Origin of the sequence: Haloferula sargassicola, from assembly GCF_040362925.1 — a bacterium.
Taxonomy (GTDB): domain Bacteria; phylum Verrucomicrobiota; class Verrucomicrobiia; order Verrucomicrobiales; family Akkermansiaceae; genus Haloferula; species Haloferula sargassicola.
On sequence record NZ_BAABRI010000018.1, the window covers coordinates 1 to 57,312 of the forward strand.

Annotated in this window: 50 protein-coding genes and 1 pseudogene; 11 read left to right on the forward strand and 40 right to left on the reverse strand. The window is 62.4% G+C overall.

Annotated features, from left to right (window positions below; genetic code table 11):
- Window positions 1-161 precede the first annotated feature (161 nt).
- The 4 genes and pseudogenes from ABXH26_RS15110 to ABXH26_RS15125 all read right to left on the reverse strand — a co-directional run.
- Window positions 162-758 (reverse strand): annotated as a pseudogene (locus tag ABXH26_RS15110) (bifunctional 5,10-methylenetetrahydrofolate dehydrogenase/5,10-methenyltetrahydrofolate cyclohydrolase); the annotation flags it as partial.
- A gap of 134 nt (window positions 759-892) precedes the next feature.
- On the reverse strand, window positions 893-1,570 hold the full coding sequence (locus ABXH26_RS15115; RefSeq protein ID WP_353567927.1) for a glycosyltransferase family 32 protein: 678 nt from the start codon (window positions 1,568-1,570) through the stop codon (window positions 893-895).
- A gap of 16 nt (window positions 1,571-1,586) precedes the next feature.
- On the reverse strand, window positions 1,587-4,883 hold the full coding sequence (locus tag ABXH26_RS15120) for a glycosyltransferase (protein ID WP_353567928.1): 3,297 nt from the start codon (window positions 4,881-4,883) through the stop codon (window positions 1,587-1,589).
- 231 nt (window positions 4,884-5,114) lie between these two features.
- Entirely contained in the window at window positions 5,115-6,551 is a 1,437-nt protein-coding gene (locus tag ABXH26_RS15125) for a hypothetical protein (RefSeq protein ID WP_353567929.1), read from the reverse strand.
- 425 nt (window positions 6,552-6,976) lie between these two features.
- On the opposite strand from ABXH26_RS15125, the gene ABXH26_RS15130 reads away from it, so the two are divergent.
- The 3 genes from ABXH26_RS15130 (at window position 6,977) to ABXH26_RS15140 (ending at window position 10,942) form a co-directional block, all read left to right on the forward strand.
- Complete coding sequence (locus ABXH26_RS15130) at window positions 6,977-8,107, forward strand: GTP-binding protein (protein WP_353567930.1); 1,131 nt, start codon at window positions 6,977-6,979, stop codon at window positions 8,105-8,107.
- Between the two features lie 108 nt (window positions 8,108-8,215).
- Entirely contained in the window at window positions 8,216-10,072 is a 1,857-nt protein-coding gene (locus ABXH26_RS15135; RefSeq protein WP_353567931.1) for a beta-1,6-N-acetylglucosaminyltransferase, read from the forward strand.
- A 39-nt stretch (window positions 10,073-10,111) separates the two neighbouring features.
- On the forward strand, window positions 10,112-10,942 hold the full coding sequence (locus ABXH26_RS15140; protein WP_353567932.1) for an MIP/aquaporin family protein: 831 nt from the start codon (window positions 10,112-10,114) through the stop codon (window positions 10,940-10,942).
- 156 nt (window positions 10,943-11,098) lie between these two features.
- Here the strand turns inward: ABXH26_RS15140 and folD are convergent, their stop codons facing one another.
- From folD to ABXH26_RS15155, 3 genes are read right to left on the reverse strand one after another with little or no spacing between them, the layout of a single operon-like run.
- Window positions 11,099-11,971: a bifunctional methylenetetrahydrofolate dehydrogenase/methenyltetrahydrofolate cyclohydrolase FolD gene (gene folD / locus ABXH26_RS15145; protein WP_353567933.1), complete on the reverse strand. Its 873-nt coding sequence runs from the start codon at window positions 11,969-11,971 to the stop codon at window positions 11,099-11,101.
- Window positions 11,968-12,639: a lysophospholipid acyltransferase family protein gene (locus ABXH26_RS15150; RefSeq protein ID WP_353567934.1), complete on the reverse strand. Its 672-nt coding sequence runs from the start codon at window positions 12,637-12,639 to the stop codon at window positions 11,968-11,970. The genes folD and ABXH26_RS15150 overlap by 4 nt, the downstream gene beginning before the upstream one ends.
- A gap of 2 nt (window positions 12,640-12,641) precedes the next feature.
- Window positions 12,642-14,135 (reverse strand): xylulokinase, encoded by a 1,494-nt coding sequence (locus ABXH26_RS15155; RefSeq protein ID WP_353567935.1) that lies wholly within the window; start codon window positions 14,133-14,135, stop codon window positions 12,642-12,644.
- Window positions 14,136-14,225: 90 nt separating this feature from the next.
- On the opposite strand from ABXH26_RS15155, the gene ABXH26_RS15160 reads away from it, so the two are divergent.
- Window positions 14,226-14,690 (forward strand): iron-sulfur cluster assembly scaffold protein, encoded by a 465-nt coding sequence (locus ABXH26_RS15160; protein WP_353567936.1) that lies wholly within the window; start codon window positions 14,226-14,228, stop codon window positions 14,688-14,690.
- Between the two features lie 62 nt (window positions 14,691-14,752).
- Here ABXH26_RS15160 and ABXH26_RS15165 read toward each other — a convergent pair whose 3' ends face one another.
- The 4 genes from ABXH26_RS15165 to ABXH26_RS15180 form a co-directional block, all read right to left on the reverse strand.
- Window positions 14,753-15,355 (reverse strand): thioredoxin family protein, encoded by a 603-nt coding sequence (locus ABXH26_RS15165; RefSeq protein ID WP_353567937.1) that lies wholly within the window; start codon window positions 15,353-15,355, stop codon window positions 14,753-14,755.
- A gap of 68 nt (window positions 15,356-15,423) precedes the next feature.
- The gene (locus ABXH26_RS15170) at window positions 15,424-16,224 is read right to left on the reverse strand and encodes a protein-disulfide reductase DsbD domain-containing protein (protein WP_353567938.1); all 801 of its coding nucleotides are present in this window, start codon (window positions 16,222-16,224) and stop codon (window positions 15,424-15,426) included.
- A gap of 8 nt (window positions 16,225-16,232) precedes the next feature.
- Complete coding sequence (locus ABXH26_RS15175; RefSeq protein WP_353567939.1) at window positions 16,233-17,054, reverse strand: HAD family hydrolase; 822 nt, start codon at window positions 17,052-17,054, stop codon at window positions 16,233-16,235.
- A gap of 47 nt (window positions 17,055-17,101) precedes the next feature.
- Window positions 17,102-18,370 (reverse strand): OmpA family protein, encoded by a 1,269-nt coding sequence (locus ABXH26_RS15180; protein ID WP_353567940.1) that lies wholly within the window; start codon window positions 18,368-18,370, stop codon window positions 17,102-17,104.
- A 95-nt stretch (window positions 18,371-18,465) separates the two neighbouring features.
- Between ABXH26_RS15180 and ABXH26_RS15185 the strand changes: the two genes are divergently transcribed.
- From ABXH26_RS15185 to ABXH26_RS15195, 3 genes are read left to right on the forward strand one after another with little or no spacing between them, the layout of a single operon-like run.
- Complete coding sequence (locus ABXH26_RS15185) at window positions 18,466-18,768, forward strand: DUF2934 domain-containing protein (protein WP_353567941.1); 303 nt, start codon at window positions 18,466-18,468, stop codon at window positions 18,766-18,768.
- A 48-nt stretch (window positions 18,769-18,816) separates the two neighbouring features.
- Entirely contained in the window at window positions 18,817-20,130 is a 1,314-nt protein-coding gene (locus ABXH26_RS15190; RefSeq protein WP_353567942.1) for a homoserine dehydrogenase, read from the forward strand.
- Between the two features lie 48 nt (window positions 20,131-20,178).
- A complete protein-coding gene (locus ABXH26_RS15195) occupies window positions 20,179-20,946 on the forward strand; it encodes a dienelactone hydrolase family protein (RefSeq protein ID WP_353567943.1) in 768 nt (255 codons plus the stop codon).
- 5 nt (window positions 20,947-20,951) lie between these two features.
- On the opposite strand, the gene ABXH26_RS15200 is transcribed toward ABXH26_RS15195, so the two are convergent.
- From ABXH26_RS15200 to ABXH26_RS15210, 3 genes are all read right to left on the reverse strand, one after another.
- Window positions 20,952-21,512 (reverse strand): thioredoxin family protein, encoded by a 561-nt coding sequence (locus ABXH26_RS15200; RefSeq protein WP_353567944.1) that lies wholly within the window; start codon window positions 21,510-21,512, stop codon window positions 20,952-20,954.
- Between the two features lie 4 nt (window positions 21,513-21,516).
- A complete protein-coding gene (locus ABXH26_RS15205; RefSeq protein WP_353567945.1) occupies window positions 21,517-21,774 on the reverse strand; it encodes a hypothetical protein in 258 nt (85 codons plus the stop codon).
- 139 nt (window positions 21,775-21,913) lie between these two features.
- On the reverse strand, window positions 21,914-22,123 hold the full coding sequence (locus ABXH26_RS15210) for an RNA-binding protein (RefSeq protein ID WP_353567946.1): 210 nt from the start codon (window positions 22,121-22,123) through the stop codon (window positions 21,914-21,916).
- A gap of 46 nt (window positions 22,124-22,169) precedes the next feature.
- Here ABXH26_RS15210 and ABXH26_RS15215 point away from each other — a divergent pair, with 46 nt between their 5' ends.
- Together ABXH26_RS15215 and ABXH26_RS15220 are read left to right on the forward strand one after the other, a co-directional pair.
- Window positions 22,170-22,823 (forward strand): flavin reductase family protein, encoded by a 654-nt coding sequence (locus ABXH26_RS15215; protein ID WP_353567947.1) that lies wholly within the window; start codon window positions 22,170-22,172, stop codon window positions 22,821-22,823.
- A 7-nt stretch (window positions 22,824-22,830) separates the two neighbouring features.
- The gene (locus ABXH26_RS15220) at window positions 22,831-23,856 is read left to right on the forward strand and encodes a tRNA dihydrouridine synthase (RefSeq protein ID WP_353567948.1); all 1,026 of its coding nucleotides are present in this window, start codon (window positions 22,831-22,833) and stop codon (window positions 23,854-23,856) included.
- Here the strand turns inward: ABXH26_RS15220 and ABXH26_RS15225 are convergent.
- The 25 genes from ABXH26_RS15225 to thrS form a co-directional block, all read right to left on the reverse strand.
- The gene (locus ABXH26_RS15225; RefSeq protein WP_353567949.1) at window positions 23,853-24,101 is read right to left on the reverse strand and encodes a CDGSH iron-sulfur domain-containing protein; all 249 of its coding nucleotides are present in this window, start codon (window positions 24,099-24,101) and stop codon (window positions 23,853-23,855) included. The genes ABXH26_RS15220 and ABXH26_RS15225 overlap by 4 nt on opposite strands.
- A gap of 18 nt (window positions 24,102-24,119) precedes the next feature.
- On the reverse strand, window positions 24,120-24,326 hold the full coding sequence (locus tag ABXH26_RS15230) for a hypothetical protein (protein ID WP_353567950.1): 207 nt from the start codon (window positions 24,324-24,326) through the stop codon (window positions 24,120-24,122).
- A gap of 112 nt (window positions 24,327-24,438) precedes the next feature.
- The gene (locus ABXH26_RS15235; RefSeq protein WP_353567951.1) at window positions 24,439-25,878 is read right to left on the reverse strand and encodes a glycoside hydrolase family 10-like protein; all 1,440 of its coding nucleotides are present in this window, start codon (window positions 25,876-25,878) and stop codon (window positions 24,439-24,441) included.
- A 345-nt stretch (window positions 25,879-26,223) separates the two neighbouring features.
- Entirely contained in the window at window positions 26,224-26,940 is a 717-nt protein-coding gene (locus ABXH26_RS15240; RefSeq protein ID WP_353567952.1) for a M48 family metallopeptidase, read from the reverse strand.
- Window positions 26,940-30,041, reverse strand: a complete 3,102-nt coding sequence (locus ABXH26_RS15245; RefSeq protein ID WP_353567953.1) for a type I restriction endonuclease subunit R — start codon at window positions 30,039-30,041, stop codon at window positions 26,940-26,942. The genes ABXH26_RS15240 and ABXH26_RS15245 overlap by 1 nt, the downstream gene beginning before the upstream one ends.
- A 147-nt stretch (window positions 30,042-30,188) precedes the next feature.
- Window positions 30,189-30,440 carry a hypothetical protein gene (locus ABXH26_RS15250; RefSeq protein ID WP_353567954.1) on the reverse strand — a complete coding sequence of 84 codons (252 nt, stop codon included), beginning with the start codon at window positions 30,438-30,440 and terminating at the stop codon, window positions 30,189-30,191.
- Between the two features lie 128 nt (window positions 30,441-30,568).
- Window positions 30,569-31,096, reverse strand: a complete 528-nt coding sequence (locus ABXH26_RS15255) for a YkvA family protein (RefSeq protein ID WP_353567955.1) — start codon at window positions 31,094-31,096, stop codon at window positions 30,569-30,571.
- A 4-nt stretch (window positions 31,097-31,100) separates the two neighbouring features.
- Entirely contained in the window at window positions 31,101-32,435 is a 1,335-nt protein-coding gene (locus ABXH26_RS15260; RefSeq protein ID WP_353567956.1) for a type II TA system antitoxin MqsA family protein, read from the reverse strand.
- Complete coding sequence (locus ABXH26_RS15265) at window positions 32,422-32,823, reverse strand: hypothetical protein (protein ID WP_353567957.1); 402 nt, start codon at window positions 32,821-32,823, stop codon at window positions 32,422-32,424. The genes ABXH26_RS15260 and ABXH26_RS15265 overlap by 14 nt, the downstream gene beginning before the upstream one ends.
- Before the next feature lie 297 nt (window positions 32,824-33,120).
- Entirely contained in the window at window positions 33,121-35,043 is a 1,923-nt protein-coding gene (locus ABXH26_RS15270) for a restriction endonuclease subunit S (protein WP_353567958.1), read from the reverse strand.
- Window positions 35,044-35,081: 38 nt separating this feature from the next.
- Window positions 35,082-35,450 (reverse strand): four helix bundle protein, encoded by a 369-nt coding sequence (locus ABXH26_RS15275; protein WP_353567959.1) that lies wholly within the window; start codon window positions 35,448-35,450, stop codon window positions 35,082-35,084.
- Window positions 35,451-36,095: a putative polyvalent protein kinase domain-containing protein gene (locus tag ABXH26_RS15280; protein ID WP_353567960.1), complete on the reverse strand. Its 645-nt coding sequence runs from the start codon at window positions 36,093-36,095 to the stop codon at window positions 35,451-35,453. It lies immediately after the preceding gene.
- A 14-nt stretch (window positions 36,096-36,109) separates the two neighbouring features.
- Window positions 36,110-36,286: a hypothetical protein gene (locus ABXH26_RS15285; RefSeq protein WP_353567961.1), complete on the reverse strand. Its 177-nt coding sequence runs from the start codon at window positions 36,284-36,286 to the stop codon at window positions 36,110-36,112.
- Between the two features lie 284 nt (window positions 36,287-36,570).
- Window positions 36,571-39,102: a type I restriction-modification system subunit M gene (locus tag ABXH26_RS15290; protein ID WP_353567962.1), complete on the reverse strand. Its 2,532-nt coding sequence runs from the start codon at window positions 39,100-39,102 to the stop codon at window positions 36,571-36,573.
- Window positions 39,103-39,310: 208 nt separating this feature from the next.
- Window positions 39,311-39,706 (reverse strand): hypothetical protein, encoded by a 396-nt coding sequence (locus ABXH26_RS15295; RefSeq protein ID WP_353567963.1) that lies wholly within the window; start codon window positions 39,704-39,706, stop codon window positions 39,311-39,313.
- Between the two features lie 219 nt (window positions 39,707-39,925).
- Window positions 39,926-41,149, reverse strand: a complete 1,224-nt coding sequence (locus ABXH26_RS15300) for an ImmA/IrrE family metallo-endopeptidase (RefSeq protein WP_353567964.1) — start codon at window positions 41,147-41,149, stop codon at window positions 39,926-39,928.
- Window positions 41,146-41,493 carry a hypothetical protein gene (locus ABXH26_RS15305; protein WP_353567965.1) on the reverse strand — a complete coding sequence of 116 codons (348 nt, stop codon included), beginning with the start codon at window positions 41,491-41,493 and terminating at the stop codon, window positions 41,146-41,148. Before ABXH26_RS15305 ends, ABXH26_RS15300 begins: the two co-directional genes overlap by 4 nt.
- 508 nt (window positions 41,494-42,001) lie before the next feature.
- Window positions 42,002-45,490 carry an AAA family ATPase gene (locus tag ABXH26_RS15310; protein WP_353567966.1) on the reverse strand — a complete coding sequence of 1,163 codons (3,489 nt, stop codon included), beginning with the start codon at window positions 45,488-45,490 and terminating at the stop codon, window positions 42,002-42,004.
- A gap of 5 nt (window positions 45,491-45,495) precedes the next feature.
- Window positions 45,496-46,743: a metallophosphoesterase family protein gene (locus tag ABXH26_RS15315; RefSeq protein WP_353567967.1), complete on the reverse strand. Its 1,248-nt coding sequence runs from the start codon at window positions 46,741-46,743 to the stop codon at window positions 45,496-45,498.
- 97 nt (window positions 46,744-46,840) lie between these two features.
- Window positions 46,841-47,044, reverse strand: a complete 204-nt coding sequence (locus ABXH26_RS15320; RefSeq protein WP_353567968.1) for a hypothetical protein — start codon at window positions 47,042-47,044, stop codon at window positions 46,841-46,843.
- A 128-nt stretch (window positions 47,045-47,172) separates the two neighbouring features.
- Complete coding sequence (locus ABXH26_RS15325; protein ID WP_353567969.1) at window positions 47,173-48,741, reverse strand: NAD(P)/FAD-dependent oxidoreductase; 1,569 nt, start codon at window positions 48,739-48,741, stop codon at window positions 47,173-47,175.
- 1 nt (window position 48,742) lies between these two features.
- A complete protein-coding gene (locus ABXH26_RS15330) occupies window positions 48,743-49,555 on the reverse strand; it encodes a GYF domain-containing protein (protein WP_353567970.1) in 813 nt (270 codons plus the stop codon).
- Between the two features lie 11 nt (window positions 49,556-49,566).
- Window positions 49,567-50,289, reverse strand: coding sequence for an HAD family hydrolase (locus ABXH26_RS15335; RefSeq protein ID WP_353567971.1), 723 nt, complete (start codon window positions 50,287-50,289; stop codon window positions 49,567-49,569).
- Window positions 50,289-50,924 (reverse strand): translation initiation factor IF-3, encoded by a 636-nt coding sequence (gene infC / locus ABXH26_RS15340; protein WP_353567972.1) that lies wholly within the window; start codon window positions 50,922-50,924, stop codon window positions 50,289-50,291. The genes ABXH26_RS15335 and infC overlap by 1 nt, the downstream gene beginning before the upstream one ends.
- A gap of 170 nt (window positions 50,925-51,094) precedes the next feature.
- Window positions 51,095-52,972: a threonine--tRNA ligase gene (thrS, locus tag ABXH26_RS15345; RefSeq protein WP_353567973.1), complete on the reverse strand. Its 1,878-nt coding sequence runs from the start codon at window positions 52,970-52,972 to the stop codon at window positions 51,095-51,097.
- Window positions 52,973-53,472: 500 nt separating this feature from the next.
- Between thrS and ABXH26_RS15350 the strand changes: the two genes are divergently transcribed.
- Window positions 53,473-54,360 carry a hypothetical protein gene (locus tag ABXH26_RS15350; RefSeq protein WP_353567974.1) on the forward strand — a complete coding sequence of 296 codons (888 nt, stop codon included), beginning with the start codon at window positions 53,473-53,475 and terminating at the stop codon, window positions 54,358-54,360.
- 470 nt (window positions 54,361-54,830) lie between these two features.
- Window positions 54,831-55,607: a hypothetical protein gene (locus tag ABXH26_RS15355; protein ID WP_353567975.1), complete on the forward strand. Its 777-nt coding sequence runs from the start codon at window positions 54,831-54,833 to the stop codon at window positions 55,605-55,607.
- Window positions 55,608-56,013: 406 nt separating this feature from the next.
- On the opposite strand, the gene ABXH26_RS15360 is transcribed toward ABXH26_RS15355, so the two are convergent.
- Window positions 56,014-57,117, reverse strand: a complete 1,104-nt coding sequence (locus ABXH26_RS15360; RefSeq protein ID WP_353567976.1) for a hypothetical protein — start codon at window positions 57,115-57,117, stop codon at window positions 56,014-56,016.
- Window positions 57,118-57,312: the final 195 nt, after the last annotated feature.

The following is a 57,312-nucleotide window of genomic DNA, read 5'->3' on the forward strand; positions in this document are numbered from 1 at the left end:
TTGCCGGAAGTCTGGGCTGCCGAAAACCGCGCCAAGCATCCCGCCGCCCGCGACCTCAAGCGCGTCGCCTGATCCATCCGACCCTCAGCGTCCACCCCAATCCAACGGCGGTCGCTCGGGGGCTTACGTCCGCTTCCCTGCGGGCCGGCTTTTTTCGTCGCTCAAGCGGTCCGCCGCGCGGAAATGAGCGTGTTTTTCATCAGCATCGCGATGGTCATCGGGCCCACGCCGCCCGGCACCGGCGTGATGGCGGCGCACTTCGGCGCGACCTCAGCGTAGGCCACGTCGCCGGTGAGCCGGTAGCCGCTTTTCTTCGAGGCGTCCTCAACGCGGTTGATGCCGACGTCGATCACCACCGCCCCGTCCTTGACCCAGTCGGCCTTGACCATTTCCGGCCGGCCCACCGCCGCCACGACGATGTCCGCCTGGCGGCAAATGCCCGGCAGGTCCTTGCTGCGCGAGTGGGCGACGGTCACGGTGGCGTCCGAACCCTTGGCCATCAGCAGCAGCGCCATCGGCTTGCCGACGATCATGCTGCGGCCGATCACCACCGCGTTGGCGCCCTTGGTTTCCACGCCCGCTTCCTTCAGCAAGCGCATGCAGCCGGCGGGGGTGCAGGGCACGAAGCCGGTCTCATCTTCGAGCGCCAGCTTGGCGACGTTTTCGGGGTGGAATCCATCGACATCCTTGGCGGGATCGATCGCCCGCACCACCGCGGCCTCGTCAATGTGCGGCGGCGGGCTCTGAGTAAGCGCTCCTGTTCGGCAGCGACGCCCGCACCATCGTCAGCGAAATCCTCACCGACACCCCGACGCCGGATTGACGGAGAAGCAATTCAAGCGCCGTTGTCAGCGCACGCTTCTCCGATCGTCCCAGCCTTCAAGACGCAGGATCATGGCAACGCCCCCCTTCCCTCCTGCCACCAGCTTCCGGTGACGTGGTGGTCGCCGAAGCGTCCCAGGCCCGAGCGGACCGAACCGAGCGTCACCACATCCTCCCACTTCTCCCGGTCCCGGTAGTAAACCGAAGTCACGGCATCCGGCCCGGTGGAAAACATCACGTCGTGGTCAGAGCAATCCTCCGCCTCGAAGGTCTCGGTCCGCACAATCAGCTCCTCGATCAACGCCTTCACAAACGGATGCCCCGCCTCGGCACCGAATGCGTAGTTCCCCATGATTCGGGGCTTCTCAACCGTGCGCAGCCAATCCGGAAATCGCTTCTCGAACCGCTTCGCACTGATCGTCTGTTCCCACGGAAAAACCGCGCGATGAACGCAAAGTGGATCCAGCGGATAGGCCGGCAGAAAGTCGGTATCGAGATAAAAGCCACCCAAGTGGTAGACGGCAAGCAGCCTGAAGCAATCCGCCCTCATGACCGGGCGGCGATACGCATGATACAACTCCTCGTATTCCGGCATCTCGCGGGAGACGAAGTCATCGCAGTCGGCATCCGAGAAAAACCGCCACTCCCACTCCGGATGCAGCTCCCGCATCTTGTTCGTGCAAAAGCGGAGCTTCGGCTCCAACGCGTGCTCCGACTGGTGGGTGCAAATGATTCGTTTCGGGATCATAATAAGCAATGACTCTTTACCTCACCCGCCATCCCATTCTCCCCGCCGTCGTTTCAGCAACCGCCGCCGCCCCCTCTTCCACCAGTGCTTTCACCAGCAGCTCGGGTCGGATCTCTCCGGGAGTTTCACTCCAGACAGCCAGAAACCGCCGTCCGAACTCCGCCCGCCACAAGGTGGCCGGTCCTTCCAGCTTCGGAACTTTCACCAGCATCTCCGGCTGCCAGCCATCGAGACCCCGCCCGCGCGCCCAGGCGAACATCTCTTCCGTAAGGCGCATGAAGAACGAACCGCAGACCACCAGATCCGCCCGATCATAGCTACGATCCAAAAACAGATCCGCTCCAAAGTTCCCCATTCGAATGGCAGGATTCAGATCGATCCACCAGGCCTCCTCCACCGACTCGCAGGCCATCGCCAGCCACGAACGAAGATCCCCTTCGTATTCAGACAGCTCGGCCACCTCGGCATCCACCTCCTCGTTGTAAATGGCCTGCATGGGTCCCAGACGTTTTCTTTCCCTCCGGAAAGCCCTCGCATCCGGCCGGACATGAAGAAGCGGACCGGACTCCATGCCGTCCCATGGCTTGGGAGCGGCCTGCGGTTCGTTCTTTATCCAGTCCTTCAGGAAACAATCGAAGATCCAGTCACGAAACACCGGCTCAGTCAGGGCCTTCCAACCATACTCCTGCTCTAGCACCGCCTGCGGGTTCGCCGGCACATGGACCTTGGTGCCGCAGAAGTCGGCTTCCGACAGAGGCAACAGATTCTTCTTGCGATACCGATGGGGGCATTTCGTCACCAGCAGACCTTCCTCTGACGCAAGCGCCGTGATGTCGATGAACAACCCGGTGTCCCGGTGGATGAAGCGGGCGTCGATCTTGTTCTGCTCGCGGTTCTCCTTCCAATGCCCGTTCGCACTCGTCCGGTTGAGGTGGTTGGGATTGATCTCGAAAAGATAGTTCAATTCATCGTAGCCCGACTCCCGGACAGTCCGCGCGTCGAGGCGCTTCAGATCCTCATGGAGGAGACAGAAATCCAGATCGTCATCCCACGGGAAGGGCTTGCCGGACCAGAACCACCCGAGCAACCCGCCATGCATCAGAATCGGCTGCACTCCGGAGGCTTCACACATGCTTACGAACTCGCCCGAAAGCTGCAGCAGGACCTCCCTCGCGGTCGTTGAGTCCACGACCTCCCGGAAATAGCGGGCATCGTAGTGACCACCTCCGGCCTCTTGGAAATGTTTCGGTGCCGAATGCCCGTTCGTGCCCGCCCCCGACTCTGTGAAAGGAGAGTCCCCCCTTGTGCCTACCCGCATCGCACCGCCGGGATTCTGGAATGCTCCCCCTCCCTCCGTCTTCAACCAGGTCCCGTTCCACAAGGTCACCGCATGGGAATCCGGATAGCGGGCGGCCAACTCCTCCACGCTTGCCTCCCGTGCTGCCTCCCGCTCCTCTTCGTTCCACCGAAAGGGATAGAACACCTCCTTCCGAACCACCGTCGGCCAGTCCTTCTTCTCAAGAAACCAGGTGCTGTTGCGGAGACGCTGACCCAGAAAACGGGGTCCGGTGGCGGCCAGAACCCCGTCTCTGGCGGACGCCATCAGATCCGCCTCGATTCCCGTCCAGAAAGGGTGCTCCGCTATGCTCGCCATCAGGGCATTGCACACGCTGTCTTGATGGCGCTCAGGCGAATCATATTCGGAACCGAACATCAGGCTCTGCCGCTTCAACAGATCGTCGAAAGGCTTGAGGCACACGAAATCGAGGTCCACGTAGAGGCCGCCATGCCGCTTGAGAATGAGATAACGTGCGGCGTCCACCCGTTTGATGGGCTGATCGTAATCGAGGTAGCAATCGATAAATTCAGGAAATTCCTCCTCCACCAAAGCCAGAAGATCCTCGTCGGTCCAGAAGCGGTATTCCCATCCGTTCGGACCGTTCTTCTCCATCCACGAATCGATCCACTCCTTCCGGAAGTCCTCCGGGATCGAGTGATCCTTCCAGGTTTGGTGAATCACCTTGGGGATCAACACCCGGTCGTTCGGGTCGGGAGCCTGCAGCAAGATGCCACCCTGATCCTCCAGCAGCTCGAATCCGTTTGCGAGCGCCAGCTTTAGCAACTTCTCCCGGGCTTCATTCGTCGCCCCCCCTTCGCCTGCCAGGCATACCAGCCCCTTTGGAGCGAAAAGCTGCTTCTCCAAGGCTACTTCAAACCTTCGCAGCGACTTCCCATCGTCATCGCCGATCTCCAGAAGACCGATGCGTCCACCCTCTTCGGGAAGCTCGCTCAGGCGGATCCGCTCCAATCCCTCGAAAGCTTCATCTGCGAGCCTGCAGAGCAGCGTCTGACTCTCCTGAAGAGAGGACTCCACAAACGAGCCCTCTTCCAGCTCCGCATACTCGGCCAAGGTCCGGCCGAGAAAATCGCTCCCTGGGTCATCTTCCGGAAGGATCTTGTCCAACCGCCGGTTCACAATGCGCCCATCGCTTTGGAAGAGCATGGAACCATACATCGAGATCGTGCTCCGTGGGTCATGGTAATTGTGCCACCAGTAGTGCGCCACGAAGGGATTCAGTTCCCAAGCCCAGTCTCCCCGGCGGATGAGTTCATCATACTCCCGCAGAGTCTCGCGCCCCCACGACGCGCTCATGTTCGGGAGAGGCGAGAGCCATTCCCAGGGAAGAATGGACAGCCCGAGCGCCGCCGGCGAGCCAGCCTCTTCCACCAACTCGGCGAAGGCTCCCGGTCCGGTAAGATTGATCACCCCGCCCGAAATCGGCCCCTCCCTCTCCGAGGCAATCCGCACCAAACGATCGATGTAAGCCTTGAAAAACCTCGCACCCGGCTTGGCGATCATGAAGAAATTCATGTACATTTCCCGCCCGCCATAGTGGCCTTCCTCGTGGACCGGATGATCCCGGGGAAGAAAGACTTCGGCATCGTTTCCATTCAGTCCGGCGGCATCGATCGCAGCCAGGAGATCATCAAGTGGCTGGATGCATTCGACATCCAGGTCGGCATAGACCCCTCCGAAACGGTAAAGCACCAGACACCGCCAGATGTCCGCAACGTAAACTCCGCCAGGAAACCGCTCGATGAGCTCTTTGAGTTCGGGAAACTCCGAGTCAATCAACGACGTAATTTCGGCATCCGTCGCAAGATCCACAGTCCAACCTGGATTCAAAAGTCCGAAACTCTTCGCGCAACGCATTAATGCCGACGGGATCCGCGAATGCTTCCATGTCTGCCAAATCTTCCTGGGCATGCCCTCATCGAAATCATTCACATAATTGCTCATGACATCAAACATCCATTACAATCTGGCAAGCAGCAGGACGTCGGACTCCAGACTTTCACAGATACCTCCGAGGCTTCAGAAACACAACACTCCGCCAGTTCGAGATCACCCATCTGTTCGGTATTGATACACATCTCGTGGCGATCAAACCATGGACACCGTCGTGTGAACTGTGTCAGCAGATCCGTGTAACCCAGACATCAAAGACGTCACCGTTCCTACTTCAAGCTCCCGATGCATGGTTTACTGCCCAGCCGCGTTCGCAATCTCTACGTCGATTCGCTCCTTCGTCTTCGGATCCTGAATGAATTCCGCCCACTGGCGCGCCGTTTCCAAATCTCCCTGTTCAGCGGATTGTTTCGCAAATGCCGCTGCAACGAACTGAGCCTTTTCTGGTGGAAGAGAGTCCCATTTCTTTTCGTACCACTCGGTGGCCGAAACAAAATCCATAGCAACCCAACTACCCATTGCTTCTTCAAGCCAAAACCCTTCAAAAGAAGATCTTCCGGAAGCGAGATCCGAAACTGTCGCCTCAGGATCACGGCTGACTTCCTTTTGGACTAGCGTCTGCTCCAATTTCCAAAGCCGTCCATTTAGCTCGTCTCTCAGATCTGGAGCGTCAATTTCGCCCATATAATCTTTTGCTGCCTTTAAGTCTCCGGAATCGACAGCACGAATCGCCATGCCCGCGATGATACCCGCTTTCCCTTCAATCGAATCGACGGGATTGTCTGCTAGCCAATTCTGGAAAGTTTGCGGGCTCATGGCTTCCCAAGCAGCTATCGCATGAGCTATCTCGCGATCTGGTGCATCATTGCCAATTAGGAATTTCGCGGCATCTCTCGGGTCATTCAACCGGAGCTGGATCGAAATCTTTATCCTCGCCTGTTCAACCCACTCCGGATCATAGTTCTCCGATCCACTTTTATTGTCGAGAAGAGACCAGAATTCCTTAGGTGATGCTTTGGAGGCCGCCTCTGAAAGGCTTTCGAAAAACTTCATCTTCGCATCCCCCTCCATGCCCTCAAAAAGTTTAGCGAACTCATGTAATCTGTCAGCATTTGCTGACGCATTACTTAGTTCGACACGCAAGGAATGGGTCAACGTATCGAGAATTTTCTGTTCAGGATTTTCGCTCAACAACTGCCCCATCAACTCACTACTTCTTTCCTTGTCGAGGATCCTAGGAATCAATCCTATTACAGCAACAGAAGCGGAATCTGGGGTTAAACCACTTACCACACTAATCAGCTTTTCCTCTGTTTCCGTTGACTCAGCGAATATCAAAGGCAACAGAAGATCTCGCTCACCTCCGTCTCCTAAATGCCCCGAGATCAAATCAATTACTTCGCTCGCAGGCAAGAGCTTTGCCAGTTCTTTTATAATCGGAGCTGCCTTCTCGGCACGATCGTCAAACGCTTCTTCTGAAGAGAGCAGCGAAGCCAAGCTTTTCCTCAACGCCTCAATATCATTAACTTCTCGCACGCCACCTCCTGATTGGCGCGGAATTTGGCCACTACTCCCATGTGACAATTTCTCGAATGGCTCCTCATTGTCACGACCGCCCCCAAGTAATTGACCTTGATGCCTTTGTTCTTCTTGGTCTCCTTTTTTGATAAGCAGCACCACCGAGACAGACCCAGCCAAGATTAAGATAGCGAGCGGATACTTTTTATTCATTCGCATAAGAAACCGAACCTGTTATCCAAGAAATCCATTAGCAGGTTTTCGTGCCATCTTTATGGCATGTCGCGAAACAGACTCCAATATTTTTACCATTCGCATCATATTTCGTCCCCACACAGGAGCGAGGCCAAGAACCGACAGGGTTCGACCCACAAAAGGTACCCGTCGCGACCTTACATGTATAGGAAGGAGATGAGGACATAGTCTGCGCATTTACCAAGCCGGAAAAGATAGTCATGCTCGACACCCCGACGGCTGTCACGACACTTTTCTTAATGAACGAACGACGGGTGGTTCCAAGAGTTTGATTGGTTGGATTCATGGAATTATGATTTAGGGATTTGCTGAGCCAATAAACTACTTCAATTGACATTTGGTGTTTGACACAAGGAAGCGGGGGAGGGCAAGGATTTTTACACATGGACGAAAACTTGTTTCTTGATGGCGTTTCCAAGCGCTTTGTCGTGGTTGGCGGCTTTCTCGGAGCTGGGAAAACCACGTTGATTGGCAAGCTCAGTCAATGGCTTGAACAGCGAGGCCTTCGGACCGCTCTCGTCACCAACGACCAAGGCGACGGGCTGATGGACACGGACTCCGCTCGCAACTCCGGCACAGCGGGAGTCGAAGAGATTACCGGCGGATGTTTTTGCTGTCGGCTCGATGATCTGGTCTGCGCGGTGAAAAAGCTCGATGCCGAAGCCCGGCCCGACGTTATTGTCGCAGAACCGGTGGGAAGCTGCACCGACCTGATGGCCACGGTCGTGCTGCCCTTGGAGACAGTTTATCAGCTACCTTTCAGCCTCTCTCCTCTCTCGGTGGTCCTTGATGCCCGACGGGCTCTGGCAGCTCTGGGCGGGCGGCGGCAGGCCAGGGATTTCCATCGCGACGTCGGCTATGTTTTCCGCAAGCAGGTTGAGGAGGCGGAGTGGCTGGTGGTGAACAAGATCGACCTCATTTCAACGGAGGAACTCAGTGATCTCAAGCAGCGCCTCGCCACGGAATATCCTGACAAACGGATCTTCATCGTCTCGGCGAAGACCGGTGAGGGGCTTGAGGCATGGTTCGAGGCCTTGATGGGGCATGCCGCCAAGCCCGAGCGACTGATGAAAGTGGACTATGAGCGCTACGCCATCGGCGAAGCGATGCTGGGATGGGTGAATTCGGAGGGAAGCTGCGTGGCACAAGCCGCGGATGTCGATTGGGGTAGTTGGCTTGGGAATCTTGGCGATCGTATCGCCTCTCAGCTTGATGAAACGGGCGCGAAGATCGGCCACTTCAAGATGAGCATCGAATCTGATGGCCGGCGCTGGCGCTTTCATCGGGTGATGTCGGGCGAAGTTTCGGAAATCATCGAGGAGCCAGGGGTCGACCGCGGGGAGGTGCGGTTTCTCGTCAATCTCCGGGCGGAGGGAGATGCGGGGGATTTGGAAGCCATCGTGGATGCGGCATTGGCGGAGCAGAGTCAGGTAAAGGTCACCTTCAAGCATCGCGCCGCCTTTCAACCGGGAGAGCCGAGGCCGACGCATCGGGTGACGGAGTTGGCCGGCTGACGGAGCCTGTTGGGGATGCCAAGACGGTCTAAGTTCACAGGCGGGAAGCCTGTGCTCCCTTCTCGGATCCTCCATCTAAAATCCATTATCTACCATCTAAAATATCCCATGGGCTGGACGGATGTATTCCCCGTGTTCACTGAAGAAATGGTGGACGACTTCGAAGCGCAAGTGACGCCCGATGAACGGGCGGAGCTCGAAACCTGGTATGGCACCGAGCGGGTTCTGAACGCCCAGCCGGACAAGCCGGACATCGTGAGTGTGTCGCTGTTCTGGAAAAACGTGCGCGAGGGTGACCCGGAACTTCCCACGCCGACCCGTGAGATTCTGCAGAACGCGCAGGAACTCGGATTCGCCAAACGCTACTGTCCCTGGGACCACTACGTGAAACCCCTGCTGGAGCTGGCTCCGGAATTGATGGCGAAGTTTCCGGACGCCGTGGTGCGCGTCTACCTGGCCAGGGACATGGAGTTTCTGGCCGAGGAGTTGGCGGAGGTTGGCAACGAGGTTCATGTGATGAAGAGTTCCTCCATCCACTTCGCCCCGGCCGGCCTCTGGCGTTTTCTTCCCTTTTCCGAATCGGGGAAGCGGGTGACGGTGACGGACATCGATCGGCTGAATGAGCTGGAGAGCGATCTTCTGCGTTCGAAAACCATGGAGCAGGCGGGACTGGGTGCTTGGCGAGTGCCGGTGCCGATCGATCTCACCGACGACCGGCGCATCAGTTATCTCCCCTTCATGGGATGCCAGTTCGGAGTTCAGGGTGGGCAGTTGGATGCCCGCCAGCTTCTCGACGCCTTCACGTGGCATGCGACGAAAGGGCTGCTCGATCCCATGGCGATCTACCCCGCCTGCGGGCCGCTGGCGATCGCCGGCAACCGCTGGCCAAGCTACGGCTTCGACGAGTATTTCATGACCTTGGCCGCCTACCCCCGGCTGGCCCAACAGGGCATGCTGACCTTCGTTCCGACCTTTTCAAAATCGCAGTTGCTGACCTTGGACATCGAATACGTCACCTGGGGGAACCCGAACAGCGAACTGGTGTATTTCCCGATCGGCTCCTGCTGTGGTGTGCAACGCGAAGTGAAGCCGGAAGAGACCACGGAGGCGGACGAGGACAGACCTGAGGTGATCGAGTTTCCTTCCCCGACACTGTCTCCTGAAGAGGAGCAGGAACCAGTCGAAGCCAAGGTGGCCTTGCTGTTTCTCACGACCGAAGAGCTGGCGCATCCCGGCATCTGGCAGGAGTATGTGGAGGAATCAGAAGGTGTTGGGGTCTTCGCCCATCGCCCAGACGAGGAAGAGCTGGAGAAAGATTCATGGCTGCTTCGACATCAGATTGACGAACGGGCCGATACGGCGTGGAGCAACATCTCGCTGGTTCGGGCGACGCTCGCTCTGCTCCGTGCGGCCTGCGAGGCGGACGATTTCACCCATTTCATGCTCTTGTCCGACACCTGTGTACCCGTGCGGCCCTACGGCGAACTGGCGCACTCGCTCACCCTCGATTCTCGTTCGCGGATGAGCGTCAAGCCTTGGACGGAGGTCCGCAAGTGGGAGATCCTCAGAGCCCAGCGGCTGGAGAACATCGCTGGCATCCGCAAGGAGATCGCGCACTTCCAGGAGCCCTGGATGTTGCTGAACCGCAGCGATGCGGAATTCATCCTTTCCCATGACCGCACCGACGCCTTCGAGCACGTACGCGCGCCTGAAGAAGCCTACTTTGCCACCATCATGGCTGCGGCGGGCCGGCCACCCCTTCAATCGCTGGCGAATCGACGGGTGACGTGGACGAACCGAAACGAGGCCGATTCGAACCCACTCACTTATGAAAAAGTGAGTGGTCAAGTGGCGGCACAGATTGCGGAGAGCGGGTGTTTCTTCGCGAGGAAGTTTCCGGTCGGTTCGGACATCGGCCGCTGGGGATTGCACCGGCGTGAAAAAATGGCGGCGCACACGGCATGACGAACCTCTGCGAGACATGTTCTCCATCCGTGCCCATCCATGAAAATCCCACCTTGGCTCGTCGGCGAATTCACCGGGACCTTTCTGCTTGTCTTTTTCGGCTGCGGCAGCGTCGCCGCGGCTGTGCTGACCGGTGCGCAGATTGGAATCTTCCAGGTTGCGATCGTCTGGGGCATCGCAATCGCTCTGGCGATCCATCTCACGGCCTCCCTTTCCGGGGCTCATCTGAATCCCGCCGTAACCTTGGCGATGGCTGCCTTCGCGAACTTCGAACGGAGGCGGGTGCCCGGCTACCTCTTGGCGCAATTACTGGGAGCTTTCGCGGCCGCAGCAGTGCTGCATGTTCTGTTCGGCTCCGCCCTCCAGACCTTCGAGACGACCCACGGAATCGTTCGCGGCGCTCCGGGGAGCGAGGCCTCGGCGATGATCTACGGCGAGTATTTCCCGAATCCGGGTGGCAAAGCTCTGGATCAGGTCACGCGTGAATCGCTGCCGCTATGGCGGGCTTTTCTGGTGGAATGCATCGGCACGGCGGTGCTGCTGCTTGCCATCTGCGGACTCACCGACGAGCGAAACCGAAGCCGTTCGCCTGTCCTTACCGCCACCGGCATCGGACTCACGGTGACGATCCTGATTTCGTTGCTGGCTCCCCTCACCCAGGCGGGCTTCAACCCGGCGAGGGATCTTGCTCCCCGCCTGTTCTCATCGCTGGCCGGGTGGAAATCCCTGCCCTTCACCTTCAATGGACAGGGCTGGTGGCTCGTTTACGTCGTGGGTCCGATCCTCGGTGGCATGATCGGCGCGGCAGCACATCGCCATCTTCTGGCACCGGCATATCGCATGCCGGATCATGCTCCAGAAGCGGCTTGAACTCGTAAAATTCAAGACTTGCCGAGCCGCTCGGATCGCGGGAGAGGTGGAGCTGCACGATGAAGCCCGCAAAGGACGGCGGTCGCTCCTTCCCTCCCGACCCGGGTCATTTTTCGAGCATCCCCCCCTTACAAAGCAACGACCAGGGCGATCTTCTCACAAAGTCCGCCGCGCGGAAATGAGCGTGTTTTTCATCAGCATCGCGATGGTCATCGGGCCCACGCCGCCGGGGACCGGCGTGATGGCGGCGCACTTCGGCGCGACTTCTTCGTAGTCCACGTCGCCGGTGAGTCGGTAGCCGCTTTTCTTCGAGGCGTCCTCAACGCGGTTGATGCCGACGTCGATCACCACCGCCCCGTCCTTGACCCAGTCGGCCTTGACCATTTCCGGGCGCCCCACGGCGGCCACGACGATGTCCGCCTGGCGGCAGATGCCCGGCAGGTCCTTGCTGCGCGAGTGGGCGACGGTCACGGTGGCGTCCGAGCCTTTGGCCATCAGCAGCAGCGCCATCGGCTTGCCGACGATCATGCTGCGACCGATCACCACCGCGTTGGCGCCCTTGGTTTCCACGCCCGCTTCCTTCAGCAAGCGCATGCAGCCAGCCGGCGTGCAGGGCACGAATCCGGTCTGATCCTCGAGCGCCAGCTTGGCGACGTTTTCGGGGTGGAAACCATCGACGTCCTTGGCGGGATCGATCGCCCGCACCACCGCGGCCTCGTCGATGTGCGGCGGCGGCGGGCTCTGGACGAGGATGCCGTGAATCGCCGGATCGGCGTTGAGCCTGGCGACCACGGCAAGCAGCTCCTCCTGAGTCGTCTCCGCGGGCATCTCGATTTTTTCCGAGTGAATCCCCAGCTCGGCGCAGGTGCGGGCTTTCGAACCCACGTAGACTTTCGAGGCCGGGTCCGAGCCGACCAGCACCACGGCCAGGCCGGGCGTCACGCCACGGCTTTTGAGTTCCTCGACTTCTTTGCGGCACTCTTCCAGCACCGCTGCTGCCACGGCTTTGCCATCGATGATCTTGCTCATGCTTCTTCAGGGAAAAAATCGTCGGTTCCGGCGCGGAGCAGGTCTTCGAGCTGCTTCCGACACCTTTCGAAATCATCATCGGAAAGCCCGGCCGGCACGGCAAGCGCCGCATCGAAAATGACCCGCACGCGGCTGAACGGCTTCGGCACCACGAAGCGGTCCCACGATTTCAGCCGCCAGGCCGAGGCGAAGGTCACGTGGATCGGAATGATCGGCGCGCCGGTGGTTTCCGCGAGTTTCACGGTGCCGGGCTGCACGACATATCTTGGGCCCCGCGGGCCATCAGGCGTGACGCAGCAGTCGGAGCCCTCGCGCATCGCCTTCCTCAGCGCGACCAGGGCCGCCACCCCGCGGCGCGAGCTGGAGCCACGCACCGAGCCGAGCCCGAACACGCCGACGGCGCGGGCGAGCATGGCTCCATCGTGGCTGGCACTGGTCAGCACCACCGTCCTGCGCCGTCCGCGCACCAGCCGGTCCCAGGCATCCGGCACGGTGAAAATGCGGTTGTGCCAGAGTGCGTAGATGACCGGCTTTTCGGCCGCGACGAAGCCCGCGCGGTCCTCGATTTCATACCGCAACGTGGAGCACCACACCCGCATCAGCCAGCCGGCGGCGGTGCCCAGCACGGTCGCCTTGCGGCTCTCGCGGATTTCCGAGCGATCGCCCATGGTCAGAGGAAACCGCCGGCGTGCAGGGTTTCGACCAAGTACTGCTGGCGGGCCAGCAGGTCGGCGTAGAATTCCTGCCGCCCGGGGTCCGGCTGGATGCGCGACTCCTCGTTGGCAGTGACCACGTAGCCGGCGATCTCGTCGAAGCCCAGCTCCTCGCCCTGATCGTGGAAATACACCGCGGCAGCCTGCATCGCGGACCCCAGCAGCGCGCCGCCCACGCCTTTCACGGTCAGGGTCGGGAGGCCGCAGGCATCGGCCAGCAGGGCGCCACCGGTCGGGCCGGGATCGTGCACCAGCCGCAGCTCCACGGGCTCCAGCCCGATGTCGCGCAGCCGGCTCATGGCATAGGCGAAGCTCAGCGCCACGCCTTCCGTGGCGGCCCGCGCCAGGTTGCCGGGGGTGAAATTGTTGAGCGTGATGCCCTGGATCGCGCCCTGCGCCTCGGGCAGGCGCGGCACTTCCTCGCCGCGGAGATACGGCAGGAACATCAACCCTTCGGCTCCCGCGGGAGCATTGGCGATCTTCGTTTCAAACTCCGACTTCGACCAGCCGTAGTGGCGTCGCACCAGCTCCGGGGCGGCCACGATGTTGCGCAGCGCCATGCGGGTGAAACCACGGCCGGACACATCGCAGCCGACCACGCCCTCGCCGAGGAAATCGACCAGCGGATCCTCACTGACGGCTGCGAGGGCACCATCGGCCGAAAGGTCCGCCACCACCTCGCCGGGCCGGGCGGCACCGCTGGCGAACAAGGCCGCTGCCCGCGCCCCGAGACCCGGCGCGACCAGCACGCCTTCGTCGAGCCCCCACGCCGCGGACAAGGCGCTGCGCAGCTTGCCGCGGGGCGAGGTCGCCGCAAGGCCGACGGGCAGCATTTTCCCGACCGCGGGGTCGATCCACTCCGCCATCTCGCGGCACCACGAGCGCCCGGGCACGGAAAACAATCCGGTGGTCGCGGCCGACGAGGCGGAGCTGCCGTCCTCGCCGGTGAGCCAGTAGCCGATGAAATCCTGCGGCGTAAGCACCCGCGCCGCCTTCTGGAAATGCCGCGGTTCGTGGTCGCGCAGCCACAGGAGCTGGGCCGCCATCGAGCCCGCATCCGGCGCGTTGCCGATGAGCTCGATCACCCCCGGCATGCCGCCGAACTCGCGGCCGATCATTTCCGCCTGCCGCCGGGCGGACTGGTCGCTGCCGAGCTTGGCGGGCCGGATCACGTGGTCGCCACCGTCGAGCACCACCATGCCGCCATCGGCCGCCGTGACGCCGATCGCCACCACCGAACCGCGGGCGTCGCCGAGCTTTTCGAGAACCTCGCGCACGGCCTGGTCGACCGAGCCCAGCCATACCCCCGGATCGACTTCGGCGAAGCCCTCAGGCAGCCCTTCCGTCTCCGGATGGCCCACCGAGGCGAGGGCCGCCGTGCCTGCGCTTTCCAAGTCGAGCGCCATCGCCCGGGTCATCGTGTGACCGATCTCGATTCCGAGAAAATGCATCGTTTCCGTGGCTCCCAGCCTCCGCTCCGGTTAGGTGCTTGGCAAGCTCCGGCTTGCTTCGATGCCGCGCCGCGCCGATGCTCGCCGGCGATGAGTGATTTCGAGGAAAAGGTGCGCGAAGCCCTGTCCAGTCCGCAGAACCAGGGCGAGATGTCGGACGCCGATTCGGTGGGCACGGTGGGCTCGCCGGACTGCGGCGACATGCTCCGGATGTGGCTGAAGTTCACGGAAAAAGACGGTCACCGCGTGATCGACCGGGCCTCGTTCCAGTCCTTCGGCTGCCAGACCGCGGTGGCCGTGGCCTCGATGGCGACCGAGCTGCTCAAGGGCAAGACGCCCGAGGAGGCGGCCCGGCTTTCCGCCGACGAGCTGACCGGCGATCTCGGCCCGCTGCCACCGATGAAGATCCACTGCGGCCAGCTGGTCGAAGGTGCCCTGCGGGATGCGCTCGGCCAGGGCGGCGGGGAAACTCCGCCCGCCTCCACGGCCCCGACGCTTTCGTCCCAGCTTCAAGCCCCCCAGGGAAAAGTCCGGATCGTGCCGCTGGAGGACTGAAGGCTCTCCGCAAAAAAACTCCGGGGATCTCCCGGAGCTTTCGAAATGAATCTACGGCAGGCTTAGTATTTCACACCGCAGCCGTATGGAGCCGCCTTCTTGGTCTCGACCTCCTTGCCGGCCATCAGGCTGTCGAGCGCGGCGGACACATAGTTGGTCGCGCTTTCGATGCTTTCCTGCTTGGTGTCCGGCTTGTCGTCGATGCCGCCCTCGTAGGCGATCTTGCCTTCCTTGGTGATGACGAACATGTGCGGCGTGGTCTTGGCGCCGTAGTTCTTGCCGACTTCGCCGCCCGGATCGCGCAGGATGGCGTTGGCCCGGTTCTTCGCTTCGCCGGCCTGCTCCGCCAGCTTTTCCGCCGAAGGAAAATTATCGGCGCCCTCCTGGCCGGACTCGATCGAGAGCCACACCACGCCCTGGTCCCGGTATTTTTCCTGCAGCTCCGGCATGTTGCCGCTCTGGTAATGCTTCTGCACGAAGGGGCAGCCGAAGTTGACCCATTCGAGGACCACGGTTTTCCCCTCATAGTCGCTGAGGGAGACCTTTTTCCCATCGACGCTGGTCAGGGTGAAACCCGGGGCTTGATCGCCGGGCTCGAGGGCGAAGGCGGAGCCCGCCGACAGCGCGGCGGCGGCAAGGACGGCCAAGGATGCTTTCAGTTTCATATCGGGATCGGAGTTTGAAGATTCAGCCTAGACCCTGCCGAGAAGCGGCGGGCTGTCCACGTGAATCGTCAGTTTTCCATGATCCACGAAAGCATCAGCGGAGCCTCGAGCTTGCCGCCGGTGAGCAGGACCTCCAGCTCGTCGATGGTTTTCTTCGCATACTCGTTCTTCGGCACGATGGCTTTCCAGCTGCCTTCCTCCGAGGGGCCGAGGATCACGCGCTCCTGCGTGGCCAACACGTTGGGGGTGGCGGCGATGAGTTCCGCGCCCTCGCCATCGACGTCGTCCGGCAGCGTGATCGTGAGCGTCAGCGTCTTTTCTCCGGGCTCGACCTGGAGCGTGGCGCCATCGACCGGCTGGGGCACGGTGCGGTAGGCTTTTTCGATGTCCTTCGCCTCGGGGGTCGGATCGCCCACGCCGTCCTTCAAGTCGAGCGTCAGCTCCGCCTCGCCGGGCACGCAGGCGCTTGGATCGCAGGTCAGCCAGTCGATCGCGGCCCTGACTTTGACCTCCCCGCTGGCATCTTCGGCGGGGGTGAGGAAGACGGGCATGATGACCTCGTCATCGTAGCCGTAGCCGACCATGCCGGCGGTGGAAAAGCGTTGCGGCACCGGGTAGAGGAGCGGACCGGCCACCCAGCCGTCGGGAAGCGTCCAGTCGATCGAGACCGGCGCGCCGGAATCGCCGGGATTGAGCCAGTAGCTGTGCCAGCCGCGATCGAGCTTCAGCTTCAGGGCGAGCTGGACGGGCTGGCCGGCGCTGTAGCCATCGGAGGCGCTGAGCAGCTCGGCCTCGGCGTGGCCGGATTTTACCCCGGCCCGGGCCATGGCAGCGCAGAGGACGATCGAGAAAACGACAGAGCGGATCATTTCCGATCCTAACATGGATCGGCGGTCGTGCCAGCGGGCGGGAAGAAATGTTCCAACGCCTCCACGCAGGCCTGCGAGTGGGCCAGCGTGCACAGGTAGCCGCCCACCGAGGAAACGTGGGCCCGCACCTCGGCGACCGCGTTTCCGGGGCAGGCGACAAAGGCCGCCGAGTCGGTCGAGAGCATTTCGAAGTCGTTGTGGCTGTCGCCGATGGCAAAGCACTGCTCCGCCTGCAGGCCGGCGTTTTCCGCGATCCGGCGCAGGCTCGAGCCCTTCTGGTAATGGCGATGGCCGAAGCGGAGATAGATCGAGTTCCGCTGCCAGCCGAGCAGCGGCTCGCCGGCGGCCAGCTCCACCACCCGCCGGACGATCCACTCCATTTCCTCCTCCGTCCGGGAAATGAGGCCCGCGGGGTCGCCATCGTGCTCCACCCAGGTGGCACCGGTGTGCTCCTCGACCTCCTGGCGGATGCGCTTCAGCACCTTGCCGATCTTCTTGAAGAACTTGCGGTGGTCCTTTTCGCACCGGCGGTTCCACTTCTCGTCGCCGGTCCAGCGGCCGAGCGGGTTCGGGTACCAGACCTCGCGCTCGCGGGCGACGACCCAGTCGGGGCTGAAAGGAAAGCGGGCATCGATGAGGCCCTCGATCACGTGGTTCATCGAGCGTCCCGTGTTGATGCCCCAGAGGGCTCCCCTTTCCCGGCGCAGGCGACGCAGGGTGGCGAAAAGCTCGTCGGCCACCGGAGGCGTGGCCGCGGGATCGTGGAGGGTGCCATCGAAGTCGAAGGACAGCACCAGCTGCGGGCTGTCGGGCGGATCGAGCGGTTTCACGTCCCTTGGTTAGCACGCACCCGCCGGCCCGCGAGTCCGGATCGGCATTATTCCTCCACCGGCACCGCGCGCGGGGCGGGCTCCTCCTCCACCACCCGCGCCCGCGGTGGCGGCTCCTCGACCACCGTCGCTTTCGGCGGCTGGCCGGGCTCGTCCGCGGGCTCGATCAACAAGGGCCGCGCGGGCTTTACCAGAATCGCCTTCGGCGGGCTTTGCTCGGGCATTTCCTGCATTGGCTCCGGCTTGGGAGGCTCCGGCTGCGCTTTCGGCACCTCGATCTGGGCCGGGGGCAGCTGGCGCCGCATCTTGATTTCCACCCGCCGGTTCGGGGCCTGCTCGTCGATGCTGCCGCTGCGCACGATTGGCTGCGACTTGCCGAAGCCGCGGGTGGCGATCTTGTCAGGGGCGATGCGCAGCGAGTGGGTGAGGTATTCCTTCACCGATTCCGCCCGCCGGCTGGACAGGTCGAGGTTGTAGGAATCGGTGCCGTAAAGGTCGGTGTAGCCCTCGATCCAGCAGTAGAGCCCGGGATTGCGCTCGACCAGCAGCGCCAGCTTCATCAGGCCGACGCGGGCGCTTTCCCGCAGCTCGGCGCTGTTGTATTCAAAGAGCAGATCGCTCGGCAGCATGGTCTTTTTCCCGACCAGCACGTTTTCCGGCAGCCCGACCATGTCGTCGAGCGAGACCACGCCGTCGAGGGACCCCTCTTCCGCACCCCCCTCCTGCCCGCGCCGCAGGATGTCCGCGGTGAAGGCATCCAGCGAGGGATCATCCTCCAGGGCCGCGCCGGGATCGACGATCACCTGCCCTTCCTCCGCCGGCGGCAGGGGGTTCTCCGTGCGACCCATCTCCGGCAGCTCGGATGCGAGGTCGAAATCCACCGAAGCGTCGAATTCGAGCGGCGCCTCGGGGGCTCCCTCGGCCGCCGGCTGGGCGGGCTTGATGGCGAATTCCGGGTCGATCGTTTCCGGCGAAATGTCCAACTCGTGGTCCTCGGGCAGCTGCGTGAGCACGTCGATTTCCTCCAGCAGCTGGGTGGCGTTTTCCACCGGCCGGGCGTCGGGTTCCGGGGCGATGTCGTCCATTTCCGGAGGCAGCACCTCCACCCGGTCGAACTGGATCGGCTGCGTGCGGATCTCCTCGGCCTCCTGGAAAGGCAGCAGGATCTTCACATGTCCCAGGACCAGGAAGGCCAGCCCGTGCAGGATCACTGCCAGCAGCAGGGAAACCATGACCCACCAGCCGAGGTGGTCCGGGCCAGGGAGCCGGGCCGGCCCCTCGTCGCGGAAATCCTGCCATGAATAATCGTCGGCCACGCGCCGAAGATACGCCGTTACAGGCCCGAAACAATCACGACCTTCTATCAGGTCTCGCTCTTTGGCATCGGGCCTGCTCATCTGCGCCCCGAACCATGCCAGCGAAGAAGACCACCAAAAAAACGGCCAAGAAGGCCGCCAAGAAGGCCCCTGCCAAGAAGGCCGTGAAAACGGCGGCCAAGAAAGTCGCCGCCAAAAAGACCGCTGCCAAGGCACCCGCCAAAAAAGCGGTCACCAGGGCCGCGAAAACGCCGGCCGCCGCAGCCGCGCCTGCCACCCCGAGCCACAACCAGATCCAGGAGGCCGCCTACTACAACTTCCTCGAGAGGTCCCGCGGCGGCTCCCCGGGCAACGAGTGGTCGGACTGGGTCCACGCCATCGACCAACTTGGCAACTGACCCGGATTTGCCCTTTTCCCCGCGGCGCGGCGGGGCACACTCCGCGCCATGCAGTGCAGCACCTTGGGAATCGGCCTCGCCGGAGTCGGAACCGTCGGTTCCGGCGTCATCCTCGCCCTCCGCAGGAACGGTGAACTGATCCGCGACCGCACCGGCGGCACCGTGGAAATGACGGTCACCAAGGCCCTGGTGCGCGATCCCGCCAAGCCGCGCGCCGTTTCCCTGCCTGACGAAACGCTGACCACCGACTGGCACGAGCTGGTCGAGGATCCGGCGGTCGATATCGTGGTCGAGCTGATCGGCGGCACCACCGACGCTTTCGACATCGTGGCCGCCGCGCTGCGCGCGAAAAAGCCGGTCGTCACGGGTAACAAGGCCCTGCTCGCCGAGCGCGGCATCGAGCTGTTCGCGCTTTCCAGGGAATTCGACACGCCGGTCCACTTCGAGGCCGCGGTCGCCGGCGGCATCCCGATCATCAAGACCGTCCAGGAGTCGTTCATCGGCAACCGGATCCACTCGATGAGCGGCATCATCAACGGCACCTCGAACTACATCCTCGAGCGCATGACCACCGCCGGGCTGGATTTCGAAACCGCGCTCGCCGAAGCCCAGCAGCTCGGCTACGCCGAGGCCGATCCCGCCCTCGATGTCAACGGCTGGGACGCCGCCCACAAGGCCATCCTCCTCGCCACGCTGGCCTACGGATTCCCGATCGATCCGGAAAAGGTCCACGTGGCCGGCATCGAGTGCGTGCGCCCGATCGATATCGATTTCGCCAAGCGCCTCGGCTACGTGGTCAAGCTGCTGGCCGTGGTGCGCGAGCACCCGGACGGCTCGGTCGAGCTGCGCGTCCAGCCTTCGTTCATCGCCAAGAGCCACATCCTCGCCAGCGTCAACGGCGTCTTCAATGCCGTCGCCGTGCATGGCGATGCCGCGGGCGAATCGCTCTTCTACGGCCGCGGCGCGGGCCAGGACCCGACCGCCTCCTCGGTCGTGGCCGACCTGGTCGAGGCCGCCCGCTCGCTCCGCCAGGCCACCGGCCACCGGGGTTTCCTGCCCTATCGCGAAGGCGGCCGGCTGATGCCAATCGAGGAAACCGAAACCGCCTATTACGTCCGCTTCGACGTCACCGACCGCCCGGGCGTGATCGCCGAGATCGCCGCCGCCCTGGCCGGGGCCGGGATCGGCATTTCCGGCACCCACTCGCCGGTCAACCCGGAGACGCCGGACGCCGAATTCGTCGACATGGTGTTCCTGCTCCACACCTGCTCGTTCGGCCGTCTGCAGCAGACACTTTCCGAGATCGAACAACTGGACTGCGTCAACAGCACGCCGGTGGTGTTCCGGATCGAAAAGCTCTGAGGTTCAGCCGCCGCTTGACGACGGACGAGGCCGCGCTTGGGTGCCGGGATGAAATGGCTCGCCCCCCTGCTTCTCGCGTCCTCGTCCTGCTTCGGTGCTCTCGTGGAAAAAACCGTCGACTACGATCATGATGGAACCACCCTGGAGGGCTTCCACGTCTACGACGACGCCACCGCCGGCAAGCGGCCGGGCATTCTGATCATCCACCAATGGACCGGCCTCACCGATTACGAGAAAGGTCGTGCCCGCCAGCTCGCGGAAATGGGCTACAACGTCCTGGCCGCCGACATCTACGGCAAGGGCATCCGCCCCCAGCCGCCCGAGGCCGGCGAGTATGCCGGGAAATATAAGAACGACCGCGAACTTTACCGCGGAAGACTCAAGGCCGGCCTGGAGGTCCTGCGCGCCGACGAGCACACCGATCCCTCGAAAATCGCCGCCATCGGCTACTGCTTCGGCGGCACCGGCGTGCTCGAACTCGCCCGCAGCGGTGCCGACATCGCGGGCGTCGTTTCGTTTCACGGCGGACTCGATGCCGGCGAGGGCATGCGAGCCAAGGCCGGCACCCTGAAGGCGAAAATCCTCGTCTGCACCGGCGCCGATGATCCCCACGTCCCGCCGGCCCAGGTGATGGCCTTCGAGGAGGAGATGCGGCAGGCGGAGGCCGACTGGCTGCTCGTCTCCTACGGCCATGCCGTCCATGCCTTCACCCAGAAGAACGCCGGCGACGACCCCTCGAAGGGCGTCGCCTACAACGAGGCCGCCGACCGCCGGTCCTGGCAGCACATGAAGGATTTCTTCGCCGAAATCTTCTGAACGGCTCAGCGGCGCTCCATGCCCTCGGGCATCCAGTCCTTCTTCATCGGCTGGATGATCGGCTCCGCCGACTTGTCACCGCCTTCACCCGCAGCCGAAGCGGCCGCATCAAGGGCCGCCACCGCGAGTTGGACCTTCTGCCGGACCGCAGTCTCGGCCTGATCACCGATGATCTGGTCGGTCTGCGCGCCGCCGACGAAAATCCTGACGTCGGGGATCCCGCTGACGCCCAGCCGCGAGGCGAGGCTGCGGGCGTTGTCGACGTTGACCTTCCCCATCACGACCTTGTCGCCGAACTCCGCGGTGACTTTTTCCAGCTTCGGACCGAGGTTGCGGCACGGGCCACACCAGTCGGCGTAGAAATCGACGACCACCACCTTGCCGGCGGTCGCCTTGAAGTTCTCGAAGTCCTCCGGCGAGAGTTCATGACCCTCGCCGAGGGTGACCGGACTTCCATCGGCAGCCGCGACGTCCTCGGATTTGGAGGAATGCAGGGCCTGCTGGATCTTCTCGCATCCGGCCAGGGTGAGCATCAGGGCCGCGGAACAGAGGAGCGGGTAATTCACAGGATCAGGGATTCGGTTTCTTCGCCGAAGGGATGCGTTGCAGCCCCGGAGGCAGGGCCTCGGAATCCGCGGCGATCGCGGATTTTTCCGCCGCCACCGCCGGCGCCGTCCGGGCGGGCGCAGGTGCGGCCGGGGGCTTGGCTGCCACCGGATGCTCGCTCCAGCCGAAGGGATCGAAGACGAGGCCCGCGGCCACACCGGCCACCAGCATCAGCAATAGAATCACCTTCTTGATGAAATCCGCCCGCTCGTCCGAGGTCATGGCCGAGGCCTATAACAAAGATCACCGGAAAAGAAAGTAATCTTTAGTTTTGCCCCATGCCCGCCCTCTGGACCGGGAACCCTTCCGCTCCGGCCCCGCGGGACCCGGTGAGGGGGCGTCGGGACTCCCCCTCCCGGCCTCAATGGCTGTCCGCCGTTTCCTTGATGTCGGTCAAGGCCGCGATGAAGTCGCCCAGAATCTCCGCCGGAACCATGATGGTATCACGGTTGCCGCCGACATCTTCGGTGATTTTCACCACCTTTCCACGAGCATTCTCCTTGAGATCGAGAAAGAAAATCTTGCGATCCGCGAGAATCTTCTCCGTGTGCAATAGATCGTTGTTGTGCACCTTTCCTCCTTTACTGCTATTCGGTGGCGAGCTTCTCCACCGCGCCTTGATTGTCAAGGCAAAGGCCCCGAAGCTGCTCGGCAACCTGCCTCTCCTCATGGAACTCGACCTTCTCGGCACCCACGCCGACCGCGCCTATCCGATCCTCGCCAGCCTGGTGACACCCCGCCCGATTGCCTGGGTTTCAACCACCCATGACGACGGCTCCGCCAATCTGGCACCCTTTTCCTTCTTCAATGTCTTCGGTGCCGACCCGCCTCTGGTTGCCTTCGCCCCGGGCAACAGACCTGACGGAAATCCGAAGGACACCGCCCGCAACCTGGCGCGAACCGGCGAGTTCGTGGTCAACCTCGTTTCCCCTGAACTGGCGGAAAGCATGGTCCAGACCGCCGCCAGCCTGCCCCCCGGCGAAAGCGAGCCGGACCGGCTCGGGCTCGCGATGCTGCCCGGCTCGTGCGTCGCCGCTCCGCGCGTTGCCGCCGCACCTGCCGCCTTGGAGTGCAAGGTTCACTCGATCCAGCAGATCGGTTCGAACCGGCTCGTGCTCGGCATCGTGCACCTCGCCCACATCCGCGAGGAGATCATCGATCCCGCCACCCTGAGGATCGTCCAGGAAAAGCACACCCCGGTCGGCCGCATGGCCTCGCCGAACTGGTACTGCACCACCGACGCCCTGTTCGAAATCGAGCGCCCGGCCTGAACCTCCCGTGTCGTCCATTTCCCCGACCCTCTACCTGGCCCCGATGCAGGACGTGACCGACCTCACGTTCCTGCGCGTGCTGTCCCGCTACGGCGGCGCGGACGTCTACGTCACCGAGTATTTCCGCGTGCACGAGGCGTCACGGCCCGACCCTTGGATCCTGCGGTCGATCGATGAAAACCCCACCGGCCGGCCGGTTTACGCCCAGATGATCGGGCAGGACATCCCGGCGCTGGTTCGCACGGCGAAGCAATTGCTGGAACATCCGGTGGCGGGGATCGACCTCAACCTCGGCTGCCCGGCCCCGGTCGTGTGCAAAAAGGAAGCCGGCGGCGGTCTGCTGCGGAACCTGCCGAAAATCGACGCCATCCTCTGCGCGCTACGCGAGGCGATCCCGACGCGGTTCACGGTCAAGACCCGCATCGGCTACCATTCGCCGGATGAGTTCGACGAGCTGCTCGCCCTCTTCGCGCGGCACCGCATCGATGCCCTCGCCATCCATGGCCGCACCGTCACCGAGCGCTACCAGACGCCCGTTCACCCGGACTGCGTCGCCCGCGCCGTGACGGGGCTCGCGTGCCCGGTCATCGCCAACGGCAACATCGTCGATGTCGCCACCGCGCTCGCCTACCATCGCCGGACCGGGGCCGCCGGCCTCATGATCGGTCGCGGAGCGATCCGCAACCCGTGGATTTTCGACCAGATCCGAGCCGCCTTCGCCGGCGAAACTCCGGCCATGCCCCCCTGCCGGCAGCTGCTGGATTACGTCCGCACCCTCTACGAGGAAATTGCAGGCGACACCGCGCGCTTCGACCCGCTCGGGCACGTCCAGCGGATGAAGAAGACCATGCTTTTCGTGACCCAGGGCTTCGATCCGGACTTCGAGTTCCAGCTCCGCCGGGCCAAGACGCCCGAGGCGTTTCACGGCATCTGCGATCGCTTTCTCGACTCCGACCGCCCCGTGCCTGCGCTTCCGCCTGAGAACTCGCGGCTTTTCTGCGGCTTCAGCGAGTTGGTCCGCAGCCCGGCCTAGCCAGCCACCGGCCGTCGGTGGCTGCCATCGCAGAACGGCGGCGTGCCGGTCCGCTTGCACTGGCACCACCAGACTTTCCGCCGCTCGGTCACCGTCAGGCGCACCGGCTGGAGGCCGGTCCCGGTGTGGCTGCCGTCACAGAATGGCGCATGGGAGGTGCGACCGCACGAGCACCAAAAATACACGCCCGGCTCGAGGTCCATCGGCAGGGGCTCATCGCCGCCCGACACCGGTTTCTCCGCCATGGCAGAAAAGCAGGATGCTCAGTCCGCATCGACCACCACCCCGGCCAGCTGGGGCAGGGTGTCGGCCTTGGCCGCGTTACCCGGCTTCGAAATCTGCGCCGAGAGTGGCTTGGAGCCCCGACCGAGCTGAGGATAGCTTTCTCCCGGCACCTGGCGAACAAAGGTCGCTCCCAGCCAGGCCGCAAGGAGGGCGGCGGATCCTGTAACAAAAGTTTTGACGTTCATGGCAGCGCGACGCTGTGCGAAAAAATGCGTAGCTCGTGAGTCGGGACGGCGGACTCTCTCCTGACTGCCTCACCTAAGTAAAGCATTTTCGCGCCCCTTTTCCGCCCAGCTGTTAGCGTGCCAGCACCGCCGGAACACTCAGATTTCCAAAGCGATCCACCGCACTGACCGAGATCGCCTCCGGCGGCTGACGGCCGGACAACCGGAAGTCGAGGCCTCCGGCCGCCGCGCGACGCACGGCGAGCATGTGCCAGGTGCGCCCGTTGCGGCCCATCACGGCCACCTTCGAGCTCGATCCATCGCCGGTCCGCCAGCGGATCTTCAAGGTTTCCCCATCCGCCGAGGCCTGCGCCGATACGGGTGCCACCGATTTCTTCCCCATCCACGGCATCGGCGGCACCAGCGCCGGCTCGGAATAGGCCCCCTTGGAAAGCAGGTCCGACACCCCGCCGCGGTTCTGGCTGAGCGCCTTCATGCTCCACTGGATGTGTCCCACCCAGTTGCGCGGTCCGATGGTACGGCTCAATCCCACCTGGCGCGTGATTTCCGAGGCCGGCCGGCCGGGATCCTCCGAGCTGCTGACACGGGAAACCGCGATCCCCGGCCACACCGGCCGGGATCCCTGCTCACGCCACCATCCGAGCAGGGCGGAAAAACTCTGCTTGCGCGGTTGGTCGCGCCAGTAGAGCTGCGGCGCCAGGTAGTCCACCCAGCCGTTGGCCAGCCACTTGCGGGCGTCGCAGCCGAGCTGCTCATAGGCATCGAGACCGGCCTCGATGCCTGCCGGCACCCCCGGCCGATAGATGCCAAAAGGCGAGATGCCCACCCGCACCCACGGCTTCGCGCCCTTCACCTGCGAGTAGAGATCGCGCACGAAGCCATCCACGATCCCGCGCCGCTGGGCCGGGCTCCGCCCGTCGGCAAAGGCCCGGCCGTCCTCCGGGTACGGATAAAAATAGTCGTCGAGATGGACGCCATCGACGTCATAACGCCGCACCACATCGAGGATGGCGGACATCGCCCGCTGGCGGGTTTCGGGCACCGCGGGATCGCACCACAGCAAGGTGCCGTAGCGTTTGGTGATGCCGGGGGACGCCTTCGACACGTGGTTCGGGCAGGCCTGCTGGCTGACGTTGGAAAGTGCGCGGAAGGGATTGAACCACGCATGCACCTCGATCCCGCGGCGGTGCGCTTCTTTCACCCAGAACTCCAGCGGATCGTAGCCGGGCCCGCGTCCCATGGTGCCCGTCAGCCACGGGCTCCACGGCTCCTTGTTCGAGGCATACACGGCATCGCAGTGCGACCGCACCTGCAGGATCACGGCGTTCATGTTCATGGCCGCCATCTTGTTCAGGATGGCGACCGCCTGCTCCTGCTGGGTGCCGGCGCTCAGGCCTTTGGCGCTTGGCCAGTCGATGTTGTAAACCACCGCCACCCAGGCCCCGCGGAACTCCCGTGGCGGCATCGGCGGCCGCTCCCTCACCGGCCGGTAGGTCTGGGCGGAAAGGAGGGCTGTGAGGCAGAGAAAAAGCAGCAGCAGGCGCGTCGGCATACGCGTCCCTCCTTGCCTTCTAACGTCTCCCGAAGCAAGCGGCGACCACCGCGGCCCCCCACCGATTTTCAGCCGCGGAGCGCAAGCCTCCAGGCTTGCGAGTGGCGCGGCGCGCTTCCAGCGTGCGGTATGGAGCGCCGGTTATGAAACCGGCATCGCCTGTTCGGCGAGCCGGCGAGTTCCGGGTAGAGAAACCCCGGCTCCTGCTCGCGAAAAAGCCCCCAAGCCACTGATCAAAGCCGAAGCGAATCCGCCAGGCGAGGCGATGCCGGTTTCATGACCGGCGGGTTTCATGACCGGCGCTCCTGCACCAGCTACGCAGGACCCTTGCAGCATGGCTGCGCGTCAATATCTCCATTGCTCATGCCGCACCGGCAGCCGGTTCAGCGCCTGCCGGCGCTCCCGCCATGCCGGCAGGTAGTGATCCATCAGGGAAACGAAGCGCTCGTTATGGGTCGGCTCGATCAGGTGCGCCAGCTCATGCACCACCAGATATTCGAGGCATTCCTTGGGCTTTTTCGCCAGTTCGGTGTTCAGCCGGATCGTCCGCCGCGCGGGATTGCAGCTCCCCCATTTCGTCTTCATCCGCTGGATGAAAACCGTTTTCACCTCCACCCCCATAGTTCGCGCCCACCGCTCCACCATAGACTCCGCCTCCCGTCTCAGTTCTCCGCGATACCATCCCTCCAGAATCGACTCACGCTTTTCCTGACTGCTGCCGGTTCTGGCAGAAAGGATCATTTTCCGCGGCCTCAACTCCACACCCGGGGATCCCTCCTCCAAGGTCAGGAGATAGCGCTTCCCCCAGAGGTAGTGACTCTCCCGCTCCGTGAACTCCCGCGGGCTCTCCCGTTCCTGCGCCTGGATCTGGCGACGCTGCTGCTTGATCCAATCGAGCTTCGAAATCACATACGCGCGCAGATGATCGACCGACAGGTGGCGCGGAGCGGACACGCGGACCGCGCCGTCCGGGGGATGCACGCTCAAGTGAATGTTCCGGATGTCCTTCCGCTCGATGGTCGCCGCGAAGTCGCCGAGGGCAATCTGGTGGACGTCGCGCATCAATATTCGGACTGCTTCTCGACGATCCCGAAAATCCGCTCCACCTCCGCGACATCGTCGCCCAGCAAGGGCATCAGCGCCGCCTTGATCACGTTCTCCTTGGCGGTGTTGCCGCGGAATCCAGCCGGCTTCACGGTCTTCACCACCTGATCGATCCGCACGGCCAGCTCCGCGCGCGCCAGAGTTTCGTCATCGGCCACTTTGCTGCCCGATTTTTCAACCTGGAGGTTCCGGAACAGCGCCCGCAGGGCCGCCGAGTGCTTCACCATCGCCGGCACCGCCTCGTGCTCCTCGGTGCCATCGACCACCTTCTTTACCAGCTCTGCGATGCGCTTGAGATACTCCTGATACTCGATCGCCTTCTGCTTCCTCAGCCGAATGATTTCATCCAGCAACAGCGACATCTTTTCGAAAAACGCCGGGTCCGTGAGCTGTTCCTTAACGATCTTCTTGCGGACGTTGTTCTCGATCGCCTCCGCCACTCCCTCAGGTGTCTTCACGTTCGCCAGCTTCTCGGCGATGGCGTCGGCTATGCCCGTCTTCACAATCAGGTCCACCAGCGAGATGTTCTCGAAGGGCGAGATCGTTCTCGGCTCCTTGGCATCGATGTAGGTGTCGATCAAGTGCCGCATGTCCGCCTCATAGGGCTTGAGATCTAGCACTTCGCCCGCCGCCTGCCGGATCGTGTCACGCAGCTTTCGGTAATGCTCGAGCTGCTTCCCGATTCGATCGATCTCCGCCGTCGAATAGCCCGCGCCCGCCATCTCGTCGGCCAGGTTGGCATACGAGCGGATGAATTGGACGACACCCTTGTAGAGCGCCTCGCGCTGGGGCTGACGCTTCTCCAGCTCGGCGGGAATCTCGGTGTTTCCACAGAAGTAGCGGATGTGCTCCAGCTCGCCTTTCGGCTCGTCGACCGGTTCGCAGAGCAGATGGAGTTTCTCGATCGCATCGTCGAGACGCTCCCGGCATTTCTTCAGCCGATCCTTCAGCATCACCTGCGGATCCTCACCTCCGGCGCTGGTATCCAGCTCCGAGGTATAAACCGCGAGCGCCCGCTCGACCTTCGCGAACAGGTCCTTGTAATCGACGATGTAGCCGAAATCCTTGTCCTCGCCATCGAGCCGGTTCGTCCGGCAGATGGCCTGGAACAGACCGTGATCCTGCATCGACTTGTCGATGTAGAGATAGGTGCAGGGCGGCGCATCGAAGCCGGTCAGCAGCTTGTCCACCACGATCAGCAGACGCATCGTCGCCGGTTCCTTGATGAAAAGCTTCTTCGCGCGGTCCTCGTAGCTCTCCGTGGGTGACTTTCCCGATTCGGTGGTCACGCCGTTCAGCAGCTCGGTGTAGGTCTCGAAAATGAACTGCTTCTCCGTTTCGGTATTCTCCCCGGTGTCTTCCTTGCTCACATCCGAGGCCTTCGGGTCGTAGGAGGTCACCACCGCGCAACGGCCCTTGAAGTGGGTCTTTTGGAAAAGACTGAAGTAACGAGTCGCCTCGTAGATGCTCGATGCCACCAGGATCGCGTTGCCCCGCTCCGATTTGAGCCTCGGCTTGGTGCCGAAATCGAACACGATGTCGCTCACCACCCGGTCCATCCGCGAGCGGGAGCTGAGCACCTTCTGCATCGTGCCCCACTTCTTTTTCAGTTCGTCGCGCTGCCAATCGTTCAGGCCTTTCGTCTTCGCTTCGAACCAGGCATCGATCTTCTCCTTCGAACCCAGCTCTTGGTCGATGTCCCTCGCTTCATAGACGAGGTCGAGCACCACGCCGTCCTCCACCGCCTCGCTGAATTTGTAGGTGTGGATGTAGCGGCCGAAAACCTCCAGGGTCGTCTGGCTGTCTTTTTTCAGCAGCGGCGTGCCGGTGAAGCCAATGAAAGTCGCCTGCGGCATCAGCGCCTTCATGGCCCGATGCAGTTTTCCGCTCTGCGTCCGGTGGCATTCGTCCACGAACACGAACACCTCACCCACCGTCTTGCTCGGCTTCGATTCCAGCTCGCGGATGAACTCCTCGAAGTCGTCCACATCCTTGCGGCCGAACTTGTGGACCAGGGAACACAGCAACCTCGGCTTTTGGCTCCCGAGCTGCGCCATCAACTCCCTCCCGCTCCGCGTCCTCCGGATCTCCTCCCCCGCCTCGGTGAAAACCCGCTCGATCTGCTTGTCCAGCTCGTCGCGGTCGGTGATCACCACCACGCGGGCGTCGGAACGGTTTTCCAGAATCCACTTCGCCAGCAGCACCATCAGGATGCTCTTCCCCGCGCCCTGCGTGTGCCAGATGATCCCGCTCTCCCGCCGCTCCACGAAATCCTGCGCCTCCTTCAGGCCGAAATATTGGTGAACCCGCGGCAGCTTCTTCACCCCGCCGTCGAAGAGCACGAAATCGTGCATCAACTCCAGCAGGCGTTCTTTTGACACCATCCGCCGCAGATACTTGTCCAGCAGGCAGCCCTCGTCCTTTGCCTCATCCTCCTTCCATTTCAGGAAATATTTCTCCGGCGTTCCGATCGAACCGTATTGCAGGCCCGCGCTGTCGTTGCCCGCAACGAGGAGCTGCACCGTGCTGAAGAATCCCTCATTGAACTCGGGCCGCTGGTTGGAAATGAGCTGCCGGATTCCCTCACCGATGCTCACACGGCTGTTCTTCAGCTCGATCACCCCGACAGCGATCCCGTTCAGATAGATCACCAGGTCCGGCCGGCGTTCGTGGCCGCCCTTCAGCGTCACCTCCTCGGCGAACGCAAAATGGTTTTTCTCCAGGTGCTCCCAATCCACCACCTTCACCGTTTCGGTCACCTTCCCCGCCTCCACCTTTACCGGCACGCCATAGCGCAGCCGTTGGTAAAAAAGCTGGTTGGTGTGGTAGAGCGAGCGGCCCTTGGTCTCCGAGCACCGGCGTAGCTCTTCCAGCGCACGAGCGATCTCATCCGAGGAATACCCTGCCCCCGACAAATGAGCTGTCAGCAGCTCCTCCTCGACATTCGAGTTCCCCGCCCGCTGCCGCCAGTTCCCGACATACTCGTACCCCAATTCCTCGACCAGCAGCCGGATCACCCGCCGCTGTGTTTCGTTCTCGGATTGGCCGATGTCGCTCATGATTGGGATCAAACCTTACCTAACTCCGGCATCTTGAACCGATGGAGCACCGCTGGCCACTTCAATTCGATATCCCAACGGTCGGTGACCTGAGGGATTCCGGACTCGGGTAGCCCGCGCATATTTTCAGTCGGCGCATCGGCCCAATCACCAGATCCAAATCCTTCTTCCGACCTCGACCGGATGGGGCGGATGGATCGTCTTCACCACCTCACACCGACCATCGGGAGAAATCCGAACCACCTGGCCATCGAATGCCTGCGTGAGCGTCAGCCCGGCTGCCAACGTGCGCTCCGCTTCCGCGAAAAACGCAGCATCGGCCAATTGAGGAAACTCGTCCTCCAGCTTGTCGAGTTCCCTCTCCCGAGCCTCGCTATCGCTTGGGACTCCGTCGTTCATAGTGTAAAGGAAGCTTGGCCCCACCCTTCATCCAGCGCAACCCTGCGGAGGGTACTGAGCAGAAAGAGTTCAAGCCACCATCCCACGAACGCGGCAGCTCACCATGGAGAGACCGGAGGCGCGCATCTTCATGCCTTTCCCTTCGGCAAGCGGTTCATTTCCCACTCCATGTAGGCATCCAGCTCCTTTTTCACCGCTTTGAGCGCCCAGGACACAACCAAGGAATCATCCAGCATACCTAGAAATGGGACCCAATCGGGGATCGCGTCCACCGGTGACACGAAATAGACCACGGCGAAGACAATCAGCCCAAGGTTCTTCGCTGATACCTCGCGATAGTCTCCTCTGGCATAGTCGCGGACGAGACGGATCATGGTGAGGAGGTAGGCCCAGTTCTCACCGAAATTGGACTTGTCGATCTGCTTGGCCTTTTCGACTGCCTCGCCGAAAAGCCTCTTCAGTTTGCCAGGATTGTGGACGTAATCCTCTGCCTTCGATTTGGCATCCGCGAACGACTCGCTCGCGAGCACGTCCTCCTCGCTCAGAGGACGGATCGTGAGTTTCTTGGCAGGCTTCTTCGCCGCCTTCTTCGTGGCGGTCTTTTTCGAGGCTCGCTTCTTGGTTGCCGCCTTCTTGCCAGTCTTCTTTGCGCTCATAGGTTCACGTCATCAACAGGGCTCTAGTCTGCTCTTTGGAAAGGTGCGGGAAAAGCCCTCGCTTCTTAAGGAATCCATAGGCGATCGCCTCCGAATCGCTTCGCGTGTTCAGGATCTCCGCCGCAATCGCCGGATGGACCTTCAGAGATTTGGCATACTGCTCCAGTTGCCAAGGTGCCGGCTTGGGGTGCCGGGCCACGAATTCCAGCTCCCGATCCCGGGATACCAACCGGTCGTAGGCCCACTCATCCGCGGCACGCTCTTTCGGGTCTTTCCGCTGGTCTTCGTAGTCGGTGATGACCTCACCCGGCTTCTCGATGTGAAGCAAGAGGTGCGCGATTTCGTGGAAAAGAATGATCCAGAACTGCGACAGGCTCCGATACTTGAGGCCGTGGATGATCAGTGCCTTTCCCGGTGTCAGCAGCCGGGTCGAACCGCGGAGCGCGGATTCCTTGAAGATCGGAACAAAGACGAGCGCGACCCCCGCTTGCGCGAGGATACGGCGAACATCCGCCACCACCTGCTCCAGCGGGTGCTGGGTCAGCTCGCGTAGCCGGTCCACCGCTTCGTGCAGTTTTTCTCGATCGTAGGGCTCGGTCTCGACCTTCGCAGCCAAGCGTTCACCCACGTAGCTCCAGAGCCCTGCACTTACCGGGCTGAACTTCTGGGAGGTGTCCTTGAAGGCGGCCATCAGCTCGAAACTCTCCGTCATCCTCGTTCGGAACTCCTTTAAGTCCGCCGTCTTGGCGAATGCGCAGAGTTCGGAGCGTTTCTCTCTCGGACTTTGGGTGGGCTTCACCAGCCCCAGATTTGCCAGAGCAGGGTAGTCAACTTCTTTAAGCACCGGCTTCTCCTCGTCGTCAGGTTGGCGCTCCTCCGCGGGAAACATGGACACCGTGGTGCCATCGAAGTTCTTCTGTCTGAGTCGCTCAAATACCGATTCATCTGCCAGGAGGAGACGGAACATGTTGCTCACCGACTCCGATGGACGGGACCGCCCGGCGGCCCAGCGGGAGATATTCTTCTCCCCGAAGCCGGTGATACGGGACGCCTCTTTCTGGGTCAGGCCGTACTTGCCGAGGAAGACTTGGATTTCCTCCGGGGTGACTACGTTCAAGGCCTTGTCGAGGTAGGCGTCGATGCGGCGGTTGCCCTCGTCGCCAAGGACCCGGTCGCCGCAGTGGTCGCAGACCAGCACCGGCACATCGGGGATCGTCAGTTTGCCGAGCTTCGGGTGCTCGGTCTCGTAATCGGTCAGCTCGGGGATGAGCTTGCCCGACTCACACTCGAAGCAGGGAATCGCCGCTTCGGCCTTGGGGTTCTGCTCAATCGTTTTCATCGTCGTTCGGTTTCGGGTCCAGCCGCGGGAGCGTCTGGACGGTGTCGCTGGGGTGGACGGCCACGCGGACTCTGGGAGGATCTCCCTTGGGGGCAAGGGTGACGTGGATGTCCACCGCTGGCAGGTCGCCGCCATCGGCTGGATAGTCCAGCACGCATTGGTAGGCTTGGATCTGCGCGGGTTTGGATTTGGGTTTCAGGAAAAGATTCTCGGAGTGCCCGAGGCCGTCGATCAGGTCTTGGTAGAGCCCTTCGGCTTTCAGGTTCCAGTGGTTGAGCCAGTTTCTCGACGAGGTCTTGTCGTCGAGAAAGCGCCGCCGTGGGTCAGCCAGGGCTTCCCGAATCATCGCCCGCACTTCCGCGGAGGCTTTGCGTGGTCGGTCGGCCATGGGATCGGTAACGCGTTACAAGCTGGTGCTTTTTAGCACCCATGTCCACCGATTTTCAGAAGAAGGTGCTTTTAGGCACTATTATCGAACCATGGGGATCAAGCCGGTCGGCGGTTGTTCTCTCGTGGCACTCGTGGTCTTGTTCGAGTGGCGTGGAGGCCCGTCCCGACATGCCCGGGGATTGACGGACCGCCGTCAGAGGCGTAGTTTCTGCCTGACCGGTGGACGAAATTCGACTCCATGCCGTGTGATTCGGGCCTTCGTGCCAGTGAATCCTATACCCATCGGCGTTACGCCTTACTGATTCACCGGTAACAGCCGGTCCAGATCGGCTAGAGCCATCTTGATGTTCTTGTCCGAGAAAATCTTTCGGTCGAGCTTGGCGGTCCACTCGGGATGGGCCCGGATGACTTCCTTCACACCTTCAAGATCCACCGCGGTTTCTGCCGAGCGAAGATCTTCGGCGGCCATGTCCACTGTTGCCAGGAGTTCGAGATTCTCGGTTTTGTGATAGCGGAATTGTTCAAGCCACATCAGCGGCCCGTCTCCATACCAGCGGGCAAAGTAGGCTTCTGCCTGCTCCCGTTTGTCCCCGGCGACAAAACCCGGGTATTTCCCGTTGTTGTGCTCACGGACGTATCCGTTCTTCAACGCGATCGTTTCCGGACCCGAGTATTTGACCCGTGGATTGTAGGGGCCGGCAGCCTTCTTCTTGTATCCCTCCGCGACGCCCTCGGCGTGACGGTGGAACAGGTAGGTCAGCTTCACCCGACGCTTCCGAGGCAACGGCCATTGCTCGGTGCCGAAACGGGCTGCGAGTACCCCCAAGATCACCGCTTCATTGATCTGCCAGTTGTGCCCCTCCTTCTTGATCTCCGGCTTTTCCTCGAGAAATTCGACGATCTTGCCTTGGGCCGGTACCAACCGGATCCGGCCGGTGAGGAGTTCCTGCATCATGCCCTGCTTCACCTGGCGAGCCTTGGCCAGCTTGGCTTCAAGGGCGGCGATCTCGGCGTTCATGTCGCTCAGGATGGCGGCGATGGCGGTTTGTTCGGCTGGGGATGGTGGGAGTGGAACTAGGACCCGGTGCAGAATCGACTGGTTTAGAGACGCCATTGTAGTTCCGATAGCATGCTGCAACAACCACCCTCTAACGCGGTGACTTTGAAGCTGAAGGGCTAAGAAGGTAGGCTGAAACCCATTCAGCGGCCGAATGCTGATGCCATCGGAACCTAGGAACCAACCGTCTTGCTCTGGCGTTACGAGAGCCGACCGTTCAACGCCGCCCTTCCGGCCAAAAACAATGTCTCCCTGCCTTAGTAGATATTGAGGAAGCCTCTTCGTCACAGCTTCGCAGACCCTTGGCGTCTCATCGGACACTCTCAGGAAGCCTTCGCGGATCTCGCCAACGGAAATGACGGGAACACCTTCCCCATCAGTGTATTCGGATGCTTTCAGGAGCGTGCCAAAAGGACCGGTCTTGATCGAAGCAAACTCGCCGACACTTTTCACCCCCCAATCGCTCGGTATTTGGCCGATTTCTGTCTCGCGGTAGCCAGACTCCCCCTCGAATCCCGGGAGGCGTTTTTTGCCGGTGAGGAGGTCCTGCATGGCCCCTTGTTTGAGGAGGCGTTTCTTGGCGATGAGCTGCTCCAGGGAGTCGATGAGGGCATCCGCATCGCTCAAGGCCCCGGCGATGGCTGCTTGCTCGGCGAGGGTGGGTGGAAGGGCGATCAGGAAGTTCCGCAGATTCTGCAAATTGAGTCCTGGCTTGCTTTGCCCTGACTGACTTCCGGAAATCTGATAATTCCCGGGGGAGTGCGGGCAAAGATAACGACACACGTATGACCCCCTGCATGGCTCCTTGAGCCGAACCAGCCCCACATGCTGGCTGATGTAGGCCTCGTCGAACGCCTCCTCGACCAAAGCGACATTGCCGACGCTGTTACCGGTGATGGTTATCAATAGGTCGTTTTGGTTCACCTTGGTGCGGTTTCCTTCGGCACCAGTAGGTGGACTAACAAATTGAATGTCGCTGAAATCCAGAGAGCCGTTCCTCACGTTTTGGCTGCGAATAAACAACGCCCCAGAATCGGAATAGAACTGAGCCCAGCCTCGTGATCCGCTTGTTACAAAAGCCGATAAACTCCCGAGTGGCTCAATCTCCCAATCCTCCGGAATCACCCCGACCTCGGTCTGTTTGTAGCCGGGCGGGGTCATAAGGATGAAGGTTGAGGGTTGAGGGATGAAGTCATGGGTCAGTCGTTGCGGCGTTTCGCGCTCTTTGAAACCATCGTCAGGATAGCGATGAGTTGATTGGTTTCGTCGCGAAGGGCGGAGATCTTCGCCTCAGGAACCATGCCGCCGCGAACGAGGAGTTCGAGCCAGTAATCGGTTTCATCGGCCTCTTTGAGACAATCTCCGATTTTTGAGATGAACTCCGCCGTGCTGCGCGCCCTTCGAGCTTCGCGGTAGTTCGCACCCATCGATGTACCAGACCGCAGGACCTGCCTCCCAAGCGTCCGAGCCTCATCGGTTTTCGGCAATGCAGAGAACATCTTCACGATCCGAAGCGCGAACTCCGTCGTCCTCTCCCCCAAATCCCGCGGAACTTCATCCTTCATCATTCAAAATTCATCCTTTTCAGCTGCCGCCTCTGAGTCGTCCGGCGGCGTGGGATACCCGATTTCCGCCAGCTTGATGGCGGCCCATGTGCCCGCGCGCGCGAGAGAGATGTAGGGATCGATGACGGCAAGACCGGCGGTTTCCGGGATGCGGACGACGTTCTCATCGTGGAGGTCGTGAGCCAGCACGCCACTGACAGGATGGAGGTAGGCGAAGTAACCGTCGTCGCGGATGCCGTTGTGGATGAGTTGGACGGGGGCAAAGCCCACGGCGGCCATGAGGTCGTCCGTCTCCGCCCTGGTGACCAGCGGGCGGGTGGTGTCCACCTCGACATGAGGCTGGGAGACGACGGGGGCGAGTTCCTTGCTCTTCGGATTGATGGAGAATCCTTCGAGCCGGTAGGCGGTTTCAGGAAAGAGCGCGGCGTGGAGACGCATCCGGACAAGGTAATCGCCAAGAGTGCCGGAGTTCACACCATGATAGAGGCGCTTGAACCATCGGCCGCATTCCTGATCGTAATACACCTGATGTTCGGCACCGCCGCGTCTTCCCTGCCCTTCCCAGATGCCCAGGAATCCGGCTTCATCCATGACGAACGCGTGATCTTCCGCCCATCTCCGGAGCGCCCTGCTGCCGGCGCGATCCACGGGGCTGAGACGGCTCAGCTCGCGGAGCTGCTGCGGGAGCTTCGGGATTTCAGGTAGTCGTAGCCCTTGAGCGCCTGCTCGGTAGTGGGCTTCGGCCTGCTCGAAACCGCAAGCGCCGTGGCCTTCCTCGCCGGGGATTTCGGCTGTGGCACGGTGATATTGAAGAGCGGCTTCGACGGGGTGAAGTGCATAACGACGGCAGGAACGTAGCTGAAATGCCTGAAGGGTCAAGCCGGGGAGCGCCAAGCCATCCCCGGCACCGCCCGGACTTGGGAGGGGTGAAGGAGTGGATTCGGGCGGAAACACGGGGTAATCAGGCGGGTTGGAGAATGCCTGGCCGGGGGGCGGGTTCTCGATCGCTTGGGGCGGTGGCCGCGGCTTTCCCGGTGGTGGTGGCGTGGTGACCGGATGCGTGGCGATCCATGGTGCGAAGCTTTAGAAAGGGAATCGGCTATGAAGGGAAACGGGCGATTTCCTAATCATAACTCATTTTGGCGAGGTGAGCGGCGACCTTGGCCTCGAAGTCGGCCACGCGGGTGGTGAGCTCCGGAAGCGGGGTGGCGTAGCGACCGGCAAGTTCCTTGACGCGGCTGGTGAGTGCCTGCTCGATGCGGTCGATCTCGCCGTGGATGGCGGTGTCGAGGGTGACGAGCCATTTGTCATCGACGACCAGGGTCTTCACTTCGTCCTCGGTGAGCTTGAGATATTTCGCGTAGGCGGCGGCATCGAGTTTCGCCTCGGCCTGCTTGATGGTCTTCTTGAGGGCGGAGGCCCGGTCGCTGAGATTGAGCCATTCGAGGAGCGCCTGGCGCTCGATGGCGTCGTCGTCGGTTTCCTTGGGGGTGATATGGTAGATGGCGGGATCTTCGGCGACGCGGAGGAGTTCGGGCTCGGGGGATTCTTGGGGGCGGGCGGGTTTGTTGCGGCTGCCAGGGTTCACAGGCGGGACGCCTGTGCTCCTTTTGATTTCCTTGAGGCGGGCTTTGACGGCGGCGGCGTTGACTTTCTCCAACTCGGAGAAGGCGCCATCTTCGCCTCCGTGTTCCTCCTCGAGCTCGGTGAGCTGGGCGGTGACGCTTTCCAGCTCCGCTTGCCGGGCATCGATGGCGGTCTGCTCCTTGGCGAAGTAGCGGGCGACGATGAGGGCCTTGGGCACGAGGTCGCAGGTCCAGCCCTTGTCCTTGGGCTTGCCCTTCTTGTCCTCGACGAGGATGCGGTAGGTCTCGGCCTTCCAGCCGTCGGCGGCGATCAGATAGACATCGTCCTGCATGGTCTCCGCCCAGTAGTCCATGAGGTGCTGGTAAACGGCGTAGGCGTCGAGCAGCGGCCGGCCGAGGTAGTGGGCGAGCAAGCCCTCGGAGAGATCGTGGATGACCTGCTTCGGGTGGCAGCCGGGCTCCAGACCACGCAGGGACTTGGCGGTGGACTTACGCCAGGCATCGAAGTGGGTTTCCAGTCCACCGACAAAGGCGGCGAACTCGGCGTGGGCGTGGGTGGCGTCCTTGAGGCCGTTGGTTTCCACGGTGAGGTCGAGGTAGCCGGGGCGATTGGCCTTGAAGAGGGACTTCTGCAGCCCGGGACAGACTTTCCAGTAGTCGGCAAGGGCGTCGAGATCGGCGGCGGGGATGCCGCCATGAAGATGGGCCTCGATGTCCTGGATGTCCTCGGCCTCGCGGTTGTCGATGTAGCGGGGCAGGTTGAGGTTGAAGTCGTTTTTTTCGATCTCGGCGAGCGGGACCAGCCGCGAGTAGCCGTCGATCCCACTGCCCTTGGTGAAGGCATCGACGATCTTGTGGATGTCGCGGGAGCGGAGGCGGTTCTTGTTGCCGTCCTTCATGAAGCCGCCGCTGGCGTCGATCATGAAGATCCCCTCGCGCTCGTGGGCGTGACCTTTTTCCAGCACGAGGATGCAGGCCGGGATGCCGGTGCCGTAGAAGAGGTTGGCGGGCAGGCCGATGATCCCCTTGAGGTAGCCGCTGCGGATGAGCTTTTTCCGGATGGCGGCCTCGGCATTTCCCCGGAACAGGACACCGTGGGGCAGGATGCAGGCACCGGTGCCGGTGGACTTGAGCGAGCGGAGGATGTGAAGCAGGTAGGCGTAGTCGCCCTGCTTGGCGGGTGGGACGCCGAAGGCCGTGAAGCGCTCGAAGGGGTCGTTTTCGGGATCGAGGCCGGTGGTCCAGCGCTTGTCGGAGAAGGGCGGATTGGCGACGACGTAGTCGAAGGAGGCGAGCGAGCCGTCGGACTGGATGAACTTCGGGTCGGCCAGCGTGTTGCCCGGGCTGATGGTGGCCGTGGGGCAGTCGTGGAGGATCATGTTCATCCGCGCGAGGCCGGCGGTGGTGGTGTCCTTTTCCTGACCATAGAGCGTGGGCCGGACGCGGGCCTCGTCGGCGACCTTCAGCAGCAGCGAGCCGGAGCCGCAGGTGGGGTCGTAAACCGTGGTCGAGGCGGTCGTTTCGGCCTGACCGATGCCGAGCACCTGCGCCATGATGCGGGAGACCTCGGCGGGGGTGTAGAACTGGCCCTTCGACTTGCCACTCTCGGTGGCGAAGTGCCGCATCAGATACTCGTAGGCATCACCGAGGATGTCGTCGCCCTCGGCGCGGTTCTTTGAGAAATCGAGACCCGGGGTCTGGAAGATGCCGATGAGGTTGGTGAGGCGATCGACCATTTCCTTCCCCGAGCCGAGCTTGGAGGCGTCGTTGAAATCCGGGAAATCGTTGAGCGAGAGCTGGTCGTTGGCCGCGGCCAGCGGGGCGATGATCTTCTTGTTGATGTCGTCGCCGATGTCCTTCGAGCCCTTGAGCGCGACGAGGTCGGCGAAGGTCGAGCCGGAAGGAATGGTTAGCGGCGCGAAGGCCTTGCCGGCGTATTTGTCGGAAACGTATTTGAGGAACAGGAAGACGAGGACGTAGTCCTTATACTGGGAGGCGTCCATTCCCCCGCGAAGTTCATCGCAGGAGGCCCAGAGCGAGGAGTAGAGGTCGGATTTCTTGAGTGCCATGGAGCGCGTGCAGGATGCTTGCAGCGGGGCTGCATGGTCAATGCGGCAGGCGGACAGCGCGTAAGGCGATTCCAAACTCCCCCATTGCCCAAGCGCCCACGAAATGCTTCTTTTCCCAAGGAAAAGGCCACCGGCCCTTGCGGACCGGTGACCTTCTTTTACACCCAACGTGGCCGTCGGTTTGATCGCTGATTCTTGCAGGAATCGATCAAACGGCGGCTTCGTTGTTTTCAGCAGGGGGCTCCTGCTTCTTGCGGACGGTGCCGGAGGCCCGCTCGCTCTTGGGCACGAAGCCCATGGCGCGGTAGAGCGGGCAGTCCCGTCCGTAGTTCTCGTGAACGCGCACGCCGAGGGCGATGACGACCGCAAGCTCGGCGAGATCGGCGAGCGATTGGTTCTTCACCATGACGGCGGCACTCACGGCCTTCTTCGCCGCTTGGAGCTCGTCCATCCTGCCATCGAAGGCAGCGATGGCCGCCTCGAGGTCGGCGAGCGTCTTGCCACCAAAGGTGGCATCCGCGGCAAGCTCCTTCCAGGCGAGCTTGATGTCCTGGGCCTTTCTGGCAGGCCCACGCCCTTTCGTGTTGGTCGTTGCAGTGTCCATATCCGGATCAGTTGCAGGTTCCCATGGACCGCCTCCGAGGCTCCCGGTCCTGCATTCGCAGGTGGGCGGAGGGTGGGTCCGGTTTTTTCCGTCCGGAACGGCAGCCTTCGCGGAGGCCGCCGCTTGGGAGCGGGAAAGGGTTTTCCGCCGCTGCGCGATGGGTGCGGTGGGAAAAGATGGAAGATGCCGGCTGAAGCCGGCGCACCGTGGGGAGAGCGTTCATTTCGGCCAGTCGGATTCGGAGTAGCCCAGGGCGGCACGGAGCTTCTTCTGGCCGACGAGGGTGTTGTGGATGCGGTAGTTTTCAGCCTCCCGGCGCAAGCGGCCGGCGATGACGCTGACGCCGATCTGCTCGCGGGCGGCGGCCTTGCGCAGGTCGGCGGCGTAGCGAAGGCGGCGGACCCGCTGCCAGACCGGGGGCGGAATCAGGGTGTCGAGGGCGAAGCGGTCGGCCTCCTTTTCGATCGGGCTGTCGCGCCGGGCGTCGATCTCGGTGTCGAGAATGGTGGGGGTTTCCCCGCTGAGATGCCTCAGGACATGTCCGAGTTCGTGAAAGAGGACGAACCAGAAATTATCGAGCCGGTTCTGGCGAAGGGTGAAACCGATGACCGGACGCCCGCTGGCGGTGAGGAGCGCCGCCCCATCAAGGTAGGTATGGTCGAGGCGCGGCAGGATGACCACGGCGATCCCCTTCCCCCTGAGGGCATCGAGGGCGAGTGACGGCCCCTCGGTTTCGAGGTGGCTCAGGCCGACGAGCCAGCGGAGGAAGGTGTCATTGATGGCCCCACGATCCCACGGTGCGAGCCCGGCCTCCGCGTCAGCGGCGAGCTGCAAAGCGCGATGCCGCCAGGCCTCCAAGGCGTGGGGGCAGACCTTCGCCTTCTCACCGGCCATCTGCCGGGCCAGCAAGGGGGAACCTGCCGACTTGCCGAGGCCGAAATGACTGAGGAGCTGGTCCTTCTTTTTCGACCAGTCGCGCCAAGTGCCCTTGAGACCGGGGAAATAGCCGTGCTCCCACATCTGCTTGAGCGGGAAATCGGCCGGGGCCCGGCCCGGAGCGGGAGGCTCCGGGTCGGGATCGGTGGCGGGTCCGAGCAGGGATGCGGCGGGGATACCCCACTGGTGGTGGAGGCGGCGCATCATTTCCTGGCTCAGCTGGCGCTTGCCGGACAGGACCTCGGAAGCCCGGCTGGCGGCGCCGAGCAGGACTCCGAGGTCTTTCTGAGTGTAACCCATCTGGTCCATGCGGAAACGGATGGCTTCAAGGGGAGTCGGCGGTTGGACGGGATGACGGGTGTTTTCATAATCGGCGACGAGGACGACGAGTAGGTCGTGTTCATCCCGTTCGGATTCCTTGAGGGAATCCCACCGCTCCTGCAACGCGATGAGGCGCTTGAGCGCCTCCGCGTGCTGCTTTGCGGTTCGGATGACGGTTTTCATCATACGGTTGGGGTCTTGGTGCTCATGTTCATGGGAGACCGCTGGCGCCGGGAGACCGGTGCAGCGGCGGAAGACTGGGGTGCGGAGGCGAAGCCGGTGACGGTGACGCAGCCAGGGGCGGTTGGCCTGGCGAAGATGACGTTCGCGCGGAGACCGGAATCATCGGGAAGCATCGAAAAGTGAAAGCGGCAGCCGCCGAGGTGCCGGCAGCGGGGATAGTGAACCAGCATCTCATCGGCCGAGTTCCAGGTGGCCTCCCTCATTTCCGCCATCCACGCCCGGAAGACTCCAGGGCAGGCCTTCCCGACCTTCGAGAGCAGGGATTCATCGATTCCGACCAGCTTCATTTAGCGGAGCATTAAGACATGCGGAGTTCAAGGCAAGCCTCGATTGTCCCTTTTTGGTAACTTGCCATTATTTCCCATTTAGGGAACGCCGAAAAGCAGCTGACGTGGGTAGGTTCGAATCCCCCAAAATCCTTTTAAAGCCGGCAAATCGTTTTGCCGACGGGTGGAATTCCTTTTTCAGGGGCGAAATTGTTCTTAAATCCGCCAAATTGCTTTTTTCGCGGCTGAAATGTTCTCGTGAGCCGCCGGAAAAGAAATCTGGCGACTGAAACGTTCTTATTTCCGGTGGTAAAGCGGAGCGCCGGTTATGAAACCGGCATCGCCTGTTCGGAAAGCCGGCGAGTTCCGGGTAGAGAAACCCCGGCTCCTGCTCGCCGAAAAAAGCCCTTGGGCTGCCTATCAAAGCCGAAGCGAATCCGCCAGGCGAGGCGATGCCGGTTTCACCCTCGGCGCTCCTGCCTCAGCCGGACCATGCCCGGGGCATGAAATTCACTCGAACCCCCACCTGTCAGTTTGCCGGCAGTCGCTGCACTTGGCCGTCGGCAAGCAGGCCCTTGGCCAGATCGAGGGTGTGCTCATGGTGGGTGAAGACGACAACCTGGGTGTTCCTCGACAGGGTTGCCAAGACACGAAGGACCGACTTGGCGCGTTCGTCGTCAAAGGTCATGAGAATGTCGTCGAGGATCAGAGGCATCGGTGCGTGGCTCTCCAGATGGATGTCGATGGCGGCAAGACGGAGCGCGAGGTAGAGCTGGTCCCTCGTGCCCTCGGACAGCGCGGAGGTGGGAAGCGCTTCGGGAATCTCTTGGTCGTTAGCCCGGCGTCGCCTCGCCACGAGGTGGATCCGGTTGGGGTCGCTGTCATGGGCCTGACCCGCCACGCCCTCGAAGGAACCGTTGGTGAGCGTCGCGAAGAACTCGGAGGTCTTTGCGATCATGGGGCCTTGGCTCTTCTCGCGGTATGCCTCGATCTGGGCCTTGAGAAAGGCGATCGCGTGGTGCAGGCGGATGAAGCGTTCCGAGTCGGTGACGATCTCCGCAAGCGCGTTCGCCGCCTTTTGCTTGGCCTCCATGGCGCCACCCTCGGCCTTCTCCAATTCGGCGCGCTTGGAGAGTTCTTCGTTCAGCCGGTCGCGAGCTTCATCGCGCCCCTGCTGGAGGGTCTCGATCTCCGGAGCCAGTTGATCGACTTCGGCCTGCAGCTCGGCTCGTTCCGCCGACTCCGCCTCGCCAATCAGATCCTCAACGGGCGAAGATCCGGCCAGGTTCACGAGGTTGCGATGGGCGGCCTCCCGCCGCTCCACCAGTATCTGTCGCTTCTCAAATTGGGAAATCGCGGACGACAACTCATCGACAGCCTTGACCCTCGCTTCGGCCACCAAGTCCTTGAGCTGTTCCTCGGCGGCTTCGATGAAATGTTGCTTCTTCTTCAACTCCGTCTCGAGCGTGGTTATCTCTTCTTTCAGCGTGTCATGCTTGGTCTGACGACTGCGGGCTTCTTCCAGCGCTTTCCAAAGCCGTTTCTCGGTCAGGTCGGGATTCCGAGGATCGAACTCCGGTGACTCCGGCTGGTGCTTATTCCTCTGATCGCACAGCCGCTTTTTAAAATCAGCAATGTCCTCCCCGAGCGACTGGAGGCGTTCGGACACGTCCGTGATCGCTCGCTGGGTTTCCCGGGCTCTGCGGCGGGCGTTCAGTATCACCACCGCCGCTTTGGCCGTAGTCCTTGGCTCAAGCTGATGCATGGCGAGGGCGTCATTCCATTGCTTTCGGACGGCATCCAACGACTCGGAGGCAGACATCCGCGCAGACTCCTGCCGCGCCTTCTTCTTGGTGAGCTTGGCGACACTCTCGCCCAGCACCTTCCCTTCTCCCTTGGCCGTCTTGGCATCTTCGATTGTCGTGTTGAGTCGCCGGGACAGCACGCCATAGCTGCCGTCGTCACGGTCGAAATGCTTCCGCAGCTCTCCGAGCAGAGCTTCCTCGTTCCTCTCATGAAGCTCGATCTTCGAGGTGAGAGCGGTCAGCCGACCATCGAGCTCGCACCAGCTCTCCCATTGCTCACGCCACTCCATCAGCTCCGCCGGCTGGAAGGATCGATCGGCGATGATCCGGCTCGCCTCCTCCCAACGTTTCTTCCACTCGGCCTTTTCCGCGTCGATGCGCTCCACGACTTCCGCTGCATGAGCCCGCTGGTTTTGAAGGAGCGTCAAGTCCCGATCCAAGGTCGCCACCTCGCCCAGCACGGAGGCGTGCTCGCGGAGGGCGTCCACGATCCCGTCGCTTTTTTGGATGTCCCCGGACAGTCTCTCCACCTCGGTGGGCTCCGCGGCGGTTCCGTCTTTCAGGTGGGTCGCCAACGCCGCCCAACGGCGGTCCCTCTCACCGCGCACTTGGGAAAGTTCCTCTTCCGTGTGGATGACAATACTGCCGGAAATCCGCTTCATATCCGCCTGCTTCCCGATGATGGCTTCATCCTGTTCATCCATCCGCTCCTGGGCCCGTGCCCGCATTTCCCCGAGGGATTTACCCTCGTCTCGCAGCTGCTCCAGCAGCGCCATGCCCGGCACCGGCAGGCTTCGGATTTCGTCGACCGTACGATCGGACAAGCCCAGCTGCCTCGCCTTCTGCTCCAGCCCGGCCGCCAGTTTCTTCCGTTCATCGGCCTGGGAAGCCGCGACCCTGGCGTTTTGCCCGTGCTCCTCGAGACGATCGGAAAGATCGAGAATTTCGGCGGTGATCTCCTCCTCACCAAGGGCATCCAGCTTGGTCCGGGCCTCGGTCAGCTCCTCGTCGGTCTGCTCCACGTTTGCCATGGCCTGCGCGAGCGCCCGGTCCGCGTCTGCCAGCGAACCTGCGCATTCCTCGAGCGTGGCCACATCACCGGCACTGGGATCGGGCAGGGCGTTGAGGGCTTCGACCGAATCGAGCCCCAGCTCCTTTAAATGCTTTTCCAGCTCCTGCTGGAGCCGATGCAGCGCCTCGTCCTTGTCGGCACGCAGCTCGAGGTCCTGCAAATGGCTGCTGATCCCCTGATGCAGCGAGTCGAGGTCCGGCGCATCCTTCACCAGGCTCTGATAGGGTTCGATGCCCTTCAACTGCTCCCTCTTGGCCGCCAGCGTGGACTCGTGGGCATCGTGTAAAACCTGCCCCTGCGAGAGTTCACTCTGGACGGTTCGAACACGCTCGGGAAAGTCCGAGGGCAACTCCGGAAGGGTGATCTCCGCCAGTTCTCCATCGAGTTCATTAAGCTCCACGACCAAGGGAATGGCCTGAATCAGGTTCCGCAGATGCGATTCCCGCTGGCGGTTCTTTTTGAGCGTCCCTTCGCGGGACTTGAACTCCTCCCTCGCCTTTTTGATGACCTTTTGCAGCGTCGTCCACGCGTTCGCCGAAGTGGAGAGGTCACGGGCCTGCTTCTCATACTCCCGAAAGGCCTTGGTCGCCTGCACGATGGCATTCGCATTGCGGCCCTTGCCGGCGAAGAGCCCATCCGCCTCCGCCTGCAATGTCTCCAGAGCCGCATCGATCGGTGAGCCACCGAGGCTGGCCGAGAAAAGCAGGGTGCCGAGTTCTCCTTCACCGGAGAGCAGCTTGGCGGCACCTTCCCGCAGGCTGTCGGTGCCGAGACCGAACATGTGGGTGAAAAACTCGTCGTTCACCGATCCGCAGAACGCCTTGAGCTGGCCTTCGTCGATGCTGTTCTGGTCGGCATCCAGCAGGGTGCCCGAGTTTCCCTTCTTGCGGAAGAAACTCAGCCCGCCCTCACCATCGCTGATGCTCGCCCCGATCAGCAGCTTTCCGTAGGGATGGAGGAAGTTGTCCTCCGTGCGTGTCGGAATCCCGTAGAGCAGATGGTGGATCGCCCGCAGCAGCGAGCTTTTGCCCGCTTCGTTCGGCCCGTAGATCAGATGCAAGTCCGTCTCCGATTTGGGAAACGACAGCTTGAGCCCCGTGAAGGGACCGAAGGCGGGGATCTGGATCGAATCGAAACGCATGGCGACTAATCGGAGGAGGTGGCGATGGCTTGCAGGACGATGGCGCGCACGTCCTCTCCGATCGCCTGCGCTTCTTCGGATCCCGGAGCCAGGCTGGACGTCAAGGCATGCACCGCATCGTCAGGCAGCTTGGTTTTCAGGGTGGCGACGGGATCCGGCAGCTCGGTGGGATCGAATGAATCGAGCGCCTCCAGCACCAAGGCCGTGAGGTCGTCCCGTTTCGCCAGTTCCGCCGGGTCGAGCAAGGTCCGGGTCTTGAGGCGCAGGCCCTCGATCCAGATCTGCTCGGCATCGACCGCCGCGGCCTGGCTCACGCACTCGGCCAGGATCCGGGAGTGATGGGCATGGAGGCGTTCGTGAAGACAGCTGGGGCCGCTGAGCACCACACGGGCCGCGAGAAGTCGATCGTCGGCGCGCTGCAGCGCTCCGGCCAGAGCGTCCCGGATCTTCTGGACCAGATCCATCTCATCCTCGATCCCCGTGCAGTCGATGCTCACGGTTTCCCAGCGTACGCTGTCGAGGGCGTGAAACTCGGTGTCCGACACTTCAAGTTCGTCGTCCACCGTCACCACGTAGCAGCCCTTGGCGCCGGGTTCGTTGATGTGGCGTCCTTGCGTGTTTCCGGAAAACACGATGTGCGGCTTCTCGTGGTGGACGCGCCGCTGGTGAATGTGCCCGAGCGCCCAGTATTCGTAGCCGTGAGCCACCAGTTGCGAAACGGTGCTCGGGGCGTAGTTGCCGTGGCCTGCGGCATCGCCGAGGTTCGTGTGCAGCAGGCCGATGTTGAAATGGTCCGCCACGCGAGCAGGATACCGCTCCGCAAGGTTCTCGATGACCGCCTGGGTGGCGAAGCCCTGCCCGTGCAGGATGACGGGAAGGCCCGGGTGGGCAAACGACTCGGCTTTCCTCGTGCTGAAAACGTGAACGTTCTCCGGCAGGGCAAGGCTCTTGGTGATCTTCGACTCGGCATCGTGATTGCCGAAGATCAGATAGACCGGCACCTCTTTCTCCTCCAGCCGGCGCATCTCGCTGACAAAAAACAAGCCCGTCCCATAGTCCTTCCAATCGCCATCATAGAGATCGCCCGCGATGAGCACGAAATCCACCTCCCGCTCGATCGCCAGATCCACCAGCCCGCTCAGAGCCGTCCGGGTGGCACCCCGGATCTTCCCGACCGGGGCGTCCTCATGTTGGGACAGGCCAATCAACGGGCTATCGAGGTGAATATCGGCGGCGTGAATGAAGGTAAACATGGCGACAGTTAGACCTATCTCGTCTTTCCGCTGAGAAACTCCTGCATCATGCCCTGGTTCACCTGGCGGACCTTGGCCAACTCGGCCTCCATGGCGCTCAGGAGGGAATCGTCAGCGGGGCGAAGAGCTTGCCGGCGTCCTTGTCGGAGACGGATTTGAGAAACAGGAAGACGAGGACGGCATCCTTGGATTGGGAGGCGTCCGTTCCGCCCGCGGAGTTGATCGCAGGAAGCCCGGAGGGAGGAGTCGGATTTTTTGAGAGCCATGGAGCGCAGGCAGGATGCTTGCAGCGGGGCTGCATGGTCAATGCGGCATGCCGCATGGCCCGGCTGGAGGTACTCCCGATGACGCCGGAAGTTTTCTTCGGCCGAAAGAAAAGTCACCGGCCCTTTCGGCCCTCCTCTGATCCGATGGGGAAACCCGCGCTCCTCACCCCGCCACCGCCTCGGCGACGCGCATGCCGTCGAGGGCGGCGCTGACGATGCCGCCAGCGTAGCCGGCGCCCTCGCCGCAGGGATAGAGGCCTGCCAACTCGGGGTGCTGCAGGGTTTCCGGGACGCGCGGGATTCTGACCGGCGAGCTGGTGCGCGTCTCGAAACCAAGCAGGTGGCCGCCCTCACCGGCGAAGCCGCGGATCTTCCGGTCGAAGAGGTGCAGGCCGTCGCGCATCCTCGAAACGATGCCCTCCGGCAGCAACTCGTGCAGCGGCGCACTCTTCGCGCCGGGGAAATAACTCATCTCCGGCAGGTCGGCGGAGATCCTGCCTGCGAGGAAATCCGGAACCCGCTGGCCAGGCGCCACCTGGCCGCCGCCGCCGGCTTGCTTGGCGGTGCGCTCGAGGTGTTTCTGATAGGCGATCCCCGCCAGCACGCCGTGCTCCTTTTCGAAAACACGGACATCCTCCGGCTCCACGGTCACCACGAAGCCCGAGTTCGCAAAAGGCGAGTCGCGGCGGGCCAGGCTCATGCCGTTCACCACCACCTCGTCGTTCTCCGTCGCGGCCGGGACGATGAAGCCGCCGGGGCACATGCAGAAGGAATGCACGCCGCGACCGCGGATCTTCGTCGCCAGCGCATAGCGGGCGGCGGGCAGCAGGCGCGGACGCTCGCCGGACTTTCCGAGATGATACTGGCAGCGGTCGATGAAGGGCTGCGGGTGCTCGATCCGGACGCCAACCGCGAAGGGCTTCGGCTCAAGGAGGACCTTTTCCGCCGCGAGCAGTCGGTAGATGTCCCGCGCGCTGTGGCCGGTGGCCAAAACGACAGCATCCGCGAGCAGCTCGCCACCGTCGGACAACACCACGCCGGCGATGGTTCCCCCGCTGCGGATCAGGCCGGCAACCTTGGCCCCGAAGCGCACCTCGCCGCCGCCGGCGCGGATTGACTCGCGCATCGCCATCACCACCTTCGGCAGCAGGTTCGAGCCGATGTGCGGGTGGGCATCGATGAGGATCCGCTCGGGCGCGCCGTGAGCGACGAGGATCTCATAAATCTTGCGGACCGGCCCTCGCTTGGTGGCGCGGGTGTAGAGCTTGCCATCGGAAAACGTCCCCGCCCCACCCTCGCCGAAGCAGTAGTTGGACTCCTCGATCACCCGACCCTCTCGCAGGATGGGCGCGAGGTCGAAACGACGGGCGGAGGCGTCCTTCCCGCGTTCCAGGACGATCGGTTTCAGCCCCAGCTCGAGGCAGCGCAGCGCGGCGAACATCCCCGCCGGCCCGCAGCCGACGATGGCGATGGTCTTCGCATGGGCCGGCAGGGGTGGCGCCGACCACGAGGGCTTCACCTCCCCAGGCAGGGGGCCATCCACGCCCACCTCCAACCGCAGCTGGACCTTCACCTCGCGCTGCCGGGCATCGATCGAGTGCTTCAGCAGGCGAGTCTCGACCACGGTGGCAACTCCGAGTTTCCTGGCCGCTGCCTTGCGCCACTCATCGGCGTCCTCCGACGCCCCAAGGGGCAGGACGACGTCGACCGTTTCGACCCGCACGCCGCTCATGTCACTCCGTATCGGCCGGCGCGGCGGGAGCGGTCTGCTTCTCGGCCGCGTCCTTCATTTCCGACCACTGGTTTTTGAGCTTCTGCCATTCGCCGTCCTTCGAGGCCTGATCGAACATCGCCGCCCCACCGGTGACTCCCACGAAAATGCCGAGGGCGATCGCGCCGGCCAGGAACAGCCAGTAGAGCGTGGCCAAGACCTTGCCGATGGTATCCAGACGTTTGGTGAAGGCATAGGCGGGTGGACAGGCAAACAGTCGATACTGCAACCACCAGTTGAGGAATGGCACCAGCAGGCCCAGAAGCCACCAGCCGGACATGCCGAGATTTTGGAAACGCTTCACGGTGACCACCAAGACGATCATCCAAGGCACCAGAATGAGTGCCGGCAGAAAGGGCGCGATCTTCTTGCCTGCCAAGTCCCCGAGGGTCGGCAGAAACATCATCAGCCCCACCATGAGGACGGCCGGCAGCACAAAGGCGCCGAGGATCCAGCCGAGCCGGGTTGCACCCGGAAGGTTGATGCGCTCGGCCCCGCCCTGGCGGAAGTCGAACTCGCCGCTGTCGGAAAGCTTGTCTTCGGAAGATTTCCCGGCCGCTTCGGAGGAAGGCTGCTCCACGGGTGCCGCGTGCTTTTCGAACACGCCCTCCACCTCGCCCGCCGGCACCCAGTCGGTGAGCGCGCCGCCGTAGAGCATGTCGGTGCGCGGTTCGAGCCGTCCCTGCTTGGCCGCTTCCACCACCTCCGCGAAGGTGACCGGACCGAACTGATGCCCGCTCCGCGAAACCCACCACTCGTCTTTTTGCTCCGACATCCTGCGCGCTTCTAACGCTCCCCCGCTACCCCGTCAATTCCGCCAACAGGCGATGAGGGCTCCAACAGATCGCTCCATCCCGCCGGGTCGGAAAGGTCATCGACCACCCGCCAGGCACCGGCCAGTTGACCGACCGGAACCTGGCCGGTGGCGACCGCGAGGCAGCGGGCCCCGATGGCCTCGGCGCAGGCGATGTCCTTCGGGGTGTCGCCGACGATCACGATCTCCGCGGCATCAAAAACCCGCCCGGCGTGTGCGGCCGCCCGTTCGAGCGCGATCGGGCCGAGCTGGTTGCGGTCGGCATGGTCACAGCCGTAGGCCCCGAAATCGAAATACCGGTCGAGGCCGAAGTGGCGCATTTTCCGCCACGCACCGTCCTTGATGTTGCCCGTCAAGAGGCCCGTGATGACGCCCGGGCAGTCGAGCAAGCGATCCAGCAGGGCGCGCACGCCGGGCAGCACCCGGCCGGGATGGCTGCCGCTGGAAAGGTGGAACTCCAGACGCTCCAGATAGACCGCGAAAAACCGGTCGGCCAACGCCGTTTCCGCCGCGCGGCCGAAGTGCTCGAACATGCCGTTGAGCACTCCCCGATCGGTGGCGCCGCGCAGATCGAGCGCCGGCCCCCGATCGCCGAACACCGCCTCGGCGGCATCGCCGAGGGCGGTCAGGCCGGCACCTCCGGTATCGACCAGGGTGCCGTCGATGTCGAACAACCAGAGGGTCGGCCGCTGCATCAGGCGGGATTGCCGCTCTCCTCTTCCTCGTCCTCGGCGGAGTTTTCGATTTCGTCGTCTTCTTCGTCTTCGTCGAAGTCGTCCTCCTCGATCAGCTCGCCGTGGAAGAGCTGGAACTTGCGCTTGCGCTGGGCCTTGGGCAGCGGCGAGAGCGTCATGGCGACCATCCGGCCCTGGAGCCTGGGCTCCTGGTCGACGCTGGCCATGGTCTTCAGGTCGCCGATGATCCGCTGCAGCTTGTCGAAGCCGAGTTCACGGTGGGCGTTCTCCCGGCCGCGGAATTGCAGCACCACGCGCGCCTTGTGGCCTTCGTCGAGGAAGGTTTCGAGGCGGTTGAGCTTGATGTTGTAGTCATGCTGCTCGGTGCGGACGCGGAATTTCACCTCCTTCATCTTGGAGGCATTCTGGGACTTCTTCTGCGTCTTCTTGAGCTTGGCCTGCTCGTACTTGTACTTGCCGTAGTCGATGATCCGGCACACCGGCGGGTCCGCGTTGGCGGCGATTTCGACCAGATCCAGCCCGACCAGCTTCGCTTTTGAAAGAGCCTCCTGTGAGCTCATGATCCCGAGCTGCTGGCCGTCCGGCAGGACGACCCGCACCCGCGGGGCGCGAATCCGTTCGTTGACCCGCGTCATGTCACGCGGTTCCCTTCTGAAGCGTTTCTTTGGCTTGGCTATGGTCTTGTTCGGTGTGGGTTCAATGCGACGCGGCACGAGCCATCGAGGACGACAGCGCGCGGGCGAAGGTCGTGGGGGAACGGAAGTCGCGGAATCCCATCATGCGGAATCACGGGCGATGAAGCCGGTCATCCAAGCGACCGGCAGGCAATTTCCTCGCATATCGTTCCAATAAAATCATCGAGCGGCATGGAGCCGAGATCGTCCCGGTCGCGGTGACGGACACTGACCGTGCCTTCCTCCACCTCGCGGGCTCCTAGCACGAGCATATAAGGCACCCTCTCCAGCCGGGCAAGGCGAATCTTGGCGCCGACTTTGTCGGAACTCCGGTCGAGCGAGACCCGCACGCCGGCCTCGGCCAGCTTCTTCGTCGCCTCCTCGGCGGCATCCAGGAACCTGTCGGAAATCGGCAGCACGCGCACTTGTTCGGGCGACAGCCAGGTCGGGAACTTGCCCTCGAAGTGCTCGATCAGCAGGCCGGTGAACCTTTCCAGCGAGCCGAACGGCGCACGGTGGATCATCACCGGGCGGTGCGTTTTGTTGTCGGAGCCGACATATTCCAGCTCGAAGCGCTCGGGCAGGTTGTAGTCCACCTGCACCGTGCCCAGCTGCCAATCGCGGCCGATGACGTCTTTGACAATGAAGTCGATCTTCGGCCCGTAGAACGCGGCCTCGCCCTCGGCTTCGGTGTAATCGACGCCGAGCACCTGCACGGCCTCGCGCAGTGCGGCCTCGGCCTTGTCCCAGTTCTCGGGCGAGCCGACGTACTTGTCGCTGTCCGGATCGCGCAGCGAAAGCCGGACGCGGTAGTGGGTCATGCCGAGCGTGTTGAGCACGGTTTTGACCAAACCGAGACAGCCCTGGATTTCCTCCGACACCTGCTCCGGCGTGCAGAACAGGTGCGCGTCGTCCTGGGTGAAGCCGCGGACGCGCGTCATGCCGCCCAGCTCGCCGCTCTGCTCCCAGCGGTAAACCGTGCCGAACTCGGCGAGGCGCACCGGCAGGTCGCGATACGAGCGGTGCTCGCTGGCGTAGATCTTGATGTGGTGCGGGCAGTTCATCGGCTTGAGCAGGTAGCCTTCGTACTCGCCCCGCTCGAGGCCGTTGATCAGCTGGTCGCAGCTCGCGTTCTCGTCGGCCAGCTTCTCCAGCGTGTCGCGCTCGGCGATCGGCGGGTACTGGCTTTCCTGATAGTAGGGAAAATGCCCGCTCGTTCGGTAGAGGTCGAGCTTGCCGATGTGCGGCGTGAAGACCTGCGAGTAGCCCTGCTTGTCGAGCTCCTGCGTGATGAAGTCCTGCAAGGCGCGACGCACCAACCCGCCCTTCGGTTTCCAGAGGATCAGGCCCTGGCCGACGGCTTCGTCGATGTGGAACAGGTGCAGCTCGCGGCCGAGCTTGCGGTGGTCGCGCTTCTTCGCCTCTTCGAGGCGCGTCAGGTGCTCGGTGAGTTCGTCCTTGGTCGGAAATGCCGTGCCGTAGAGCCGCTGGAGCTGCCCTTTCGACTCGTCGCCCATGTAAAAGGAGGACGAGACGGCCATCAGCTTGGCGTGCTTCGTTTTCGAGGTCGATCCGACGTGCGGGCCCGCGCACAGGTCGATGAAGTCGCCATTCTGGAAACAGGAGATCTCCTCGCCCTCGGGGATCTTGTCGATCAGGTCGAGCTTGAAGCGGCTGGCGTTGCCCGGACGCTCGGACAAGCCGCCGAGGCGGCCGCTTTCCGCCATCGCCTTCGCCTCCTCGCGGGAAATCACCTTCTTTTCGAAGCGCTGGTTTTCCTTCGCGACCTTGCGCATCTCCGCCTCGATTTTTTCGAAATCCTCCGGCGTGATCCGGTGCTTCATCTCGAAATCGTAATAAAAACCATTTTCCACCGGCGGCCCGTAGGCGAACTGGGCATCGGGCCAGAGGCGGAGGATGGCGGTGGCCATGACGTGGGCGCAGGAGTGCCGGAGGCGCTCCAGGTCGGACATCTGCTCACGTTCTTCGAGGGTCTTCCGTTCGGACATGCGGCCCCGGACAAAGCAGAGGACCGGAAAACTTGCAACCGCGGATCGGGACACCACGAGGCGGGCTGCCGGGGAACGATCGCAGTGTGGACGGGATGGACAGGATGAGGAGGATGGGAGGTTGACCTTCCGAATCCCGGACTGCTTGAGTGTAAAAGATGAAGGCTCCTCTGCTGTGCTTCGGTCTGGGTCTGCTCGCCGGAGCGGGAATTTCATGGAAAGCCGAGGACCCGTCCACACCGGAGGCTCCTCGCATCACCAAGGAGCGCCCGGAAGAACCCCCATTGGCAAAGTCGGTCGAACAGCTCCGTGATGAGCTGATGCATCCCAAGGAGGCAGGTCCGGCGTTTCCCAACGTTCTGGAGCCCGGTCCCTTCGACGGTTTCCTTGACGACTGGACCACGGCGGAAATCCACGCTGCGCTCGATGACGCCATTTCCGACCCCGATGTCACGCTCGGACACGCCAGTCTGGAGACCGGGCAGCTTCTCAAGGAATGGATGGAACGCGACCTCGACGCCGCGGTGAGTTGGTTCGAGGCCATCCCGCTTGCTGCGACCCGCCGGGCCCTGGCCATCAAGATGAGCATGGGCTGGCCGGTGGAGGAAGCCGTGAAGGGACTCGATTTCTTGATCGCCCATCAGGATCTCTTCACCACCTCATCACCATGGGCCATCGTCGAAAAGAACGTCGTCATGTCCTCCCGCGCGGGACCCGGGGCCCTGTCGGCCCTCCTGATTCGGCTGGGAGAAGAGCGCATCTCCACGGACTTCAACCTTCGGACGCCGATGCCGGACGATTTCGACTATGCGGCCTTCGTCAGCACCGAGGGTTACCAAAAGAATCGCGATTCCCCTTTGCTGTCGTCTTTTCTCTCCAACTGGCTGAATCAAGACACGGCCGCAGCCGCTTCGTGGTTGATGGATAACGGCGGGCCGGAGGCCTTGATCCGATCGACCTCCGGAGGGTTCATGACTTTCGGCAGCGAAGCCAACGACCGACTCTGGAAATCTCTCGGCGCTTTCGCTGAAGAGCTTTCGCCCGATGAGCAATCACATTTCATGAAAGCGGCGCAATCCCGGCTACGCAACGACCCGACAGCCGCCTTAAACTTCGCGGGGGCTTTGATTGATCCGGAGTTGAAGGATCAAGCGCACGAACTGGGCGCGCAAATCATCGCCCGGGGAGAGATCGAAAGGGCGGTCCAACACCTCGACGCCATTCGAAACCCCGCTCGGCGACTGGCTTTTTTCGAGTCCAACCCCACCTCGCCCTTTTCCCAGCGCAAGGCCACCAGCGGTGAACGCGAGCTTCTCAAGTCGCGCCTCACCGCCTGGGGAGCCGATGATCAGCAAGTCGAAGCCATCCTCAATTCCTACGCCCCGTGAAACGCGCGCTTTTTCCCATCATGGCACTCACATTGGGCCTCGTGACCGGTTGGGCCGGTCTCCGGCTTGCGGCACCTACTCCGGAGGCGTCGCAGGCGAGAACCGGTCCGAGTTCCGGGAACCCGAGTTCTTCCTCCTCAACTGCGAAGCTTGGGCAGCCGCGCACCTTTGAGAATCTGGAGCGGAACTGGTCCCAGCGAAATCCCTTGGCCGAGGAATTCCTGCAGGATCTGGAGAGGCTTTCGGCAGGGGAACTCAAGGAACTTCTCACCATCCCGGACGGGGCAACCACGGAGGAGATCCGCGGATTGGATGCGAAGGCGGGAGCCATCGCTGCGGAACTCTACCGCCGGGAGGGATTTCCAGCGCTGGAGTGGGCCTACCAGGCCGGCGATACCGTCGTGTCCTCCTCTCGGAAAGAGCTGCTGGAGAACTGTTGCCATGATCTCCCGGAAGAATCGCTGCCATGGGTGCAACGCTTCATGGAAGAAGAGGGCGGCTCGATCTTCAACAACCCCCTTGGCTTCGTCGATGCTGCGAAAGCCGGCGCAATTGAAAGGGGGCCCGAGGCCTTGGCGGATTTCTTCAACAGCGACTTCTCCCGCCTCGAAAGGGGCGGCCTGCCCCAAGTCCCACATTTCCCTGACTCATTCGATTTTCAGAAGCTTGCCGACCTCACGCGCGACAAAGCTCAGCTCGACGGAGCCGTAGTCGCCTGGGCCAGCCGAAACCCCGAGGCTGCTCGGGATTTCGTGAAATCAGTGGACGACCCCAAGCTCGCCGCCAATCTTCTGAGTCCTTTGCTCAATGGAGCGGCAGCGAATCTTGGCGATGACATGGCAGCCGAACTCGCGGTCGGCCTCATCGACGGCCTGTCCGGCCAGAATCGCCAGCACGCCATCCAGCAGCTGAGGGGTCAAACGCGCAAATCCGGTCACGAAGTGACTGCCGTGCTTCGACAACTTCCGGACCCCTCCGACCGTGAAATCTACGCCGCCGCGGTGGTCTCGATCGGCACGCCGCCTACCACGATCGACGCAGTGTTTTCCGAATTCGAGCGTCCTGAGGATCAGACGGCGATCTTGGTTAGGATCGCACCTGGATATCGCATGGCGGTCAAGAACGGCGGCGACTATGGACAGAGAGCCCTGGATTTCTTCGACGGCATCCTCAACCAACTCCAGCTCCCCACGGAGGCCCGCCAACAGGTGCTCGACTCCCTCCATCAACGACCGCCGGGGCCTTGAGTGACCGCGGAACATTCGGAAGAGACCGGAGGAGAACCGCTTCCCAAAAATCAGCCAGGCTCCCTCTTCAAATTTCGACCCTTTCGATTTTTTCGTTGTTCCCCTCTCCGCGCTGCCTCGGCCTTCCGTGATTTCCGCGTGTTCCGTGGCTCCCAAAAAATTTTTAAAGAAACTTTGAACATCCCGTTAGGTGGACGGTCTATCCCCCTGAACACCGTCACGAACGGGTTCAAAGTAAGGGTAACAGCACAGTCGATTTTCCCATGGGTGTGGGAACTTTGACCAACTTGAGGCCGCCGGACGTGGGACTCCGGCGGCCTCGCTTTTTTCCAATCACGACGGGAACGGAAAAAGGCCCCCGGGGATCTCCCGGAGGCCTTTCTCGGATGGATGGGCTGGGCGCGGATCAGCTGCCGGCCGACGCCTGGTTGTTGCGGTCGTCGTGCGTCGAATTCGTCGCGCTCGAGCTGGTATCGCCGGAGGACGACTTCGAGTCACGGTCGCGCAGGCGGGTGCTATCCCCTTCCACGCGGATCTTGCTGGCCACGATCAGGTTCTTGCCATCGACCTTCTTGCGGTTTCCCTGAATCCAGATCTTGTCGCCTTGCTCCAGGTTCAGATCGCTGAGCTGGGTGCCGGCACCCAGGTCGGCCACGCAGCTGCGGCCATCTTTCATTTCGAGGCGGACGACGAGGTTGTCCTCATCCTGCTTGCGGTCGAGATCGACCTTGGTGAAATCCTCGAGGGTGCCGCTGCGGGTGATCGGGTGGGAACTGGACCGGTTCCACCGCTGCGAGTTCTTCGCGAGGTCCGGCTGGTTGCGCTCCTTCATGGTGTAGGTTTCGTCGCCGGTGCGGAGGCGGTTGGCGAGGATCACCTTGCGGCCATCGACCTTGGCAAGCCGTCCGGAGACCGAGATGTCGTCGCCCTTCTCGAGGCCGAGATCCTTCACGCTCTTATCGCTGCCGAGGCTGATCACGCGGCTCTTGCCATTCTCCAAGGTCACCTTCACGAACGAGTGGGATTCCTTCACGCCCTTCTGATCGGTCAGATCGACCTTTCGGAAACCGTCGATGGTGCCGTTGAGACGCGCCGTCTGGCGGTGCGATGATTCATGATAACGATTCGAGGCCTGCTGATTCTTCGAGCGGTCGCCATGGTTCGAAGCCTGCCGGCTCGATGACTCCTCGCTCCATTCCGTGGTGCCCGGATCCCAATAATAATAAACGAATCCGACGGGCTGATAGGTTTCATAGCGACTGTCCCAGCGGTTGTCCGACCAGTCGTTGTCCGAGTCGTAGCGATCCGACTCGTAGGAGATTTGGTCATCCTCGTTGAACCAGTCGCCCGGATCGTACCATTCTTCTTCGTGATAACCCTCGTCGGCTTCGTATTCATATTCTTCCGCGGCAAGGGCGAGCCCGGAACCGAGTCCGACGGCCAGCGCCGTGGTGAAGGCGAGGTTTTTGAGCGAGTCGCGTCGGGGATGGAGATGATGTGTTTTCTTCATGGTTTGTCGTGGTTTCGAGTTTCACGAAGCCCACAGCGGAACCTGCGGTGTCCCACTCAAGAGCGCCGACGTCCGACGCCCGCGCCAGCAGTGCCGAAACGGCTTGCGGGTCGATGAGCTTCTTCTCGCCTGACAAAGTCGCAACGGCCGTACCAACGACCTTTCCCCAAGACCGCCGACCGGCTCGATCGAACT

Bases quoted from the DNA above. Each gene is read 5' to 3' on its own strand.
- ABXH26_RS15305 (WP_353567965.1), bottom strand. From the start codon at position 41,493: ATGAAGCTGGTCGGAATCGATGAATCCCTGCTCTCGAAGGTCGGGAAG.
- ABXH26_RS15225 (WP_353567949.1), bottom strand. From the start codon at position 24,101: ATGGCGGAGAAACCGGTGTCGGGCGGCGATGAGCCCCTGCCGATGGAC.
- ABXH26_RS15125 (WP_353567929.1), bottom strand. From the start codon at position 6,551: ATGAATAAAAAGTATCCGCTCGCTATCTTAATCTTGGCTGGGTCTGTC.
- ABXH26_RS15245 (WP_353567953.1), bottom strand. From the start codon at position 30,041: ATGAGCGACATCGGCCAATCCGAGAACGAAACACAGCGGCGGGTGATC.
- ABXH26_RS15300 (WP_353567964.1), bottom strand. From the start codon at position 41,149: ATGATGAAAACCGTCATCCGAACCGCAAAGCAGCACGCGGAGGCGCTC.
- ABXH26_RS15330 (WP_353567970.1), bottom strand. From the start codon at position 49,555: ATGTCGGAGCAAAAAGACGAGTGGTGGGTTTCGCGGAGCGGGCATCAG.
- ABXH26_RS15160 (WP_353567936.1), top strand. From the start codon at position 14,226: ATGAGTGATTTCGAGGAAAAGGTGCGCGAAGCCCTGTCCAGTCCGCAG.
- ABXH26_RS15150 (WP_353567934.1), bottom strand. From the start codon at position 12,639: ATGGGCGATCGCTCGGAAATCCGCGAGAGCCGCAAGGCGACCGTGCTG.
- ABXH26_RS15130 (WP_353567930.1), top strand. From the start codon at position 6,977: ATGGACGAAAACTTGTTTCTTGATGGCGTTTCCAAGCGCTTTGTCGTG.
- ABXH26_RS15265 (WP_353567957.1), bottom strand. From the start codon at position 32,823: ATGGCCGACCGACCACGCAAAGCCTCCGCGGAAGTGCGGGCGATGATT.
- infC (WP_353567972.1), bottom strand. From the start codon at position 50,924: ATGACGCGGGTCAACGAACGGATTCGCGCCCCGCGGGTGCGGGTCGTC.
- ABXH26_RS15320 (WP_353567968.1), bottom strand. From the start codon at position 47,044: ATGCAGCCCCGCTGCAAGCATCCTGCCTGCGCTCCATGGCTCTCAAAA.
- ABXH26_RS15120 (WP_353567928.1), bottom strand. From the start codon at position 4,883: ATGTTTGATGTCATGAGCAATTATGTGAATGATTTCGATGAGGGCATG.
- ABXH26_RS15255 (WP_353567955.1), bottom strand. From the start codon at position 31,096: ATGAGCGCAAAGAAGACTGGCAAGAAGGCGGCAACCAAGAAGCGAGCC.
- ABXH26_RS15135 (WP_353567931.1), top strand. From the start codon at position 8,216: ATGGGCTGGACGGATGTATTCCCCGTGTTCACTGAAGAAATGGTGGAC.
- ABXH26_RS15275 (WP_353567959.1), bottom strand. From the start codon at position 35,450: ATGATGAAGGATGAAGTTCCGCGGGATTTGGGGGAGAGGACGACGGAG.
- ABXH26_RS15165 (WP_353567937.1), bottom strand. From the start codon at position 15,355: ATGAAACTGAAAGCATCCTTGGCCGTCCTTGCCGCCGCCGCGCTGTCG.
- ABXH26_RS15315 (WP_353567967.1), bottom strand. From the start codon at position 46,743: ATGTTTACCTTCATTCACGCCGCCGATATTCACCTCGATAGCCCGTTG.
- thrS (WP_353567973.1), bottom strand. From the start codon at position 52,972: ATGTCCGAACGGAAGACCCTCGAAGAACGTGAGCAGATGTCCGACCTG.
- ABXH26_RS15290 (WP_353567962.1), bottom strand. From the start codon at position 39,102: ATGGCACTCAAGAAATCCGACCTCTACTCCTCGCTCTGGGCCTCCTGC.
- ABXH26_RS15270 (WP_353567958.1), bottom strand. From the start codon at position 35,043: ATGACCCCGCCCGGCTACAAACAGACCGAGGTCGGGGTGATTCCGGAG.
- ABXH26_RS15230 (WP_353567950.1), bottom strand. From the start codon at position 24,326: ATGAACGTCAAAACTTTTGTTACAGGATCCGCCGCCCTCCTTGCGGCC.
- ABXH26_RS15185 (WP_353567941.1), top strand. From the start codon at position 18,466: ATGCCAGCGAAGAAGACCACCAAAAAAACGGCCAAGAAGGCCGCCAAG.
- ABXH26_RS15195 (WP_353567943.1), top strand. From the start codon at position 20,179: ATGAAATGGCTCGCCCCCCTGCTTCTCGCGTCCTCGTCCTGCTTCGGT.
- ABXH26_RS15115 (WP_353567927.1), bottom strand. From the start codon at position 1,570: ATGATCCCGAAACGAATCATTTGCACCCACCAGTCGGAGCACGCGTTG.
- ABXH26_RS15240 (WP_353567952.1), bottom strand. From the start codon at position 26,940: ATGCGCGACGTCCACCAGATTGCCCTCGGCGACTTCGCGGCGACCATC.
- ABXH26_RS15325 (WP_353567969.1), bottom strand. From the start codon at position 48,741: ATGAGCGGCGTGCGGGTCGAAACGGTCGACGTCGTCCTGCCCCTTGGG.
- ABXH26_RS15205 (WP_353567945.1), bottom strand. From the start codon at position 21,774: ATGACCTCGGACGAGCGGGCGGATTTCATCAAGAAGGTGATTCTATTG.
- ABXH26_RS15310 (WP_353567966.1), bottom strand. From the start codon at position 45,490: ATGCGTTTCGATTCGATCCAGATCCCCGCCTTCGGTCCCTTCACGGGG.
- ABXH26_RS15360 (WP_353567976.1), bottom strand. From the start codon at position 57,117: ATGAAGAAAACACATCATCTCCATCCCCGACGCGACTCGCTCAAAAAC.
- ABXH26_RS15140 (WP_353567932.1), top strand. From the start codon at position 10,112: ATGAAAATCCCACCTTGGCTCGTCGGCGAATTCACCGGGACCTTTCTG.
- ABXH26_RS15250 (WP_353567954.1), bottom strand. From the start codon at position 30,440: ATGAACGACGGAGTCCCAAGCGATAGCGAGGCTCGGGAGAGGGAACTC.
- ABXH26_RS15335 (WP_353567971.1), bottom strand. From the start codon at position 50,289: ATGCAGCGGCCGACCCTCTGGTTGTTCGACATCGACGGCACCCTGGTC.
- ABXH26_RS15285 (WP_353567961.1), bottom strand. From the start codon at position 36,286: ATGCACTTCACCCCGTCGAAGCCGCTCTTCAATATCACCGTGCCACAG.
- ABXH26_RS15235 (WP_353567951.1), bottom strand. From the start codon at position 25,878: ATGCCGACGCGCCTGCTGCTGCTTTTTCTCTGCCTCACAGCCCTCCTT.
- ABXH26_RS15260 (WP_353567956.1), bottom strand. From the start codon at position 32,435: ATGAAAACGATTGAGCAGAACCCCAAGGCCGAAGCGGCGATTCCCTGC.
- ABXH26_RS15155 (WP_353567935.1), bottom strand. From the start codon at position 14,135: ATGCATTTTCTCGGAATCGAGATCGGTCACACGATGACCCGGGCGATG.
- ABXH26_RS15350 (WP_353567974.1), top strand. From the start codon at position 53,473: ATGGAACGCGACCTCGACGCCGCGGTGAGTTGGTTCGAGGCCATCCCG.
- ABXH26_RS15170 (WP_353567938.1), bottom strand. From the start codon at position 16,224: ATGATCCGCTCTGTCGTTTTCTCGATCGTCCTCTGCGCTGCCATGGCC.
- ABXH26_RS15190 (WP_353567942.1), top strand. From the start codon at position 18,817: ATGCAGTGCAGCACCTTGGGAATCGGCCTCGCCGGAGTCGGAACCGTC.
- folD (WP_353567933.1), bottom strand. From the start codon at position 11,971: ATGAGCAAGATCATCGATGGCAAAGCCGTGGCAGCAGCGGTGCTGGAA.
- ABXH26_RS15295 (WP_353567963.1), bottom strand. From the start codon at position 39,706: ATGGACACTGCAACGACCAACACGAAAGGGCGTGGGCCTGCCAGAAAG.